This is a genomic window from Kribbella speibonae (assembly GCF_004331375.1).
Lineage (GTDB): Bacteria > Actinomycetota > Actinomycetes > Propionibacteriales > Kribbellaceae > Kribbella > Kribbella sindirgiensis.
This window is the reverse complement of the sequence record NZ_SJKC01000010.1, coordinates 230,687-288,357: the sequence shown is the minus strand read 5'-3', so window position 1 is coordinate 288,357 and position 57,671 is coordinate 230,687. Positions and strand designations below refer to the sequence as shown.

Here is a 57,671-nt window from a genome sequence, read left to right as displayed (position 1 = left end):
ATCTTCGCGAGCGTTTCCTTCGCGACGGCCTGGTAGAGCGTGGCCTGCTCGGTGGTCAGCGGTACGACGACGTCGTGCTCGGACTTCTGCGGCAGCTCCGGCGCGATCCCCGGGTCGCTCTTCCGCCGGCGCAGCAGGAACGGCCGCGTCACCCGACCGAGCCGAGCGGTCGCCTCGTCGTCGTGGAACCGCTCCACCGGTACGGCGACGTCGTGGCGGAACCTGTCGAGCGTGCCGAGCAGCCCCGGAGCCGCCCAGTCGAGGATCGACCACAGCTCGGAGAGCCGGTTCTCCACCGGTGTGCCGGTCAGGGCGATCCTGGTTGCCGATGGCAACGTCCGCAGGGCGCGGGCGGTGCGGGACAACGGGTTCTTCGCGTGCTGCGCCTCGTCCGCGACGGCGAGGCCCCACGCGATCTCACCGAGCACCCGGTGGTCCTGGCGCACTACGCCGTACGTCGTGAGCACGACCTCGTCGGGCGCGAGATCGCTGAGCGTCCGTCCCGGACCGTGGTAGCGGCGCGTCGGTACGCCGGGAGCGAACCGCCCGAACTCCCGCTCCCAGGTGCCGAGCAGTGTCGACGGGCAGACGACGACGGTCGGGCCGCGCCCCTGGAGCTGCAGGTGCAGCGCGATGACCTGGATCGTCTTGCCGAGGCCCATGTCGTCGGCCAGGCAACCGCCGAGACCGAGGTTGGCGAGCTGCGCCATCCACGCCACGCCGCGGCGTTGGTAGTCGCGCAGGGTCGCCTGGAGACCGGCAGGCTCGATGAACGGCGCCGGCTCCTCCGCCGTCCGCAGCCGCGCGAGCATCGCGGCCAGCGAACCGTCGGCATCGAACGGCACCAGCTCGCCGTCCACCTCGATGGTCCCCGTGAGCGCGGCGCCGAGGGCTTCGGCGCCGGTGAGCTTGCGGCTGGAACCATTGCGGAGACGCCGGACGAGGTCGTGGTCGACCCGGATCCAGCGGCCGCGCATGCGGATCATCGGGCGCTTGGCCTCGGCGAGCGCGGCGACCTCCGCCTCGGTCAGGTCCTGGCCGTCGAGCGTGGGACGCCAGCGGAACGCGACGAGCTCGGTGAGGCTGAAATCGGGGCCGGTCACGGCGCCGGGAGTCGGTGTCGCGACGGTCGCGCGGACGGCCAGTTCGCCGGCGAACAGCTCGGTCGGCCAGAGCACCTCGATGCCGGCGCCCTCCAGCGCCGTACTGCCCTCGGCGAGCTCTTCCAACGCGTCGTCGTCGATCGGGATGTCTTCCGGTGCGGCGTCACGCAGAGCCGAGCCGAGCGGCGGCCAGACCCGGGCGCCGCGGCGGAGCGCGAGGAGGAGGTCGGTCTCGGCGCGTTCGCCGAGGGCCGTGAGTACGGCGGCCGGGGCGTTCCACATGTCCGCGACGTCGACGAGCAGGCTCGGGTCCACGCCGCTGCGCAACTGCAGAACGGCCCGGAAGTCCGGCGCGTCTTCTGGCGGCTCGATGCGGAGGACGAGGCGGGTGCCGGCTTGCTCGGCCAGGGCGGTTTCGTCGAGCCAGGCCGTCGGGCCAGGGAGCTGTTTGGGATCGACGGCCGCGAACGGCGCCGCGCCGGGGCGTGCCGCGACAGCTGCGGCGGGAGTGCGGACGAGGGTATCCGCGAGCGCGTCCCAGAACGCGCGGACCAGATGCTCCGGCTCGATCAGCCGGACAGGGCGGGTGCCGTCGAGAGGCAGTGCATGACCGTACGCCGGCATTGCGGCGCTGAGGTTCCGCAGCCAGGCGTGGTCGAGCGGGTCGAGCGGCGCCACCCGCCACGCGCCGTACCCTTCCGGGCTCCGATACGGCACGAGCCGCCCGCGCCCGATCAGCACCAACCCAGCAAGACCCGCTGCGCGCCACGCCGCCCAACTAGTCGAGGCGTGCCCGCGGGCGTCGTCCTGCTCGGTCAGGCGGGTGAGTACTTCGTCCATGGACAGCAAGCGAGCGGGGACCGTCGTACGGCGAACTGTGGTGCCGCGGGGGAGGACCAACTCGACGGTCCCGTCGGCGGTTTCGCCCGCGCCGGCCAGGTCGCCGTACAGCGCCAGCCGGCCCGCGCGCGGCGGGTCGGCTGGCACGAAGACGGCGTCGAACATGCCCCGCACAGTACGCCCCGCCACCGACAGATCCGCCGCGCTCTGCAGCTCGACAGTACGTACAGGTCCACTAGCCGTTGATCGAGCCGGCTGGCAGGCGTGCGCGTGCTGCCAGTGGACGTATACGTACTGTCGAGCCGCCGGTTGGACTTGACCTGAACCAACGTTGAGGTTGCAGGCTCGGAGGCTCAGGCCGACAAACCCGGAGAGTGTGAATATGCGTGCAGCAGTAGTGACCGCGTTCGGTGGTCCGGACGTGATCGAGACCCGCGAGATCCCGGCTCCGGAGCCTGCCGCCGGGCAGGTGCTCGTCGAGGTCGGTGTCGCGGACGTGATCTTCGTCGAGACCGCGATCCGCCGGGGTGAGCACGGCGAGTTCTTCGACGTGCAGACGCCGTACGTCACCGGCAGCAACCTCGGCGGACGGGTCCGCGCGGTCGGCGCGGGCGTGCCGGCTGACTGGATCGGCAAGACCGTCGTGGGGCGGGGCGTGGCCTTCGGTGCTCATGCGGAGCTGGCGCTGACCACGACCAATCTGGTCGAGGTACCGCCCGAACTCGACCTGCGGACCGCGGTCGCGGTGTACGGCGACGGCTTCACGGCGCTCATGCTCGAAGAACTCGCGCCGTCGATGGCCGGGCAGGACGTACTGATCACTGCGTCCGCCGGTGGCATGGGCCTGCTGCTGATCCAGCTGGCACACCAGGCGGGAGCTCGCGTCATCGCGGCTGCCCGCGGCGACGAGAAGCTCGAACTCAGCCGTGCCCAGGGCGCCGACGTACTGATCGACTACGGCAGGCCGGGCTGGGAGAAATTGGTGCTGGAGGCAACGAACGGCGCCGGTGTCGATGTCGTGTTCGAGGGTGCCGGTGGCGAGCTGGGCGCGGCTGCGTTCAGTGTGGTGAAGGACGGCGGCTGGATCTCCGCGCATGGAGCGCCGAGTGGCAGTTTCGCGCCGTACGACGCTGCGGAGGTCGAGCGGCGCGGGCTCACGGTGAAGGGCATCATGGATCTGCGGGCGGACTCGACAACCACTGCGGTCACCGGGGCTGATGTGATCGCTCGTGCGGCCGCGGGGGATCTCAAGCCGGTCATCGACCAGGTGTTCGACCTCGACCACGTCGCCGACGCGCACCGGGCGCTCGAGAACCGCACGTTGCGCGGCAAGGCGCTGATCGAGGTCAGTCGCTGACGGTTTGCTCAGCAGCTTCGTCGGGCTGCAGGTCTTCGGAGTGGTTCGGGCGGGCGACCACGATCTGGTTCCGCCCGGACCGCTTGGCCCGCAGCAGCGCGTCGTCAGCGGCCAGGATCAGCTGGTCCATCGTGCTTGCCACGGCCGGGTAGACGGCCGCGCCGAACGAGGCCGGTACGCCGTCGAGCGTCGCCGTACCCCCGTCCGTCGTACTGACCGAGACCGTGAGCGTCACGAGCCGCTCTCTGATCCGCTCTGCGATCTCCAGCACCTCGGCCTCGAACGCACCCGGTAGCAGCACCGCCAGCTCGTCGCCACCGACCCGTGCAACCAGGTCGCCGTTCCGCACCTCCGCGCGGATCGCTTCCCCAGCAGCACGCAGAGCCTCGTCACCAGCAGGGTGACCGTAGGTGTCGTTGATCTCCTTGAACCTGTCCAGGTCCAGCATCAGCAGACCGACCGTACTGCGCAGTGTGTCGGCGCGAGCGAGCTCTGCAGGCACGGCGCTCGCCCAGTACGACGAGGTGGCCAGGCCGGTCTTGTCGTCGATGCCGGCGGCCCGCTGGTACTGCGGGAGCAGCAGGTCCCTGTGCAGCGCCAGGACCGTCACCATGAGCACCGGAACGACCCAGGGGTACGAGGACTGCACCGCAGCGATCGCTACGCCCAGACCGAGGCCGGCGCACACGACGATCTGGTCTGACAGCTCACCGAGTGCCTCACGCGCTGTGGCGTCCGGAGTGGACAGCAGGATCGCTCCGATGACCAGTGCGTAGTTCACCAGCCACCAGGTCGCGGCCGCCGCCATAACCACCAGGAGCGACCAGAAACCGGTAGGTACGCGCGGAGCGTCCAGCAGACCGCCCGCACGCAGTACGGCGGCCGCTGCGGCGCTGGCCAGGACGTATGTGGCGGTGGAGAAGACCTTGCGGTGCGCAACGGTCCGGCCGTACACGCGGAACCAGGAATAGGTGTATGCCAGTACGACCAGGGGGACGACCAACGACAGCGGGAGCAGCAGCAGAGCCGCGAAGATCCACAGGCACTTCAGGTTGGTGTGTGGCGAGGTGTTCGCCGCCAGCTCGCGCCGGCGCTCGATTCCGCGGGCGAACTCCAGGTGCAGGGTCGAGGCGGCGGCGAGGACGCCGAACGCCACCCATTCCGAATGGCGGACACCGGAATGCGGGCCGCTCAGCGTGCTCCGGACCGCGAGTGTGGTAATCGTCACCGCAATCAAATCAATCGCGAGCACATAAGTCAGCGCGGTCCTCGGCAACGACCAGAGCTTCCATTGCCGAGGTAGCACCCAGCTGCTCCGACCGATCAGAATCATCGTCTGCCTCACAAGCGGTCGATCTGAGCGGTTATGCGTTCATAGTAACGACCTGTTCACATCAGGTCACCCGGATGCCCGGGCCATTCCACCAGTTGGTCAGCACCAAGAAGGGTTGAAAATCATGCAGATCCCAGCCTTCCCGGCCTTCCCCGCCCGTACCGGCACCGACGGTCTCGGTGGCAACGACTGGTTCACCGGTGGCAACGACTGGTTCTCCGGCGGCGGAAACGACTGGTGACCGGCGGTACTTCTTTACCTCTTTCTTACACTTAAGAGAAATCGTTCACCGGCTAACGCCGAAGCCGACGAATTTACCGCACAGTAATTACCCACGGACTATGCCAATTACTATCCGTGGCATCCCACCTGCCGACAGTGATCGCAGCGGCGCATCAGTGCCAGTTCGGCAACGAATCGGGGACCCGGTGGCGCAGTATTTGGGTGAACGTTCTACTCTGGAGATCTCCGGTAGCGGGGTCTGGGCGGGGCGGCCCCGACCCTGCTACCGGAGCTCTTCTTTTCTGAGCCCCTCCGGTGGGCGGCGGCGCCGAAAACTGTCGGTGGCGCCCGGTAGCGTTCTCAGTGCCAGGGGCGGCTCCTGGACGTGCTTCCTTCTCCTTCACCAGGCCAAGTAGCGCGTCCGCTCTCCGCCCCTGGCGCCTTCCTGACTCACGTCTACCGGGGGAGACGCCGATGCCGGACCAACCAGCGGATCCGCGGGCTGCCGTCCTGCTGCGCCGCCGCCGGCTCGTCGCCGCCACCGCGCTCACTCCTCCGGTACGGCGCTCCGCCTGGCAGTGGCTGCGCCGGCCGCTCACGATCCAGGCGGGGCTGTCCGCGCTCCAGGCGGACCTGATCCAGCGCGGTCTCCTGCTCTCGGTCGGGCTGTACCGGCACTGCGCCTCGCTGTCAGCGCCCGCGCTGGCCGGTTTCGGCAGTGCGCTGCTCGACCTGCTCGACGCCGAGTCCGGGTTCGACGCCAAGCACACACCGTTGTTCCGGGGCTTCCCGGAGAGCGTGCCGGGCAACACCGAGACCTTCTACGTGAACCGGGTCTTCGCGCGCCTGCTGCAGGAGCCGGAGCAGCCGTGCGTGCTCTGCGGCGACACGACGTCCGTACATGCGGTCTCTCCGTGCGCCCATCTGGTCTGCCGCACGTGCTGGGACGGCAGCGACCTCAGCGCCTGTCCGTTGTGCCTGCGGCGCATCGACCCGAAGGATCCGTTCCTCAAGCCGTCGCAGGCCGAGGAGCCGCCGGCGCATGTCCGTTCGGATCGTCTGCGGCTGCTCTCGCTGGCCACGGCCGACTCGGTCCGCCAAACCGTCGGAGCCCTGCTGGCGCGGCGCGCGCCCTTGTCCGCGGCGGACCGCGCAGACCTGCAGGTGTTGCTCGACGGCGCGAGCTCGGCCTGGATTCCCGACGACATCCCGGTCCGCGAGACCCGTGCGTTGGTCATCGCGCACTTCCTGGCCGACGATCCCGAGCTGATCGATCGCGCCGACACCGCGACCGACGTACTGCGGCTGGTCTACGCCTTGATGGACGCCGATCCCGGGCTGCGGACGCCGCCGGCCCGGCGGAAGTCGTTGCCGCGGGCAACTCGACGGCTCGTGCTGGAGCGTCTGGACCGGCTGCCGGTCGAGACACTCGTGGAGGACATGCTGCGTCACGAGCGCGCCTGGAAGCGGATCGGGGAGAACCTGCATCCGTTCGAGTTCGCGACCCGCTTCCCGGTCGCCGCGCTGGCGTTCGCCGTCCTCCGTCGTACCGATCTGGATCTCGGAACGGCCGCCGGACGTGCGGTGGCGGGCGAGGTCTCGCGGCATCCGCTGGTGCGGGTGGAGAGCGGGCGGCTGGTGATGAGCACGTTCAGCTCCCGCGTCGAAGGTGCGTTCGCGCAGGGGCGTCCGGAGCAGGCTCTCGACCTGCTGCGGCAACGCCCGGGCGAGTTGGTACGCCGCCTTGTGCACCTGGCGCGGGCGCTTCCACCGGGGCAGCACGCGGAGCTCGTCGACGCTGTGACGACCGCGGTGTCGGACGTGTCGCCGGCTGTCATCACGGCCGCGCTGGGGCAGGTCCGGACGCCGCCGGGCGATCTGCGGTTGTTCTTCCCGCGCGGTGGGACCACGCGGATCTGGACGTCGGTCGACGACCGGGAGCCGTTGCCGACCGCGCTCGCGGCCGAGCTGTCCGGCGTGCTGACCGGGGAGATGTTGCGCCGGGCCACGGGACTGCCGCGCCTGCGCAGGGTGTTCCTGGACGAGGAGCTGTCCCGGATCGCCGCGCCGGGCTCGGAGCGGAACGCGTCGTCGAGCCTGCTGCGGATGACGCGGGGGAGCGCGGTGCCGATCCCGCAGGACGAGCTGCTGCGGCTGTTCCTGCACTGGGTCGAGCCGCGCGGGCGGCGGATCGATCTCGACCTGTCGGTGGCGGTGTTCGACGAGGAGTGGGCCTTCGTCGGCCTGTGTGACTACACCCGGCTGCGGTTCGACCAGGACGCGCTGGTGCATTCCGGCGATCTGACGTCGGCGCCGGGCCCCGACGGTTCGACGGAGTTCGTGGACATCGATCTGCGTGCGGTGCGCCGGGTGGGCGGCCGCTATCTGCTGCCGGTGGTGTTCAGCTACAACGACGTACCGTTCGACGAGTTGGAGCGCGGCTTCGTCGGTCTGCTGCGGCAACCGAGCGGGCTGTTCGATCCGGCGGCGGTCGAGGACCGCTTCGACCTGGCCGGCGCGGCGAAGATCCTGCTGCCGTTCGGTGTCGACCTGCGGACCAAGGAGCTGCGCTGGTACGACGTGAACCTCGGCGCGGCCGGACACGGCCACAACGTCGCGAGGTACGGCGGTCATCTCGGGCTGATGGCGGCGACGCTGGAGGAGGTGCACGGGTCGGGCGACCGGGTGAGCCTGTGGGAGATCTGCTGCTGGCACGCGGCGGCCCGGGCCGACGAGATCGCGGTCCGGTGCGCCGACGGGTCGGTCGTCGGCTACGTCCGGGACCCGGCCGAGGAGCTGGCGACGTTCGCCCGGCGGGTCGTCGCGCGGTTGGAGCCGGACCGGAGCTGGGACGAGGACGCGGCGAAACGGGCCGATTTCGTCGCGGTGCTGACCGGTGACCTCACGCCCCGCGCGGGCGCAGAAGTGTACGCGCTGCATCCGCGTCTGCTCGACGGCGCGAACCTGTCGCTGATCGACGCGCCGTACCTGCTGTCCGGTCTGGCCCCCGACTCCCGCGCGCGCGAGAGCCTCGGTGCGACGTCTCCGGCCCCCTGACCTGCGCTCGGGCGAGTCTGGGAGGAGCCTGAGAAGAAATTGACAATTCCGTGACGGACGCGCGGCCGGTGCTTTGGTCGGCTCCCGGGCAGGAGTACAACGGAATTGACGCGAAGGGAGCCACGAATGACGTACGACGTGGTGGTGCTCATCGAGCGGGAGATGAGCGAGGGCGACGCGCGCCGCGTTGCCGCCCTGCATGCAAAGCGCGAGGACACCGTGGACTACCACCTGCTGGTCTCCAGTCATCCGGAGAGCGGGTTCGGCGGTCCGATGGCGTTGCTGGGATCGACGTTCGCGGACGTGGCCGGTCTGACCGGCTCGGCGCCCGTGGTCGGCTCGGCGACGGTGGCGTCGGCGCGCATCAGCCCGCCGGCAACGGTTGACCGAGCACGGAGTCGAACACAGCGTGGAACACAGGGCGGACCACCGACGGCGACCCTCGCGGACCCGGCCGTCGATCTCGCCTCGGTGATCGAGCACAGCTCCCGGCAGCTTCGGGCGGCCAGCGGATACCCGGTGCACGTCTCCATCACCCACGGCGAGGTGCTGCTGGCGCTGATGCAGATGGTGAAGACCACCAAGAGCCAAGAGGTCGTGGTGGTCGCCTGGCCGGAGACCGCAGCATCATTCGTGTGCTCCGACTGGACCACCAAGGCACGCAAGCTCCTGAAGGTGCCCCGAGTCCGCATCCTCGAGCACGACACCTGATCTCAGCCGGGCGGCTGGTGCGGGAGCCGCACCTGGACCTTGGTCTCGCCTGGGCGTGACGTGATACCGATCGCGCCGCCGTGGTGTTCGGCGACGATCCGTTGCGCGATGTCGAGGCCCAGGCCGGTGCCCTTGCCGACGTCCTTGGTCGTGTAGAACGGCTCGAACGCGCGGGCCGCGACCTCCGGCGGCATCCCGGGACCGGTGTCGGCGATCTCGACGACGATCCGGTCGCCGTCGGCCAGGGTCGTGATCCGCAACGTGCCGGCGCCTTCCATCGCGTCGACCGCGTTGTCGATCAGGTTCGTCCACACCTGGTTCAGTTCGCCGGCGTACGCGTCGACCCGGGGTACGCCGGCGCCGTACGCGCGCACCACCTCGACCCCGTCGCGGAGCTTGTGCCCGAGCATCACGAGCGTGCTCTCGATCCCCTCGGTGACGTCGATCGTCTGGATCGAGCCGCGGTCCATCTGCGAGTACGAGCGGACCGCGGCGACCAGTTCGGTGATCCGCCGCGTCGACTCCTTCACCTCGCTGAGCAGCGTCGCGACGGACAACGTGCTGGCCACCCATTCGAGACCGGGTCCCAAGGCCTCGCCGAGTACGTCGGCCGCGCGCTCGCACCAGTCCACGCTCGTGCCGGCCGCGGCGAGCGGGGGCGCGATGAACCACGATCGCTCGACGTCGTGGTCGTCGAGCCAGTCCGCGATGGTGTTCTCGTGATCGGCGAGGTCCACCGGATCCGGTGCCGCCGTCCCTGAGCCGAGTTCGAGCCGCAACTCGTCGAGCGCGCTGAACTGAGCGGCCGTCACGTCGCCTTCCGCGAGACCGCGCAGCGCCGACAGCAGCGTGACGCACGCGGTGTCGAGTGCGCTGACCGAGCGTGCGGCAGCCGCGGCGGGGTTGTTGATCTCGTGGGCGAGCCCGGCCGCCAGCGTGCCGAGCGTGATCAGCGACTCGCGCTGCCGGGCGGTCGACTCGATCGCCCGCGCGGTCCCGTAGACGCCCTTGATCAGGTGCCCGGCGAGCGGGAACCAGTCGTCGATCCGTTCCCGCAGTACGTCGGCCGGCACCCGAAGGACCCGCCCTTCGGCGAGACCACGGCCGCTCGCCAGGTACAGGCCGTGCTCGTCCCACGCGCGGAACCCGCCGGCCCAGCGGCCCGGGACGTCCATCTTGCCCAGCACGGTGTCCTCGCGGCCGATCTTGCGGTGCAGCGAGATCGCGCCGTCGACGAGCACCCACCAGAAGTCGGCGGGTTCGCCCTCGTGGAACAGGTCGACGCCCCGCTCGATCGACACCTCGGTGCTGCCGTCGATCAGCTCGGTCAGCTGCGCATCGGTCAACCCGGCGAAGAGCGGGATCGCGTGCAGGTCTTCGGCGTACATCAGAAGGTCCTAGTCATCAGATCGTCGCAAGGTAGCGGTGAACGAGATAGATCGACATGGCGCCTTCGCCGACCGCGGACGCCACGCGTTTCATCGAGTCGAGCCGTACGTCGCCGGCCGCGAACACCCCCGGCACGCTGGTCTCCAGCGCGTACGGCGTCCTGGGCAGCGACCACCGGTTCTGCGCGATCAGATCCGGTCCCGTCACGACGAATCCCTTGGCATCGCGGACAACGGAGTCGCCGAGCCAGTCCGTCCGCGGGATCGCGCCGACGAAGATGAACAGCCAGCCGGCGAGCACCTCCTCGACCCGCCCGGAGGTGCGATCCGCGAGTGTCAGGGCCTCGAGATGACCGTCGCCGCGGCAGCCGACGACCTCGGTCCGGCACCGTACTTCGATATTCGCGGCCTGGGTGATCTTGTCGACGAGGTACCGCGACATCGAGCTCTCCAGCGTCTCGCCGCGGACCAGGAGGACGACGCGTTTGGCGTAGCGGGCCAGGTTGAGCGCCGCCTGCCCGGCCGAGTTCGCCGCGCCGACGACGTACACCTCATCGTCCTGGACCTGCCTGGCTTCGCTCGCGGTCGCGCCGTAGTACACGCCGCGGCCGGTGAGGTCGCCGAGGCCGTCGACGTCGAGGCTGCGGTACGAGACGCCGGTCGCGACGATCAGCGCGCGGGCCTCGATCTCACCGGATCCCTCGAGCAGTACGGCGTGCACGGGGCCGCGGGACTCGAGGCCGACGACAGAGCGCGCGAGCACCATCTCGGCGCCGAAGCGGGACGCCTGCGCGACGGCCCGCTGGGCGAGGTCGGAGCCGGTGAGGCCGCGCGGGAATCCGAGGTAGTTCTCGATCGCGGCGCTGAGCCCGGCCTGTCCGCCCGGTGCCTCGCGTTCGACGATCACCGTACTGAGGCCTTCGGATGCCGCGTAGACACCGGCCGCGAGTCCGGCCGGTCCGCCGCCGACGATGCAGACGTCGTACAGCGGTTGCTCGGCACGCGTGCGCAGACCGAGAGCAGAGGCGAGGTCGAGCGCGCTGGGGGAGCGGAGCGTGTCGCCTTCCGGGATCAGGACGAGCGGGAGGTCGTGGTCGGCGGCGTCGGCGAGCTCCCGCAGCCGCTGCCCTTCGGTGTCGCGCTCGACGTCGTACCAGCGGTACGGGACGTGGTTGCGGGCCAGGAACGTCTTGATGTCGTGCGCGCGGTCCGACCAGCGGTTGCCGACGACACGGACGTCGGAGGTGTGCTCGGGGTTGGCGTGCTGCCAGTCGCCGAGCAGGTCGTCGACGACCGGAAAGAGCTGGTCCTCGGGCGGGTCCCAGGGCTTGAGGAGGTAGTAGTCGAGGCCGATCTCGTTGATCGCGCGGATCGCCACGTCGGTGTCGGCGTACGCCGTGAGCAGCAGGTACTTCGCGTTCGGGGCCTGCTCGCGGGCGCGTTCGAGCAGCTCGATGCCGGTCATGCCGGGCATCCGCTGGTCGGTCGCGATCAAGGCGATCGGCTGGTTGCGCAGCGCAAGCTTGGTCAGCGCGGCGAGGGCCTGATCGCCCGAGGTCGCGCGGACGACCAGGTAGTCGTCGCCGTACCGCCGGCGCAGGTCACGGGAGATGGCCGCCGAGACCATCGGGTCGTCGTCGACCGTGAGAATCGCAGGTTTGCTCACGCTTGTGCCCCCCACAGCAGTGAACCGATCCCGTCAGAATGCCACGGGAATCACTCAGTCCTCTATGAGCGCTCGCAACGTTTCCTGCTCGGAGTCGGGTACGTACCCGGCGTAGTAGTCGAACATGTTCTGGCGGGCGATCCGGGCCGCGGCGTGGCCGTTGCCGGTGCGGATCGCGTCGACCACCTCGGCGTGGTGGTGCAGCGACTCGAGCATCAGGGCGCGGCTGTTGGCGGCGTGCGCGACCTTGTCGGCGATCAGTCCGAGGACGACGCCGCGGACGACCTCGTTACAGGTCTGGATCAGCGAGTTCCGGCTGATCCGCGCGATCAGTTCGTGGAACGCGAGATCGGCCTCGCTGAACGCGGCGAAGTCGACGTCGATCGCGTCCCGCATCGCGACCAGGGTCGCCTCCAGGTCGTCCAGTTCCTCGGGAGTCCGTAGCCGGGACGCGACCTGGATCGCGGCGCCGTCCATGATCATCCGGAAGCCGATCAGCTCGCTCAGGGTCAGCTCGTCGACCCGGGCCAGCCGCGCCACCTGCTTGCGCAGCGCGGACGAGGAGAACGGCAGGATCTCCGGGCCGTTCGGATCACCGGGCCGGGACCGGACCACGCCGTTGCTCTCCAGCACCCGCAGCGCCTCGCGAACGGTCGACCGGCTGACCTCGAACTGGGCGACCAGTTCACGCTCGCTCGGCAGCCGCTGGCCCGGCGCCAGGTCACCGCGGGCGAGGGCGTCCTCGACCTGCTCGACGATCCGCTGGTAGGCGCGCACGGGTTGTACCGGCTCGAACTTCGGGCTCTTTGTCATTCCGGCACACCCCCATTCGCTTGACAGGCACCTGAGCAGGGGACAAACCTAGTGCCCCATTGAGACCTAGTCCACTGGTCAGACCAGTCGGCGCATCGGAGGAGTAGACGTGAAGCCGTCGTTTTCCACTCGAGCGGTCGCATTCCTCGCGTCCGCCGCGCTGCTGGCCGTGACAGCCTGCTCGGCCGGATCCGGTACGTCGTCCGGCAGCTCCCCGGGCGGTGACCAGAACCTGTCGATCGGTCTGGTCGCGGAGCCCGCCAGCCTGGACTTCACCACGACGGACGGCGCCGCGATCCCGCAGGTACTGCTCGGGAACGTGTACGAGACGCTGGTCAAACAGGACGACTCCGGCAAGATCGTGCCGTCGCTCGCGAAGTCGTGGACGGTGTCGCCGGACCGCAAGACGTACACGTTCGACCTGGTCGACAACGCGAAGTTCACCAACGACAAGCAGTTCACCGCGAACGACGCGGTGTTCAGCATCAACCGGGTGAAGACCGCGTGGACGACCTCGCTGAAGGCGGCGATGGACGTGGTCTCCCAGGCCAAGGCGCTGTCCCCGACCCAGTTGCAGGTCACGCTGACGAAGCCGAGCAACGACTGGCTGTTCCGGATGACGACCCGGATCGGCGCGATGTTCTCGGAGAGCGGTGTCAGCGCGCTCGCGACCGCACCGGTCGGCTCCGGCCCGTTCAAGTTCTCGAAGTGGAACCGCGGCGACTCGATCGTGATGGTCCGCAACGACAGCTACTGGGGCGCCAAGCCGTACTTCCAGCAGGTCACGCTGAAGTACTTCAAGGACGCGACCGCGCTGAACAACGCGCTGCTCACCGGAACGATCAACGTGATCGGCACGGTGCAGGCGCCGGAGGCCCTCAGCCAGTTCACCAGCAACGACAAGTACCAGGTGATCGAGGGCACGACGAACGGCGAGGTCCTGCTGTCCTTCAACAACTCGCTGCCGCTGTTCAAGGACGTCCGGACCCGGCAGGGGATCCGGATGGCGATCGACCACAAGGCGTTGCTCGACACCTGCTGGGCCGGTCGCGGCAAGCTGATCGGCAGCATGGTCCCGCCGACCGACCCGTGGTACGAGGACCTGACCGGAGTCGCGCCGTACGACCTGGCCAAGGCGAAGTCGTTGCTGCAGGCCTCCGGGGCGGCCGGCAAGACGCTCCGGCTCCGGCTCCCGACGTTGCCGTACGCAACGTCCTGCGGCCAGGTGGTGAAGAGCCAGCTGGAGCAGGCCGGGCTGAAGGTGGCGATCGACCAGCTCGAGTTCCCGGCGGCGTGGCTGACGACGGTGTTCAAGAACGCCGACTACGACATGTCGATCATCGCGCACGTCGAGCCGCGCGACCTGGGCGCGGTGTTCAACGCGAAGTACTACACCCGGTACGACGACCCGACGCTGCAGGGCTACCTGGCTGCGGCGGACTCCGGTGACGAGGCCGCGCAGGTCGACAACATGAAGAAGGCGGCGCGCCGGCTGTCCGAGCAGGCCGCGGGCGACTGGCTGTTCCTGCTGCCGAACCTGATGGTCGCCGACAAGAGCGTCAAGGGGCTGCCGACCAACGCGATCACCGAGAACTTCGATCTCTCCAAGCTCGCCCGATGATCCTCCGCCTGATCGAGCGCACCGGCGTGTTCTTGGTCAGTCTTGCGGTGAGCTCGATCCTGGTCTTCGCGTTCATGGCGGTGCTGCCCGGAGATCCCGCCCGGGTCGCGCTCGGGGTGAACGCGTCCGACGAGGCAGTGGCCGAACTGCGTCGGCAGTTCGGCCTCGATCGCCCGCTGCCGACGCAGTACTTCGACTGGCTGGGCGGACTGCTGCACGGTGATCTCGGTACGTCGTACGTGTCGAAGGTGGCGATCGGTCCGCAGGTGTTCGACCGGCTGCAGGTCACTCTGTGGCTGGTCGTCGCAGGCATGATCATCGCCCTGGCGGTCGCCGCTCCGGCCGGGACGGTGATGGCGGCGCGGCACCGCAAGATCTCCGGGCTGGCGCTCTCGGCGTTCTCCCAGGTCGGCGTCGCGGTTCCGGCGTTCCTGGCCGGGATCCTGCTGATCGTGGTGTTCGCGGTACGACTCGGCTGGTTGCCGGCCAACGGCTGGACACCGCCCGCACAGGACCCGGCGATGTTCGTGAAGCAACTGATCCTCCCCGCACTGTCACTCGGCCTGGTCCAAGGCGCCGTCCTCACCCGCTACGTCCGCAGCGCTGTGCTCGATGTCCTGCGCGAGGACTACCTGCGCACCGCCCGTGCCAAAGGCCTGCGTCCGTTCCAGGCCCTCTGGCGACACGGCCTCCGCAACGCCGCCGTACCGGTGGTGACCGTGCTCGGCCTGCAACTCGCCACGCTCCTGATCGGAGCGGTCGTCGTCGAGCGGGTCTTCGTGATCCCGGGCCTCGGCAGCCTCCTGCTCGACGGAGTGTCGAACCGCGACCTGCTGCTCGTCCAGGACGTGGTGATGGTCCTCGTGCTCGCCGTTCTGCTGGTCAACTTCCTCGTCGACCTGCTGTACGTCGCCCTCGACCCACGACTGAGGACGGCGTAGATGAAGCGACTGAACCCGAGCCTGATCGCCGGCGGCGTGATCGTCGCGGTGATCGTGCTGATGGCGCTGGTCTCGTTCGTCTGGACGCCGTACGACGCGACGCTGGTGACACCCGCCTCGCGGTTGCTGGAGCCGTCGTGGTCGCACTGGTTCGGGACCGACAAGTTCGGCCGGGACGTGCTCAGCCAGATCATGGTCGGCTCGCGGACGACACTGTTCGTCGGTGTCGTCGCGGTCGGTGTCGCCGCGGTCATCGGCGTACCGCTGGGAATCCTGGCGGCGATGGTGCGGCGGTGGCCGAGTGAGGTGATCATGCGGGCCAACGACCTGTTGCTCGCGTTCCCGGCGTTGCTGCTGGCGATCATGTTCGGTGCGGTGTTCGGGGCCAGCACGCTGACCGCGATGGTTGCCATCGGCATCGCCTCGGTGCCGAGTTTCGCGCGGGTGATCCGCAGCGGCGCGCTGCAGGTGATGCGGACGGAGTACGTGCTCGCGGCGCGCGCGGCCGGCCGGCAACCGTTCCCGATCGCGCTGCGGCACGTCCTGCCGAACGTGACCAGCCTGATCACGGTGCAGGCCTCCGTGTCGTTCGCGATCGCGGTCCTGGCCGAGGCGGCGCTGTCGTTCCTCGGGTACGGAACGCCGCCGCCGACACCGTCCTGGGGCCGGATGCTGCAGGAGAGCCAGGAGTTCCTGTTCACCGCGCCGCGGCTGGCGATCTTCCCCGGGATCGCGATCGCGATCGCCGTCCTCGGCTTCAACCTGCTCGGCGACGGCCTCCGAGACCGCTTCGACCCGAAACTGGAGGACCGCCGGTGAACGACGTTCTGACTGTGCGCGGGTTGTCGGTGACGGTGCGGGATATGGCGCTGGTGTCCGATGTCGATCTGACGGTCGGGGCGGGGGAGCGGGTCGGGCTGATCGGGGAGTCGGGGTCAGGGAAGTCACTGACCGCGTTGAGCATTCTCGGGTTGTTGCCCGAGGACGTGCGGGCCGGTGGGTCGGTGCGGCTCGATGGTGTCGACCACGAACTGGTCGGCGCGGACGAGCGGCGGATGTCCCGGGTGCGCGGCCGCGACATCGCGATGGTGTTCCAGGAACCGATGACCGCGCTGAACCCGACCATGCGGGTCGGTGACCAGATCGCCGAGGCGATGCTCATCCACAAGACCCTGGCGAAACCTGCGGCCCGGACCGCCGCGGCCGACCTGCTCGACCGCGTGCAACTCCCGGCCGAGACCCTTCGCGCGTATCCGCACCAGCTGTCCGGTGGCCAACGGCAACGAGTCGTCCTGGCGCTCGCATTGGCCAACGATCCGGCCCTGCTGATCTGCGACGAGCCGACGACCGCACTCGATGTGACGGTCCAGGCTCTCGTCCTCGACCTGATCGTGCGCGGTGTCGTGGACCGGTCGTCCGCGCTGCTCTTCATCACCCACGACCTCGCCGTCGTCGCCACCGTCTGCGAACGAGTCCTCGTCATGTACGGCGGACGCGTCGTCGAGGCGGGCCCTGTCGCCGAGGTGTTCACGCGTCCCCGTCACCGCTACACGGAAGGCTTGCTGGCGGCCTCCGACCTCGAAACCACGTCCCGTCGGCTCACCACGATCCCCGGCAACGTACCGCCCGCCGGCCGGTTCCCGTCGGGCTGCGTCTTCCGGACCAGATGCGCGCACGCGACCGCGCTCTGCGAGGAGACACCACCGTGGACAGGCTCCGAGACCGAGGGCTTCGCCTGCCATCACCCGGCGGGGGTGGGTAATGACTGAGCACATCCCGACGACGCATGAGCTGGAGACGCCGACGGCGATCCAGGTGGTCGATCTCGTGCGCGACTACCCCCGCCCGCGGACCTCGTTGTTCCAGCCGGCCCCCGTTGTGCACGCGCTGCGCGGCGTAAGCCTGGAAGTCAAGCAGGGCGAGCGTTTCGGCATCGTCGGCGAATCCGGCTGCGGCAAGTCGACGCTGCTGCGCCTGATCGCCGCACTCGACCGGGCCACCTCCGGGCACGTGATCGTCGAGGACACCGACATCACCCGGCTCCCGGAACGCCGGCTGCGGTCGCTGCGCGAGAACCTGCAGCTCGTGTTCCAGGATCCGATGAGCTCGCTCGACCCGCGGATGCGGGTCCGCGACATCATCGCCGAACCGCTGGTCGTTCAGGGCCATCCGGCGTCGGGAGAGCGCGTTCGCGAGTTGCTCGAAGCCGTCGGTCTCTCCGCGGATGCCGGCGACCGGTACCCGCACCAGTTCTCCGGCGGCCAGCGGCAGCGCATCTCGATCGCCCGCGCCCTCGCCCCGCGCCCGCGGATCCTGATCGCGGACGAGCCGGTGAGCGCGCTCGACGTGTCCGTCCGCGCCCAGGTCCTGAACCTGATCTCGGACCTGGTCGACGAACTCGACCTCACGCTCGTGTTCGTCTCGCACGACCTGTCCGTGGTGAAACACGTCTGCGACCGCGTGGCCGTGATGAACGCCGGCCAGATCGTCGAGACGGGCTACACCGGTGACGTGTACGCCGCCCCGCAGCATCCGTACACGCAGCGCCTGGTCTCGGCCATCCCGACGCTCCAAAGAGCGCTCTCCGGTGCGACCACCGCCGACCTACTCGCGAAGGGGGAATCAGCGTGAAGATCCAGCTCGGCAGCGGCGAGACGATCACGATGCCGTCCGGCCTGCCGATCGGCGAGACGTGGGTCGAGGCACCTTCGACCGCTCAGGTGATCTTCCCGTACGACGGTTCGACCGTGGCGCATGCACCGGTCGGGGACGTCGACCTCGCTCATGCGGCGCTCGAGAACGCGCTCGCCGTACGCGAAACGGTCGGCCGGTTACCGTCGTACCTGCGTCGGAACGTCTTGCAGAGCGTGCATTCCGCCGTACTCGCCAACCGGGACGCGTTCGTGGATCTGCTCGTGCTGGAGACCGGCAAACCGCTGGTCGACTGCCGGGTCGAGATCGATCGGACACTGCTCACGCTCGAGACCTCGGCGGAGGAAGTCGCCCGGCTGCACGGTGAGACGGTGCCGCTCGACCTGCTGCCGAGCGGCGAAGGACTGCAGGGTTTCTGGGTGCGCAAGCCGATCGGCGTGGTCATCGGGATCACCGGATTCAACTACCCGTTGCTGCTCGCCGCGCACAAGATCGCGCCGGCGTTCGCGGCCGGCTGCCCGATCATCGTGAAGCCCGCACCGCAGACGCCGCTCGCCACGCTCTGGCTCGCCCACCTGATGCGGTCCGCGCTCGCCGACGCGGGAGCACCGCAGAGCGCTCTCCAGTTGATCACGGGCGGCGCGGACGTAGGTGCCACGCTCACCACGGACGCTCGGATCGGCGCCGTCTCCTTCACCGGATCCGCGGCCGTCGGGCATCGCATCGCGCGCGACGCGGCGCCGACGAAGGTACTGCTCGAACTCGGGTCCAACTCCGCGCTCGTTGTTGCCGCGGACGCCGACCTGGACGCGGCCGCCGACGCGATCGTGCGCGGCGGGTACTACGCATCCGGCCAGGCCTGCATCTCGGTGCAGCGCGTGATCGCCGTCGAATCGGTGCGGGACGCGTTGCTGGACAAGCTCGGCGCGCGAATGCGCGGCGTGGTCGTCGGCGATCCGCGTGATCCGGTCACCCGGGTATCCGCGCTCATCAACCCGGCGTCGACCGATCGCGTGCGGCAATGGGTCGGCGACGCGGTCCATGCCGGCGGATCGATCGCGTACGAGGCCCCTGGCGACGTACTCGGGCCGATCGTGCTGACCGACGTACCGGACGGGCTGCCGGCGTGGGACGAGGAGATCTTCGGGCCGGTGATCGCGGTGCGGTCGGTGCCGGACGTGGAGAGCGCGCTCCGTGTGGTCAACGAGACCCGGTACGGGCTGCATGCGAGCGTGTTCACGTCCTCGCTCGAGACGGCGTTCGCGGCGATCGATCGGCTCGACGTCGGGGGCGTGGTGATCAACGACGTGCCCGGGTTCCGCTCCGACGTGATGCCGTACGGCGGCGTGAAGGACTCCGGTACGGGACGTGAAGGCCCGCGGTTCGCGATCGAGGAACTCACCACGACCCGGATGGCCATCATCCGCCCGCGCCCATGAATCGCCGATCGCACTTTGGGCACCCATCAACCAGATCGGGCCGCCGGAAACGGTTGGTGGGTGCTCAAGGTGGCGACAGTAGGAGGTGGAGCGAGTGACGGACTACGCCAACCTGTTCCGGCTCGACGGCAAGCATGCGGTGGTGATCGGCGCCGGCAGCGGGATCGGGCGGGAGAGCGCTCTCGCGCTGGCCGCGCACGGCGCCCGCGTCACCTGCGCCGACCGGGATCTCGCCGCTGCCCGCGAGACGGCGGGTGGTGGGGGAATGACGGCGTACGGGCTTGATGTGCTGGACGACTCCGCGATTGAGCGGGCCGCGGCTGAGCTGGATCCTGTGGATGTGTTGGTGTTCACCGCGGCGACGAACGTGCGGAAGCGGATCCTCGACTACACCGGCGAGGAGTTCGACCGGGTCGTGTCGCTCAACCTGCGCGCGTCGTTCCAGCTGATCCGCGGGTTCGGGCGCGGCATGGCGGAGCGGGGGAGCGGGAGCATCGTCGGGTTCAGCTCGATCCGCGGCACCACGGTCGAGCCGGGGCAATCGGTGTACGCGGCAACGAAGGCCGGCCTCGTCCAGCTGTTGCGCACCGCGGCCGCCGAGCTCGGCCCGTCCGGCGTCCGCGCGAACGCGATCGCCCCGGGCGTCGTCGAGACACCGCTCACCGCCCAGATCAAGGCCGACCAGGGCTGGTACGACGCCTACGCGCAGAAGGGCGCACTCGGTCGCTGGGCCCAGCCGAGCGAGCTCGCCGGCGCGGTCGTCTATCTCGCCTCCGACGCCTCGAGCTTCGTGACCGGGAGCGTCCTCGCGGTCGACGGCGGCTGGACCGCGGTCGACGGCCGCTTCGACCCACCGAACTAAGGGACTCTGAATGAATCTCGCTGACTTGACGGCAACCGAACTCCTGGCCCGCTACCGCGACGGATCGGTGTCCCCGGTCGAGGTCATCGAGGACGTGCTGACCCGCGTCGCCGCGCGTGAACCGCAGTTGTGTGCGCTCTACGCGTTGGATCCAGACGGCGCGCGGGCCGCGGCGCACGAGTCCGAGCGTCGCTGGCGGGACGGTACGGCGAGCGCGCTGGACGGCGTACCGGTGACCGTGAAGGAGAACATCGCCACGCGCGGAACGCCCGTACCGCAAGGGACCGCGGCGACTGCGCTCGTCCCGGCGCCGGAGGATGCGCCGGCCGCGGCGCGGTTGCGGGCGGCCGGGGCGGTGATCTTCAGTAAGACGACGATGCCCGAGTACGGGATGTTGTCGTCCGGCGTCTCGACCTTTCACCGGTTGACCCGCAATCCGTGGGATCTGACGAAGACGGCCGGTGGTTCGAGCGCGGGTGCGGCGGCCGCGGCGGCTGCCGGATACGGGCCGATCCACGTCGGGACGGACATCGGCGGCTCGATCCGGTTGCCGGCCGGATGGTGCGGACTGATTGGGCTGAAGCCGACGCACGGGCGGATCGCGGTCGGCAACCCGTACGCCGGGCGCGCGATCGGCCCCCTGACCCGGACGGCGCCGGATGCGGCGCTCGCGCTGCGGATCATGTCCGGGTACGACCCACGCGACCACACCTCGATCCCTCTCGCGAGCGACGCCTTCGAGGCCGACCTCGACGGTTTGCGTGTGGCGTTGCTACTCGACGCGGGCGTCGGTCTGCCGGTCGATCCCGAGGTGTTTGGGGCAGTCTCGTCCGCGGCCGCGGTGTTGGAGAAAGCCGGCGCGATCGTCGAACCGATCACTCCGATCATCACCCGCTCGATGCTCGACGGTCTGGATCGCTTCTGGCGGATCCGCTCCGCCACGGATATCGCCGCGCTGCCCGAGGAACGCCGCGCGAAGGTGCTCCCGCAGATCCGCTCGTGGGTGTCGTCCGCGACGGAGCTCACCGCGTCGGACGTCTTCGACGGGTACAGCCAGATGGGCGCGATGGCCGCCGCGGTCGGCCGGGTGTTCACGACGTACGACGTGATCCTGTCGCCGGTCGCGCCGATCACCGCGTTCCCGGCGGAGCTCGCGTACCCGACGGACGATCCGGGGAAGCCGTTCGAGCACATCGCGTTCACGGTCCCGTACAACATGTCCCAGCACCCCGCGACCACCGTCAACGCCGGCTGGTCGACGTCCGGGATGCCGATCGGGGCCCAACTCGCCGTACCGCATCACCAGGACCTGCGGGCGCTGGCCCTCGCCGACTTCCTCGACACGCATCGCGCTGAGACCCGCCCCTGGCCCTGATCGGGCGTGGACAGTCGGCGTACTGCGGAGCGAGACTGGCCGATGAGGTGACGACTTGGTCCGCTTCGGAGGTACGGCGTACCGCGCTGACGAACTGCAGCGCGGTCTTGTCTCGCACTGCTACCGGATGCTCGGATCGATCACCGACGCCGTCCAGATCGCTGCCGCGAGCACCGGATACGAGGACGCGACGCGCGCGTGTCTGCGGCAGGTCGGGAGCCGTCCGCTGCCGTCGGATCTCGCTGCACCGAGCGATGATCCGGAGGGAGTGCTCTCCGAGCGTTCCGAGATTCTCTGGCTGGAACCCATTCCAGCGGACCTGATGGACGACCACCCGATCGACCTCGGCCTGATCGCCGGCCTGCAACGCCTCCCACCCATCGAGCGCGCGGTGACCGTCCTCCACCTCGAGGGCCGACCGAACATCGCCGATCTGCTGAGCGACCTACCACCCGCACCGATCACCGCGGTCCCACTCGTCGCACCCGACGAACTCCTCCTGGCCCGGTACCGCGCCGGGTTCGAGCAGTACGACGTACCTGCGATCGTCACGCTCTTCACCGACGACGCGATCTGGGAGATGCCGCCCTTCACGTCCTGGTTCCGCGGCGCCCGCGACATCGGCCGCCTGATCAGCACCCACTGCCCCGCCGAACGCCCCGGCGACCAGTACCTCCTCCCCCTGACCGCCAACGGCCACCCCGCCTTCGCCGTCTACATGCGAGACCCCAAAGAAGACATCCACCGAGCCTTCCAAATCCAGGTCCTAACCCTCACCGCCACCGCCGTAGTCCACGCAGTCGCCTTCTTCGACCTGACCCTCTTCCAAACCTTCCACCTCCCAGACCTCCTCACAGCCCTCCCACCCAACCCCTACGACGGCACCCCCAAACCCCACATCGAACGCCTACCGAAGCACTAACCCACCACAGCATCCAGCCGAGCGACCGCAGTCGTCGCGAAGCGTGCGAACGCGGCGTCCGTGGTGAACGTGTCGCTGCCTGCCCTCAGCGCGAGCAGCGTGCCGCCTCTTGCGACGAAGGCGGTGTACGAGTCGGACTTCAGCGTCGGATCGTCGGCATCCCCGAACCTCAGCACGACGCCGTCCCGTAAACCGGGCACCGGGAGTTGGCGGACGAACGTCTTGGACGTCAGGCCCTCCAAGGTCCTCGCAATGACTCCGCAGCGCGGCAGCACCTCGGCGATGTCTCGTACCAGCGGCAACTGGTCCGCCGGAAACGACGCGATCACCTCGGTCACCACCTTGTCGTCGCTCGGATTCTCCGCCCGGAGAAGGTACTGGCCACGAATGATCGTCGCGGGTGTCCCTCCGTCGCGCAGCGGGTCGCGGACCACCCGGCATTCGGCCGGGTCGTAGGTGACCGGCAGGCCAATAGTCGGCGTCCGGTCCGGCGCCACCCCACCCTCCCAGCCCTTCGGCAGGTCGCTCACCAGCAGAGCCGCCTTCGTTGCCTGAGCGACTGTCAGCGGAACGACCGTCGGCACCGGAGGCGCGGTTGCCGCAGGCACCTGCGGTGACTTGGTACAGCCACCCACCGCGATCGAGCACATCACTGCAACCGCAATCCACCGCACAACATCCCCCGGATCATTTCCACCGCTGGCGAGTTCGTCACCGTGCTATCGACCGGGCAACCGCCGGCGTTACAGACGATCGCCCCCGCGGTGCCCGGCGGTGGAATTGGTCTGTGATTCTGTGGGCGGATTGGGCGTGGCTTCCGGCCGATTCGGTTCTAGGTTGGTGGTACGTGATCGGGCAAGAGGACTGGATTGATTCATGGAATACCGGAATCTCGGCAGGACAGGGCTGAAGGTCAGTGAGGTGTGCTTGGGGGCTATGCACTTCGGTGGGCCTACGGATGAGCAGACCAGTGTGCGGATCCTCGACGAGTTCGCCGACGCCGGCGGGACGTTCATCGACACGGCGGACGTGTACAACGCCGGTGAGTCGGAGGCGGTCGTCGGCCGGTGGCTCAAGGGGCGGGACCGCGACGCGTTCGTGGTTGCCACCAAGGTGTACGGCGCGATGGGCGACGGACCGAACGACGACGGTCTGAGCCGTAAGCACATTCTTTCCGCTGTCGAAGCGAGCCTGCGCCGCCTCGGTACCGACTACATCGACTTGTACTACACGCACGTCTGGGACACGGCGACGCCGCTCGAGGAGACCCTCGCGACGCTCGACACGCTGGTCACGTCGGGCAAGGTGCGGTACCTCGGAGCGAGCAACGTCACCGGCTGGCAGCTGCAGAAGGCCGTCGACCTCGCCGGACCGAACAGGTACAGCGCGCTGCAGCCGCTCTACAACCTGCTCGACCGCGAGGCCGAGTGGGAGCTGCTGGAGATCTGCCGCAACGAAGGCCTCGGCGTGATGCCGTGGAGCCCGCTGCGCGCGGGGTGGCTCGCGGGCCGGTTCCACCGCGGCATGGAGGCGCCGCCGGAGGACACCCGGGTCGCCGCCGCGGCCGACCGTGGACTGCTGGAGGCGTGGGACTACTACAACAACGAGCGCACCTGGAACGTCCTCGACGCGTTGCACGACATCGCGGCCGAGAGCGACAAGAGCGTCGCGCAAGTGGCGCTGCGCTGGCTGATCCAGACCGAGCCCGTCACGGCTCCGATCATCGGACCGCGCACCCTCGAGCACTACGTCGACAACATCGGCGCCGTCGGCTGGTCCCTCACCGAGGAGCAGTTCACCCGCCTCACCACGGTCAGCGAGAAGCCGTCCGTGTATCCGTACGATCTCCTGCGTAACTTCAAGCGATGATCTGAGATCGCCATGACTAGGATCTGGGGTCATGGCGAAACAGTCCACGCGCGCGGCTTGGACTGTGGTGCTGACGCTTGACGGCGACGGGAAGCTCCACCGGCAGGTCGAGCGCGCGTTGCGAGGGGCAATCAGATCGGGGCGCGTCTCGACCGGCACCGTGCTGCCGCCGAGCCGCGAACTCGCAGCGCAACTCGACTGCTCGCGCTGGGCAGTCACCCAGGCGTACAGCCAGCTCGTGACGGAGGGGTATCTGGCGACGCGGGTGGGCTCCGGGACCTGGGTCAGCTGGTCGGGCCCGACGCAGCGGACCTCGCGACGTACGGCGGCGGCCAGCGTTGCGACGTACCGGTTCGACCTGGCTCCTGGTGCGCCGGACTTGCGGGCGTTCCCACGTACGCGGTGGGCCGAGGCGGCGCGGGCGGCGGCGCGAACGGTACCGACTGCTGACCTTGGGTACCCGGACGAGCAGGGATACCTCCCGCTCCGCGAGCTGATGGCCGACTACCTTCAGCGAAGCCGAGGAGCGATCGTCTCCGCTGCCGACGTGGTGATCCGCAGCGGCGTCAGCGCGAGCGTCGCCCAACTCTGCGTCGGTCTGCGTGCGATGGGGATCGATCGCATCGCGGTCGAGGATCCCGGCTGGACACGCCTGCGTACCGTCATCGAGTCGACCGGCATGCGGGTCGATCCGGTGCCGGTCGACGAGCACGGCCTGCAGGTCGAGCGCCTTTCGGGGCGTGCCGTGGTGGTGACCGCGGCGCATCAATTTCCCACCGGCGTCGTACTTGCGCCGCATCGACGGCTGGAACTGATCGACTGGGCGCGGCGCACCAACGGCGTGATCCTCGAAGACGACTACGACGCCGAGTTCCGGTACGACCGCAGCCCGGTCGGCACGCTGCAGGGGATGGCCCCGGAACACGTCGTACTGCTCGGCTCGGTCAGCAAGACCTTGAGCCCGGCGATCGGAATCGGCTGGTTCGTTGCGCAGGGCCCCTGGCGCAAGTTGCTGGAACGGCCGTCGGTTCTCGGACCGTCGACCATCAGCCAGGCAACGTTCGCGGAACTGATGGCGGCCGGTGCGTACGACAGGCACCTGCGCGCGATGCAACGCCGCTACAAACGCCGCCGCGACCTAGTCCTCACCGCGCTCCACCACGAACTGCCCACGTGGACGATCGGCGGCGCCGCAGCAGGCCTCCACCTCACCCTGACGCCGCCAACTCCCGTCGACACAAGCCAACTGGCTGCAGCCGCCCGAGCAGCCGGCACCCGAATAGTCCCGCTCGCGGACTACCGAATCCACTCCACCCAGGATGGCCTCGTGCTTGGCTACGGCAACATCCCCGACAACGAGATATCTCCGGCAATCCACACCCTGCGAGGGTGTTTGCCGAGGTAGTCGGCTGGGTTCGTTCCGGTGATGGAGCGGACGATGCGGTGGAACTGCGGGTAGCTGCCGAAGCCGGCCAGGAGCGCGGCATCGACCATGGTCACGCCGTGACCTGCGCCGTAGACGTCCAGGAAGCGGCGGAAGCGTTGTTCGTTGCGGAAACGCGTGATGCTCGTTCCCATCTGTCGCGCGAAGAGCCGGCTGAGATGGTGCGGGCTCAGGCCTACCTGCCGTGCCAGTTCGGGCAGCGTCGACACGGACGGCAGCTCCCGCAGCAGTCTGGCAGCCTCCGCGACGGCTGGGTGTACGACGGTTGTCGGCGTGGATGCCGGCGCCGCGTGGAATGCCTGCCAGGCGGCGAGGATGGCGTGGCGTCGGGCGGCGAGTTCCAGCTCGGGGTGATCGGGAGCTGCTGCCTGCCGGAAGAGCGTGTCCAGCCATCCGGCCTGGTCGACTCCGAGCCGGCGAGCGAACAGTCCCGGTGGATCGGGAAGGTAGAACGGTCGGATCCATTCACTCGGGTCGTCGACACCGAGGACGGCTGGATCGAACACACACAGCCAATCCCGGTACGCCGGGGAGGCGTCGACCAGCAGATGTTCCTGGCCCGGGAACAGCCAGACCAGGGCACCGGGTGAGAGGTGATACCGATGCCGGTCGAGCAGGTACGTCGCGGTGCCGTCGACCACCAGATTGAACTCCACACCTTGATGCCGGTGGGCGACGGTCATCACCTCGACCTGATCGCGACGCGTGAACAGCAGGCCGTCGGCAGGAAGTACGTCGTCGATCATCGGCGGATCCCTTGCGCACGAAATGAGAACCAGGGCGTCGCGGAACGAGAAGCCGCAGCGAGTCGCCCCGCCCTACGGTGAAGGGAAATCACACCACCTGAAAGGGCCCTCCTCCCATGGCGACACCGACCGAGCTGGACGACTACCTGTTCGACCTTCGCGGCTACCTCGTTCTCCGGCAAGCGCTCGAACCCGGCGTCGTCGACGAGCTCAACACCGCACTGGACGAGTTCCCGGAGCTCGAGCCGCAGGCCTGGGCCGGCAACGTGCACCGCGTCGACGACAACCCGGGCAACGCCGGCGTCGAGCTCCAGAACATCGTCGAAGGCGGACCGGCGTTCGAGCAGCTGATCGATCACCCGTCCTGGCTCGGTCATGTCCGGCGGTACTGCGGTGAACAGGACAGCTACGTCGAGGGCCTGTTCATCGACGAGTGCTTCGCGACGATCCGCCAGGACGGCGGCTTCTTCCCGGTGCACTCCGGCGGCTACCGCGGCGCCGTCCGCGGGCAGTACCGCTACAAGGACGGCATCTTCCGCTGCGGCCAGGTCAATATCCTGATGGCCCTGACCGACATCGGCCCCGGCGACGGCGGCACGCTGGTGATCCCGGGCAGCCACAAGTCGAACCTGCGCCACCCCCAGTTCGACGAGTACAAGAGCTGGGACACCACGATGGACGCCATGCCCGGCGTCGTGGAGATGCATCTCGAGAAGGGCGACGCGCTGCTGTTCTGCGACGGCCTGTCCCACGGCGCATCCACCCGCACCAATCCCGGTCAACGCCGCGCCCTCATCTACCGTTACGGCCCGTCGTGGGCAACGACCCGCTGGGGGTACAGCTACTCCGACGAGCTCCTGGCCCGCGTGACCCCACAGCAGAAGGCCATCCTCCAGCCGATCGCGCCACGACGACCAGGCGGCCAGTAAGCGGGACGCCGCCTACGTAACTCGCCCGACGAGACGAGCCGTCACGCGCAAGGTGCACATCGAGGCCTTGTCATGCGCCATATGCATACCTATATTCCTGCCATGCGCAGCACAAGCGAGCATCCGCCGTCAGACCTCGACGCAGCTACGGATCGGGAGAGGCTTCTCGTCGCCCCGGCCGTGGATCGGCGTACCTTCCGGAGCGTGCGGCACGACGCCGACCTGGTGATTGTCGGCGGCGGGCTGGCCGGTACCTGCGCCGCGATCACGGCGGCCCGCGCGGGAGTCCACGTGATCCTCGTCCACGACCGGCCGGTGCTCGGCGGCAACTCGTCGTCGGAGGTACGGCTGTGGGTCCTCGGAGCCACCGCGCACATGAGCAACAACAATCGGTGGGCCCGCGAGGGCGGCGTTGTGGACGAGATCCTGGTCGAGAACACGTACCGCAACCCGGACGGCAACCCGCTGATCTTCGACACCGTCCTGCTGGAGAAGGCGACCGCCGAGCCGAATCTCACCGTGCTGCTCAACACGGCTCTGGTCGACGTGGAGATGGCCGACGCATCCGGCCGCCGGATCGACCGTGTCTCGGCGTTCTGCAGCCAGAACTCGACCAGGTACGACATCGGCGGAAACCTGTTCCTGGATTCCAGTGGTGACGGCGCGCTGGCCTTCCTGGCCGGCGCGGCGTTCCGGATGGGGGCCGAGTCGAGCTCGGAGTTCGGTGAGAAGTTCGCCCCGACCGACGACTACGGCCATCTCCTCGGCCACTCGATCTACTTCTACAGCAAGGATGTCGGTCACCCGGTACGGTTCACCCCGCCGGCCTTCGCGCTGTCCGACCTCGACTCGATCCCGCGGGCGCGCAACTTCAACACCAGTGAGGACGGTTGCCGGCTCTGGTGGATCGAGTGGGGCGGACGGCTCGACACGGTCCACGAGACCGAGACGATCAAGTGGCGGCTGTGGCAGGTGGTGTACGGCGTGTGGAACCACTTGAAGAACTCCGGAGAGTTCCCCGAGGCCGCGAACCTGACGCTGGAGTGGGTCGGGACCATCCCCGGCAAGCGGGAGAGCCGGCGGTTCGAGGGCCTGTACATGCTCCGTCAGGATGACGTGTTCGGCCAGACCCAGCATCCCGACGCCGTTGCCTACGGCGGCTGGTCGATCGACCTGCATCCGGCCGACGGGGTCTTCAGCGAGAAGCCCGGCTGCAACCAGCTGCACAGCCGCGGCACTTATCAGATCCCGTACCGCTGCCTGGTCAGCCGGGACGTGGACAACCTGTTCCTGGCGGGCCGGGTGATGAGTGCCAGCCACGTCGCCTTCGGATCCACTCGGGTGATGGGCACCTCGGCGCACTGTGCTCAGGCCGTCGCGGTGGCCGCGGCACTGTGCCTGCGCGACGGTCGTCGGCCGGCCGACCTCGTCGAGCCGGAGTCGATGGCCGAGCTGCAGCGTGAGCTCCTCCGTCGTGGGCAGCACATTCCGCAGCACACCCTCCGAGACGGCGACGACTTGGTCGGCAGGGCACGGGTGTCGGCGAGCTCGGCGCTCGCGCTCGGATCCTTGCCGGACAACGGATCCGCCGTACCTCTGGCCGAGGACCGCGGTCAGCTGCTCCCGCTGCCTGCCGGCCCGGTACCCCAGCTCGGCCTGCGGCTCGACGTATCCGGGCCGACCGTCCTGACGGTGGAGCTCCGCCAGGGCCGGCGCCCGGACGACTACACGCCGGATCGGGTCCTTGCCGGGAAAGAGGTCCGGTTGGACGCCGGCGACGACCAGTTGGTCAAGCTCGATTTCGACGCCGAGCTCGCCGAGCCGGGCTACGTCACGATCTGTCTGCTCGCCAACGACCGGGTGGCGGTGCGGGTCTCCGACCAGCTCGTCACCGGCCTCGTTCCGCTCCGTCACCGCCGCGACCAACCCGAGGATCCCGGCACCGGTTGCCCGGGCTTCGAGTTCTGGGCTCCGATCAGGCGCCCCGACGGCCGGAACCTCGCGCTGACCCTCGATCCGCCCGTCCGGCTGGGTGATCCGGCTGCTGTCTCGAACGGCGTCGACCGCCCCACGTGCGCGACCAACGCCTGGATCGCCGAGTTCGACGACCCGCACCCTGGCCTGACCCTGCGCTGGGACGACCCGATCGACCTCGGCCGGATCGAGCTCGCGTTCGACACCGACTTCGACCATGCGATGGAATCGGTCCTCTACGGCCAGCCGGAGGACGCGATGCCCCACTGCGTCCGGGACTTCCGGGTTCGGGCGGGCGAACGAGTACTGGCCGAGGTACACGACCATCACCAGAGCCGCTGGACCCTGACGCTCGACGACGTGGTCAGTACCGATGAGCTCACGGTCGAGGTGGATGCGGTGAACGGCGCCGCGCCGGCCGCGGTGTTCTCCGTCCGCTGCTATGCCGACCCGGACGCCCGGATTCTTCGTCACGACGGGGGCGCTCGGCCGTGACCGACATCAGAGGCGACGCGGCACCGGTGCCGATCCAAGCGGGTTCGGAGCGCAATCACCCGGGGAGTGCCGGCAACCAGGCGCTGGCCCGCGGCCTGCACATCCTGCGGATGCTCGTCGACGAGGGCGAGCCGATGACGGCCACGGAGATCGCCCGCCGGATCGGGATCCACCAGAGCTCAGCCTCCCGCATCCTCGCGACCCTCGGCGAGGTGGGCTACGTCCGCAAGCACCAGGGCCGGTTCGTGCCGGACTACGGAGTACTCGCACTCGGGTCGGCGACCACGCGACTGCCGTTGATCAAGCGGCCTCGGGCCGCCTTCGAGCAGCTCACCGCCGAGCACGGCGACATCACCATGACGATGTGCATGCTGTGGCGGGACGAACTGCTCTACCTCCTGCGACAGACCAGCGGCTCGGAGCCGCTCGCTTTCTGGAGCGGCGCGTTCCCGATCAACGTTTCCGCGCCGGGTCTTCGGCTCCTGGTCGACCTGCCCGACGAGGAGGCGCTGCACATTCTGCGGGTGGCGCGGCAACGTAACGGGTGGGGCGGTCGTCCCGAGTTCGTTCCGCCGACCGAGGAAGGCCTGCTCGCGAAGGCCCGCGCCACGGTGGCCGACGACGTACTCATCATGGCGGACTGGGTCGTGGAGGGTCGCACGAGTGGGGCGATTCCGCTGATCACTCCCGAGCCGCATCCGGTGGCGCTGGCGATCGTGGACGACGCGGGCACCCTCGGACCTGACCGGCTGGCGCTGCTGCTGCACAAGGCGCGGCGGCTGGTCGAGCAATCCTTCCTGACCTGACCTCCCGGGCGAACGCCTCGCTCGGCAAGATCCATCTCCCCCTGTAACTCTCACCGAGAGGACGCGAGCATGACCGGATCGCGCACCATCACCCGACGTTCCCTGTTAGGTATCGCGGCCTCCGCGAGCGCCGCCTCGCTGGCCGGATGCAATCTCGGCGCCGGCGGCGGGAAGTCGGCGGGAGGAGGCGGCGCGACCCTGAATGTATGGGGTGGCGTCCCGAACGAGTCCGGGCCGGACGACATGTGCAAGGCGTTCATGGCCGAGAATCCCGGCACTACCGTGACGTACACCCGCTACGTCAACGACGACCAGGGCAACCTCAAGCTGGACACGTCGCTCAGCGGCGGCGTACCGATCGACCTGTACTTCTCGTACGGCCCGGTTCCGATGTTCAAGCGCAGCGCGGCCGGTCTCGCGCTGGACCTGACCGACAGGATCAAGGCCGAGAGCGACTTCGCCGCACTGACCGCCGATGCAGAGCCGCTGTCGAACTACGTCCTGGACGGCAAGCTCTACGGGCTGCCGGCAGCCCGGGCGCCGCACCAGGTCTACATCAACAAGACCATGCTGGACGCCGCCGGGATCACCCTGGGCAAGACCTGGACCGTTGACGAGTTCACCGAGGTGGCCCGCAAGCTGACCAAGCCGGGAGTCTTCGGCACCTTGAGCGCACCGCTGCTGGCCCGGCCGACGCTCGGCCCGAACTACCTGTACGCCGACGGCGGCAAGCGGTCGAACTTCGGGAACAAGCTGTTCGCCGAGGAACTCGAGCTCGCGCTCAAGCTCCAGAAGGCCAAGATCGCGATGGACCGCCAGACGATCATCGCCGAGAAGTTGCAGACGTTCAGCCAGAACCCGTTCATCGCCGGGCGTGTCGCGATGCTGATCCAGTCCGGGCAGATCATCCGGTCGATCAACGACACCAAGGGCTACCCGCACGACTTCGCCACCTACTGCATGCCGGTCCCCGTTCCGGCCGGTACCGAAGGCTGGAACACCGGCCAGATCGGCGACCAGATCTCGATCAGCCCGAAGTCGAAGTCCCCGGACCAGGCCTGGGAGCTGGCCAAGTTCTGGGCTCGCAACGCCGGAAAGTACATGACCAAAGGTGGTCGCCTGCCGCTGCTCAGCGGCGAGTCCACCCCCGACCAGATCCTCGAGCAACTGCTCGGGCCCCAGCGCGACAAGCTGTACGACGTCAAGTCCTGGAAGTCCACGCTGTTCGAGACCGATCTCAAGCTACCTGTCGACACGATCTTCACCGCCGGCACCGAGATCTCGACCATCCACACGAAGCTGACCGACGAGACCCTGCTCGGCGATCGCACCGTCTCGTCGTGGGTCACCGAGGCGACCCGGCAGAGCGACGCCGCGATCGCGAAGGCAGGAAAGTGAGCGCCGCGGTCCTCCCCGCACCCATCGGCCGCCGTCGACGGCGTGGTCCTGGTGGCGCCTCCGTCACGGCAGGATGGTTGTTCATCCTTCCCAATCTGCTCGGCTTCCTGGCCTTCACCCTGATTCCGCTGGTGTCCGGGATCGGCATCTCGTTCACCGACTGGAGCGTGGTCTCGGGGCTGAGCGGGATCCGGTTCGTCGGACTGGACAACTTTGCCGGGCTCGTGAAGGACGCGGAGTTCTGGCAGGCAGTCGGCCGCACCGCGTTGTACGCCGGCGTCGGCGTACCGCTGACGATGATCGGCGGGCTGATCATCGGGCTCTGCCTGAACGGCCCGGTCTTCGGGCGCTCGGCGCTGCGGGTGATCTTCTTCATCCCGCACATCGTCAGCTCGATCGCGATCGGCTTCGTGTGGTTGCTGCTGCTCCACCCCAGCAGCGGACTGGTCAACCTGGCGTTGCAGGCGACCGGCCTCGCCCACCCGCCGACCTGGCTGGTCTCGCAGGACTGGGCACTCGCCTCGTTGATCCTGATCACGTCGTGGGCCGGGATGGGCTTCCACGCCGTGATCTACCTGTCCGCGCTCCAAGCACTGCCGGAAGACCTCTACGAGGCGGCCGAACTGGACGGCGCCGGACCCTGGCATCGCTTCACCACCATCACCTGGCCGTCGCTGATGCCGACCACGACCTTCCTGGCGATCATGTCGATGATCGGGCACTCGCAGGGCTTCGGCCTGATCGCCTTCCTCACCCAAGGCGGCCCGGGCGACTCCTCCACCACCTTGTCGTACCTGATGTACCAGAACGGCTTCCAGTACTACCGGTTCGGCTACGCGGCGGCGATGGGCATCATGAGCTTCCTCGGCGTACTGCTGCTGAGTGCGTTCTTCTGGCGCTTCCAGCGCGGACGAGGGCTGTACTCATGACCGGGGCTTCGATGGACTCCGGCCCGGTGACCGTCGCCGGACCGACGCACGTTGCGTCACCAGTGCCTGCGAGATCGGTCCCGGTCAACCGGTCGCGACGGGCGCCGCATACCCGGCGCCCCGGCTCCCGCGCCGGATACGTGGTCAAGTCCGTTCTGTTGTGGGCCTTCGCGATGTTGTTCCTGCTGCCGTTCCTCTGGATGCTCTCGTCGTCGCTGAAGCGCAACCTCGACGTGTTCGCGATCCCGGTGCGCTGGATTCCCAGTCCGGTGGAGTGGCAGAACTACGTCGAGGTGTGGACGGGCGGCGCGGTGACGATGGCGGTGTTCTTCGCCAACTCGCTGACCGTCTCGCTGATCGGTGTGGTGGGTGACCTCACCACGTCGGCGATGGCCGGCTACGCCTTCGCCCGGCTGACCTTCCGGGGTCGCGACAAGGTCTTCCTCCTGTATGTGGCGACGGCCATCGTGCCGATGCAACTGTTGCTCATTCCCCGGTTCATGTTCTTCCAGCAACTTGGGCTGTACAACACACTGTGGGCGTTGATCCTGCCGGGTATCTTCACGGTCTTCGGCACCTTTCTGGTCCGGCAGGCGTTCCTGGCCGTGCCGGCCGAGCTCGGAGAGGCGGCGCGGATCGACGGCGCAGGGGAGTGGCGGGTCTTCTCCCGGGTGTACCTGCCGCAGATCCGCTCGACCCTGGCCGCACTGGCGATCATCAGCTTCGTCGGTTCCTGGAACGACTACGAAGGTCCGCTGATCATGCTGTCCAACCAGAACCTCTACACCGTCCCGCTCGGGCTGACCCGGTTCGTCGACGCGGACGGAGGCCTGTCCGCCGGGCTGGCGATGGCCGGTTCGGTCTCCTCGGTCATCCCCATCCTGATCGTCTTCCTGGTGTTTCAGCGCCAGTTCGTCGCCGCGCTGGCCAGCAGCGGCTTGAAGTGACGGATGTGCGCCGGCCCGTTGTCAGGTGGTGCGGTGGATGCCGGGGCTGCCGTTGTAGACCTCGAAGGAGGCCGCGGTGAAGACCGGGTCGTCGTGGCGGGACACCTTGTCGACCACGCGGACGTCGGCGTGCAGGCGGTCCGCGTCGAGGTCGCACAGGACGTAGCCGCAATGCAGGTCGGCCCACTTCAACGACGGGTTCACCCGACGCCGGACCTGGCGCGCCTCGTTCGCCACGGGGTTGAAGTCCTGCGCACTGGTGATCGACGTACTGGTGATCTCGGCACCGATGACGCGGGACGTCGGGTCGGTCGTGTCGGCCGCGATATCGGAGACGTAGCTGCAGTGCACGTCGCCGGAGAGTACGACGAAGTTCGACGACGTACCGCGCGCCTGGGACGTCGCCACCGTGTCGAACAGCCGCTGCTGGCCGGCCTGGTAGCCGTCCCACGTGCCGGGGGAGAACGTCGCCGGCGTCTCCAGGTCGGCCGAGGTGTTCAGCCGAGCCATCAGGATCTGCTGCGCCACCAGGTTCCAGCGGGCCGGCTCGGCGCCGAAGCCGGCCGCGAACCAGCGCTCCTGCTCCGCGCCGAGCATCACCCGGGCCGGGTCGCGCCGCGGCCCCTGGTCGGCGGCGGCTCCGCCTGTGACCATGGGATCGCGGTACTGCCGCGTGTCGAGCACGTCGATCTGGGCCAGCCGGCCGTGCCGGAACCGCCGGTACAGGCGTGCGTCGGAGCCGCGCGGCGGCTGCGGCCACCGGATCGGCAGGAACTCCCAGTACGCCCGGTAGGCCGCGGCCCGGCGGTCGAGGTCCGGCGTACTCCACGACTCGTAGTCGTTGGCGACTTCGTGGTCGTCCCAGGACAGGATCCAGGGCATCGCGCTATGGGCGGCGAGCAGGTCGGGATCCGTTCGGTACAACGCATAACGCAGCCGGTACTGGTCGAGGGACATCGTGGTGGGGACGACCTCTGCCGGCAGGTTCGGGTCGATGTGGCGCCCGACGGCCAACTGCTGGACCGGGTACTCGTACAGGTAGTCGCCCACGAACAGCATCAGCTCGGTGTCCTGATCGACGACGTCAGCCATCGTCTGGAAGTACCCGGCCCGCCAGTTCTGGCAGGAGGCGACCGCGAAGCGCAGCGGCCGCATCGATTGCCGCGTCGGCATCGTTCGGGTCCGGCCGATCTCGCTGAGGTGACCGCCGGCGCGGAAGCGGTACCAGTAGACCCGTCCCGGGCGCAGGCCACGGACGTCGACATGAACCGTGTGGGAGGTGTCGGCGCTGGTCGTCGCGGTACCGGACCGGACGACGCGGTGGAAGCGTTCGTCCTCGGCGACCTGCCAGTCGACGCGCACCCTGGCACCCTCGTCCAGGCCACCGTTCGGCAGCAGTGGGGCCGGCGCGATCCGTGTCCAGATCACCACCGCGTCCTCCACCGGATCGCCGGAGGCGACGCCCTGGGTGAACGGGTACGGCAGTACGCCGTCACTGCTCGCGGAGGCAGGCCGCGGCATCGCGAGGCTGAACGCGAGCCCGATGGCACTGCCACCGGCGAGGCTGAGGAAGCGACGGCGATCCGTCGCGGGCAACGTCCGGAACGAGGTCCTGGCAGTCATGGCGCAGGACGCTAACAGCCCAACACCCATCAGGAGAAGGGCTCGTAACGCAATCCGACGTTAAAATCTCAAGATCGGGTGGTGAATCCGGGATGGCGATCAGTACTCGCCGTAGATCTGCACCTTCGTCCCAAGGGGTGTCTCGGTGAAGATGTGGTGGATCTCGGGGCGTACTACGCGGACGCAGCGGTGGCTGTCGGGGTAGGGCTTGACGAGGGAGTTGACTCGGGAGCCGTGCAGGGCGATGCCGGGGCGGTCCTTGAGGAAGTAGAGCGAGTCGTACATGTACGCGTCGTCGTACAGGCTGCTCTCGTGGGCGCCGGCCCACTTGCGCCAGACGGCGCCGGTGCGGTTAGGGGTCTCGTAGCCAGGGCCGCCGGTGGAGATCCAGACGATCCGCTTGTAGGTCTTTCCGACGATTTGGTACAGGATCTGGCAGGTCTTGTTGACGTAGATGCCGGGGGAGCGGGTCGGCGCCGGGCGACTGGTTGCGTTGAGCACCGAGTACGCGTCGTTCAGGTTGAGTCCCTTGCGGGTGACCGGCAGGCCGTGGGTCTCGCGCCACGCGCACAGTGCCTGCTTGGCGCGGGCGGTGATGTCGCCGTCGACGTCGCCGACCGGGTACCCGAGTTTGTCCAGTTGGCGTTCCACGCGCAGCGCGTAGTACTCCGGCTTCTGCTTCACCTTGGGCTTCGGCTTGACCGTCGGCTTCACGGTGGGCTTGGCGGTCGGTGTGGCGCTCGGCGTCGAACTGGTCGGCGTACTGCTCGAAGCCTGGGTAGGAGAAGGCGTCGACTCACTCGCGGCCACGTCGGAACAGCCGGCGAGTACGAACGACACAACGACGGTACCGGCAACGAGACCACGTCGACGAGACACGGATTCCCCTCTCCCTCAGCGTTGCAGAACCACGCCGGGTAAGCGTGCAGCGACCCGCCGAGACTAATCTGCGAGGGGTTCCTCAACGGGTGCCGCGCCGGATCCTGTCACCGAACCGTTGCCGAGTTCCGGTGCCGGATCGTCCCGCAACCGGCTGTACAGGTACCCGTCCCGCAACTTCCCGCCCCGGAACTCGCACCCGCGGATCACCCCTTCGAGCCGGAAACCCGCCTTTTCCAAGGACTTCTGCTCGGCGACGTTCTCCGGATGCGTCGCCGCCTGAATCCGGTGCACCGACGTGTGCTCGAACAGGTACGCCGTCAGCAGCGCCTGCGCCCGCCACCCGATCCCGCGCCCGCGGTACTCCGGCAGCAGCGCGATCCCGATCTCCCAGTACGTCGTACGCCCGTCGAAAGACCCCGACAGCCAACTCACGAACCCTGCCGTCTCGGACCCGGTACGCACCATCAGCCGCCCGTTGTCGGTCCCCAGAAACCCGTCCTCGGCGTACCGCCGGACCGGCGCCTGCGCGTCCCGGAACCCGTTCCAGTCCAGCCCGATCAACCCCGGCTCGACCGCGAACCGCCCGAACATCGGCAGATCGCTCTCTCCGACAGGCCCCAGGAAAACCTCCATGCCTGCAAGACTAAAGGGCATGGAGTTCCACATCCTCGGCCCGCTCGAGATCGTCGTCGACGGATGTGCGGTTCCGGCGCCGGCGCCGCGGTTGTGCTCGCTGCTCGCGATTCTCCTGCTGCGTCCGCATCGTCAGGTGCCGGTGGACGAGCTGATCGACAGGCTCTGGCCGGACGGCGCGCCCCAGCCGGCGAACCCGACCGCGACCGTCCACACCTATGTACGGCGCCTGCGCGACCTCGTCGGCGCCGACGTACTGCAGACCCGCGGGCGCGGGTACCTGCTCTCCGCCCAACCGTCCGACCTCGTCGCGTTCCGGGCCGCGGTGGCCGAGGCCGCGGCGGATCCGGCGCGGCAGGTGGAGCATCTTCGGAATGCCCTTGACCAGTGGCGCGGCGATCCGGTCGAGGTCGAGCCGACGGTCGCGGTCGGCCTGCGCGAGGAGCGGCTGACGACGATCGAGCAGTACTACGACGCGCGCCTCGCCCGCGGCGAGCACGCCGACGTACTCCCGGAGTTGCAGACCCTCAGCGCACAGGAACCGATGCGCGACCGCCTGACCGCGCTGCTGATGAAGGCGTTGTACCGCTGCGGACGGCAGGCCGAGGCGTTGTCGACGTACGACGGGTTCGCGGGGCGGCTCGTCGACGACTTCGGCCTCGACCCGACCGAGGAACTGCGGGCGCTGCGCCAATCGATCCTCACGTCCTCCCTCGACGAAGACGACGACGAGTGGCAGCACCAGAACCAGCTTCCGCTCGACATCCGCAACCTCATCGGCCGCGACGAGCTCGTGACCGAGGTCGCGGGCCTGCTCACCGCGACCGACGGGGTCCGGATCGTGGCGCTCTTCGGCACGCCCGGCGTCGGCAAGACGGCCGTCGCCGTTCGTGTCGCGAGCGAGTTGACCGAACGGTTCCCGGACGGGCAGTGGTTCGTCCGTCTTCGTGGCGCATCCGACCAGCCGCGGCGCGCGGACGACGTACTGGTCGACCTGCTGCGGGCGTCCGGCGTCGATCCGCATGCGATCCCGGACGACAGCGATGCGCGCGCGGCGCTCTTCCGGTCGCGGTTGGCGAAGCGCAGCATCCTGCTCGTCCTCGACGACGCCCAGGACGCGGCGCAGGTTCGGCCGCTGCTCCCTGGTACTCCGGCCAGCGCCGTCCTGGTCACCAGCCGGAACCCGCTGGACGCGCTCGCCGCGCTCGACGGCGGCATCCCGCTCCACGTCCCGGTGCTGAACCCCGAGGCCGGCACTGCCCTCGTCCACTCGATGCTTCAGGCAACCAACGTCTCCGGCGAGATCGAGGAACTGGTCGATCTGTGCGGCGGTCTTCCGTTGGCCCTGCGCATCGCGGGCGCCGTCGCCTCGCGCGGCTCGGTCGCGTCCTTCGCCTCACGCATGCGTCGTACCGGTGCGCTCGCGACGCTCACGATCGACGACGATACCGCGGTCAGCTCCGCGTTCCGAACGTCGTACGACCTGCTCGACCCGGCGGTGCAACGCGGCTTCCGGCTGCTCTCGCTGTTCCCGGGTCAGGAGTTCGCGCCCGACGCGGCCGAGGCACTCATCGGCCCGACGTACGACCAGGTCCTCGACCGCCTCGAAGCCGCCAGCCTGCTGCAATCCGTCGGCCGCGGCCGCTACCTCATGCACGACCTGGTCAAGGAGTACGCCGCCGACCTCGCCGCACCGGACCTCGACGCCTGGAAATCCTTGTGCGGCTGGTACGTCGGTACGGCGAACGCAGCGATGACCCTCCTGGAACCGGGTGCGGTCCGCGTCCCGATCCCGTCGTACGGCGATCGCACCGTGGCGGATCCGGAGAACTGGCTCGCGGGCGAACTGCTCAACATCGAGGCGGTCGCACAACGAGCGCTGGAGCTCGGGACCCCCGACGTCGCTTGGCAGCTCGCGGACATCGTCCGCCTGCATCTCTACGAACACAGTCTGTCCGGGACCTGGCGAGCCCTGATCCGGCTCGGTGAGCTCGGTGCTCGTACCTCCGGTGATCAGGCCGGGCGCGGCGCGATGCTGCACGCGCGCGGCGTACTTGCTCGGCAGGCGGGGGAGAACGAGGAGGCGGTCGCGCTCTTCGAGCAGGCCGCCGAGCTGTACCACGCGTGCGGCTTCACGCTCGGCGAAGGCGCGCTGCGGTGCAACATCGCGGTCAGCTACAACGCTCAGGGACGGCTCCGTGAGTCCGCCGAGGCGTTCCGCCAAGGACTGGCCGTGTTCCGCGCCGGCGGCGAGTTTGCGCGGATGCCCCGCGGGCTGAACGCACAGGCGATGAACCACATCCACCTTGGTGAGTTCCGCGAGGCCGTCGCGTGCATCACGGAGTCACTGGAGTACACGGGGCCGGTCAGCAACGACCGACTCGTTGCCTTGGTCAATCGTGCCGGGGCGTACAAGGAGCTCGGCGAACTGGAGCTCGCGACGGCGGATCTGCGGACCGCCGAGCCGCTGGTGGACAACCGGCTCGACCGGGTCCAGTGGGGACTGGCCAAGGCCGGCGTCGAGAACCGGCTCGGCCATCACGAGCAGGCGCGCGAGATCGCGACCGAAGTACTGCGTGAGAGCCGCGAGATCGGCAACGGGTACGACGCCTGCGTCGCGCTGCAGGCGCTCGCCGAGTCGTACCTGTTCGTCGGCGACGTGGCGCGTGCCCGTACGTACTTCGAGGAAGGTGAGGCGCTCGCGGCCAAGTCGGGGTACGGGACGATCCTTGCCGAACTCCACGCCGACTTGGCCCAGTGCGCGTTTCTCGACGGCGAGGTCGAGCTCGCCTTTGCTCAGGCGACCCAAGCCCTGGCCGAGTCGGACGTCGTCGAGTACGGCATCGGGCAGCAGTGGTCCCACAGCCTGCTGGCCCGCTGCTGCACAGCCCTCAACCGCCCCGACGAAGCAGCCACCCACCAAGCCGCCGCCGACACCTTCTGCCGCGAGACGGGCTACACACCGAGGTAGCCCGCTGGCGTGGCGTGGCCCGGTTTACAGGCCGAGGTCGCGGAGGAACTCGGGTTTGTAGGCCTGCAGCACGACGTACCGCGGGTCCGGGACCTCCATGTCCGCGTTCTTCGCGGCGTCATCGGCGGCGTCGTGCGGGCCGACCGGCACGCTCGGGTCGGTCCAGTCCTGCTCGGCCGGATTCCACCGCGTGACGGTGTACGTCGCGTCGAGGTGCTCGTCGGCCACCAGGTCCTTGGCGGTCCGCTCGGCCTCCTGCGCGTCGTCGAGCGTGTGCGTGTACAGCAGCATCCGGTTCCCGTCCCGGGTGACCGTCACCTGACTCCCGAGCCGCTTCCGCGCGTCGTCGTCCAGATCCAACGCCCGCAACCGATCCCAGAACGTCAACCCGTGCCCCTCATCACTGAGCACAACCTCAACCCGAAACTCCTCATCCGCCATGGGCGACACGATACCCAGTAAGGGTCCCGACCTCCGACACGGGCTCGGCGACAGGGATCGGTCCGCCACAACATCTCTTGTACTTGAGTCCCGAGCCGCACCAGCAGGGCTTGTTGCGCGGAGGCGGCCAGTCGATCAGCCGGCCACCGGGGATCTCATCGAGCTCGAACTTGGCGTCTTCCAGGCAGGTCACGAACCCGTCGAACGTCCAGGTCGCGATGATCGCCCGCCGGTCCGTGGCACGCAGTGCACGCTCAGCCTGGTGGCAGTACGCATCCGGGTCTGTGCCGATGAAGTGATTGCGCCAAGGCACCCCGGCGTCGAACTCGCCGCGGTCCCACACCTGTATGCGTTCGTCGATGACCACGGGATTTCGCAGGAGCCAGCGCAGGTCGCTCTCCCGGTCCTGTGCCTCGTCGTCACCCTGCTCTCCTAGTAGATCCAGATCATCGAGAGGCACTCCCAGCGCCCACTTCACGCGTCGCCGGCCCGTCACCAGATCCTCGAGTCTCCGCGAGCCCCCGATCTCTTCGGGAGTCAGCCGGTCGGTGGCCATCGAATACCAGAACAGAGCTTCCTCCAGCTCGCCCTGCTCCTCGAGCAGCACGGCGGCGTTGCACCAGGCAGAGCTGTGGACCCGCCCACTTGCCATGACAGCCGTCAGTTCCCGCTCTGCCTCCGCGTCCCGCCCCTCGTCGAAGAGATAACCTGCGAAGTCGACACGTGCGGTGTCACCGTCCTTTCCACCTTCATTGATGAGCTGCCGCCAAATCGCGACGGCCCGCTCAGGTCGTCTGTCCCTCACATGCGTTTTAGCGGCGACGAGTAACGCCATGCACCGACCGAAGTAGGCCTCTATCTGGGGATCGCGGACCTCGTCCGCCAAGGGATCTTTCATGCCGGGGAACGTATTCGGAACGGCCCCGCCGCGAGCGTGCCGTTTTCAGCCTGTGGATATCTCGGTCCAGGTCCGCGCGCGGACCTGCAGCACTCACCAACCTCGTCGCCCTGGTGCCACGCGGGCCCTCCTGAGCGTGGCGGCCGGGCGCGGTTCCCGGTCTTGGCGGGCTTGGTGAGTGGTGGACGTCCGCCCTAGCCGCGAGACGCCGACCGCCAGGCCATCACAATCGCGCGCCAGGCGCCGCTCGTCGCCTGGAACGGGCGGATCCGCGCAGTTGTGATGGCCTGGCGGTCCGAGACCTGGGCCGGGGATGCGCGTCAACATGCAGGACAGGTGAATCGGTTTCGCTCGATCGACTACAGTTCTTAGTCATGGAGCTGAGGCATTTGGAGCACTTCGTGGCGGTGGCCGAGCAGAAGCACTTCACGCGGGCCGCCGAGGCGATGTCGATCTCGCAGTCGGGGTTGTCGGCCTCGATCCGCGCGCTCGAACGTGAGCTCCGCGCGAGTCTGTTCGTCCGCAACACCCGCAGCGTGGAACTCACCGAGGCGGGGCGGGCGCTCCTGTGTGAGGGACGCCGTACCCTCGCCGCCGCCGAGGCCGCGAAGGACGCGGTCGCCGCGGTCCAGGGTCTGCTGCGCGGTCACCTGACGGTCGGGCTGGAGCAGTGCCTCGGGGTGGTCGACGTACCGGCGCTGCTCGCGAAGTTCCGGTCCGCGTACCCGGGCGTCGAGATCGAGGTCCGCCAGGCCGGCTCCACGCCGATGCTCGACGAGCTCGCGTCCGGCCGGCTCGACGTCGCGTTCGTCGCGACCGCCGGCGACCCGGTCGACGGGCTCGACCTGCGCCCGCTGTCACGCGAGTCGATGGTCCTCGTCTGCGCACCCGACCACCGGCTCGCGAAAGCCTCCGGAGTGACGCTCGACGACCTCGCGGGGGAGTCGTTCGTCGACTTCGACCCGACCTGGGGCGCCCGCGCGATTTCCGATCGCGCCTTCACCACGGCCGGCGTCGCGCACCCGGTGACGATCGAGGTGAACGACGTACACACCCTGCTCGCCCTCGTCGCCCACGACCTCGGCGTAGCGCTCGTCCCCGAACGCATCGCCGCCAAACGAGGCGACCACGTCACCGTCTCCCTGGCCCCCGGCACCGCATCCGACTGGCAGGTCTCCGTCGCGGTCCCCACCGGCTCCGCCGCTTCCTTGGCCGCCGACGCCCTGATCGGCATGCTCCCCACCACCGCGGTCCACGCTTAGAGGAGAGTTCCGCCAACCGGCTTGAGGCGAGCGAGTACGGCGTCGATGCGCTCGAGCGTGTCCGGGTGCAGCGTCATGTCCGCGGCCGCCAGGTTCTCGACGATGTGCGCCGGCGTGCGGCTGCCTGGAATCGGTACGACGGCCGGATCCTGGTGCAGCAGCCACGCGAGCGCGAGCTGACTCCGCGTGATTCCGAGGTCCGCGGCGAGCGCCTGAAGTGCGTCGTACGACGCATTGTTCGCCTTCAGACTCGCGGCGTCGAACCGCGGTGCGTTGTTCCGGAAGTCGTCCTTGTCCAGCGTCTGCACGGTGCCCGTCAGGAACCCGGCGCCGAGCGGGCTCCACGGTACGACGCCGACGCCGAGTTCACGTGCCACGTCGAGCAGTTCGGGGTCGATCGGCCGCCACATCGACCACTCGGTCTGGACGGCCGCGATCGGATGTACGTCGTACGCGCGCCGCAGCTCCCGCGCCGTCACGTTGCACACCCCGACATGCCGAACCTTGCCGTCAGCAACGAGCTCGGCCATCGCGCCGACGGTGTCCTCGATCGGCACCTGCGGATCCGGGAAGTGCAGGTAGTACAGGTCGATCACGTCGGTGCCGAGGTTGCGCAGGCTCGACTCGGCGTGCTCGCGAACGTACTTCGGCTCCGCGTTGACCAGCAGCTGCTCGAACGCAAACCCCACATCGAGCGGATGCGGCTCCGCGCCGTCACCGAGCCGCAGCCCGAACTTCGTCGCGACCGTCACCTCGTCCCGCCGCGTCCTGATCGCCCGCCCGACCAGTTTCTCGTTGTGCCCGTCGTCGCCGTACGCGTCGCTGGTGTCGATGAACGTCCCGCCGGCGTCGATCGCCGCGGTCAGCGCCGAACGCGCGCGGTCGTCGTCGATTGCGCCGTACATGCCGGGGGAGAGCACCATCGCACCGAATCCGATCGCCGGCACGTCGAGCCCGCCGAGGTTGCGTGTCTTCGTCATGGCCCCAGCATTCACGCGCACCTGGCCGCTGCACCAAGACCTGTTGATATAACCGTTGGTTATGGATGCGCACCTGCGTGAGCTGCGGTACTTCGTCGCGGCCGCAGAGGAATCGACCGTGACGGCCGCGGCCGCCCGCCTGTTCGTCTCGCAGCCCGCGCTGTCCAAGCAGCTCCGCGCCCTCGAACGCCGCCTCGGCTTCGACCTCTTCTCCCGTCAGCCGCGCGGACTGACACTGACCTCGCAGGGCTCGGTCTTGCTTCCTGTGGCGAGGGAGGTGCTCGCCGCCTGGGACCGCGGGTACGCCGAAGCGCGGGCGGCAGCCCACTCGCAGCAGCTGGTCGTCGGCATGCAGACAGCCGTCGGCCGCGACCTGCAACGCCCCGCTGTCGAACGCTTCCGCGCCGCGCTTCCCGGTTGGACGGTCTCGCTGCGCCTGGTCGGCTGGGACGACCCCACCGCCGGTCTGGCCGACGGGACCAGTGACGTCGCGTTCGTCTGGCTTCCGATCTCTTTTGACTTCGCTCGGCGGGTCCTGATCAGCGAACCCCGCTGGGTCGCTCTGCCTTTTGAGCACCCGCTGGCAGATCGCTCCGAGATCCCCTTCGAACTGCTCCTGGATGAGCCCTTCGTGGCCCTCCCCGCGGCGGCCGGCCCGCTCCGCGACTTCTGGCTGGCCGTCGACGCCCGGCCCGGTCCACCTGTCGTCGCGGCCGAGGCCACTGCCGCGGACGAGGTCCTCGAACTGGTCACCGCCGGGGTCGGCATCGCGCTGCTCGCCGAAGGCAACACCGGCCTGTACCAGCGCCCCGGCCTGGTCTGCCGCCCCGTCCCCGACCTCCCACCGGCCGAGCTCGCGGTCGCGTGGCGCCGTACCGACAACCGCGACGCCGTACGCGCGTTCCTCGACTCGGTCCAAACCTGAAAGGCCGCCGTACACATGGCTTGTGTACGGCGGCCTCCTGCGACCTACCAGGCGTAGTCCTCCGGGGCGGTCTTGTAGCCCGGGAAGATCTCGTCGAGGCGCGTCAGCGACTTCTCGTCGAGCTTGATGTCGACCGCGCGTACGGCGGACTCCAGCTGCTCCATCGTCCGCGGGCCGACGATCGGACCGGTCACGCCCGGCTGGTGCAGCAGCCACGCCAGCCCGAGCTCACCCGGCTCGTGCCCGAGCTCATCCGCGAACGCCTCGTACTGCTCGATCTGCGGCCGAAGCTTCTCGAGCGTCTCCTTGGCGCGACCCTCAAGGCGCCGTACGCCCTCGTTCTCCTTCCGGATCACGCCACCCAGCAGTCCACCGTGCAGCGGCGACCACGGAATCACACCCAGCCCGTACGCCTGCGCCGCCGGCAGCACCTCACGCTCGATGTCCCGCTGCGCGAGGTTGTACAGCGACTGCTCGCTCACCAGACCCACATAGTTCCGCCGCTTGGCAGCCTCCTGGGCCTGTGCGATGTGCCATCCGGCGAAGTTGCTCGACCCGGCGTACAGCACCTTCCCCTGCTGTACGGCGACCTCCATCGCCTGCCAGATCTCTTCCCACGGCGTGTTCCGGTCGATGTGGTGGAACTGGTACAGGTCCACGTAGTCCGTCTGCAACCGCTTCAGGCTGGCGTCCAACGCCCGCCGAATATTCAGCGCCGACAACTTCCCTTCGTTCGGCCATCCATCGCCCATGTCGCCGTACACCTTGGTAGCGAGCACAGTCTTGTGCCGATTCGCGGGATCCTTCGCGAACCACTCCCCGATAATCTCCTCGGTCCGCCCCGGGTAGATAGCCCGCCCATACCCATTGGCCGTATCGAAGAAGTTGACCCCCTTCTCATGCGCCGCATCCATGATCGCGTGCGCATCCCCCACCTCAGTCAGAGGCCCAAAGTTCATAGTCCCAAGCACGATCCGACTAACGTTAAGTCCCGTACGCCCAAGCTGAGTGAAGTCCATACCACCCACCCTTGCTCGCCCAAGCTCAGACTTCCAACAGAAGAATCTGCACAGTCCCATCAGCGCAGGTTCTGGATTCCCGAAGGTCGGACTTCTCGATGAGTCCGATGCATCCGTTGTGTCGACCTTCGATCGAGTCACGGATCTGCATCCGTGACGACATCGATGTAACGGCGACGGCGAGATGCCGATACTTCCGACGTAACGCTGAGTGAAGAATTCTCTGCCGGGCCTCGCAGAGGCGGTTGGCAGGCGTGACCGGCCTCGAGGCACAGGAGGCCGCTCGGATCGCCTGAGGTAGTCAGGCAGAGGCACGGCAACAACCGGGGGAGCGCTGAGTGCATCTGGTGGGTGTGGTCAACAGTCGGGGTATCTCCCTGCATTGCATCTGGTGGGCGCTCGTCGGCTGCCAGGTCTTCGCGCGGGGAGGTCGCTCATCGTCGCCTGACCGCCACCAGGTACGCCGTGGCCAATCGAGGCTTGGGCCTGTCAGCTTTGGACCAAGCAGACCTTGTCAGGACACCTCCGCCGTGCGGGCCACATCCCTCATACCGGGAAGCTCGCAATCTCGAATGACAAAGATTGGTGGGGACAGTGGATAAGGACCTGGCAAGAGCAAGATCGGCAGCGAGTCGGCTGGAGGTTGCGTTGTCGGGCGCGCTGGCCTTCGATGAAGGGCTTGCGCACGAGTACAACCGTGCCCGGAAGGCGCTCGCTGCAGCGTTCCAGGCGATGGCACTAGAGGCTGTGCCGCGTGATCAATTTGACCTCGATGAGGTGAAGCGCTCCGTGAGCAGCGAGATGCGGCGTCTGTTTGAAGGACGCGTGGATTCGAGTCTGTTCGTCGTAGGTGGCTACACGGCGCCGCACCCGGATGCGTACGCGGTGCTGGCATCGCGTTTAGGGGAACCCGTTCCTGCCTGGCGCCTGCGTCTGCTCAGCGGTGACAAGATCCATACAGAGCGAAGGACGCGGGAGTTGCGCGACTTGGGCTTCGATGTCGAGGTGACTGGTTCTCAGGACAATCAGATGTACTGCTTGACCTCCCTCGAGCCCAACCTCAGATATGCCGCTGCATTCCAGCTGAGGAAGAAGGCTTCGAAGGCGAAGAAGCTCACTCGGCTTGAGCGCACAGCAGCGATTGACCTTGCGGAACGGACCGCGGAACTTCCGCCACGGAAGGAGTCCAGATGACGGCATCTCAGGTGGGGAGGAACCCGGAGGAGGACGATCTAGCGCCCAACTCTCCACGTCCGCTGAGGCTCGTACCGGACCTACCGGATGTCCGCAAGCGGAAGGCACTCCAGAGGCTGCTCGAACGGCGCGGCTGGTCCGCGGCGAGCGCTGCCGCCGTGGCTCGCGCCGTTGTTGAACCCGATCTCGCGAAGGGCCTCTTGGAAGCGCCGACAAGATATCGGATACCGGGCGCGGAACTACTTGTCATCAGGATTGATGTCTATACAAGCCGCGTGATCGCCGACGCGACGAATCCGCGCACGCTGAACGACATAGTCTTCCCGGCCGCCGTGGCACCTGGAGCAGACCAGACGTCGCGCTATCGCCCTCTCGAGCCGCCCACCTCGAACGCGTACGACTTCACGATCAACGTGTCGAGCTTTGGGCAGCTCATTTGGCAGCTCGACGCTGTGATGGCTGCAACGATTAAGGAGAACACCCCGCGGCCTCCGATCATCGAGCAAGGAGTCATGGAACCACCTCTCGCCGTCCCCGCCTGCATCGCTGAGCCGGGTGACAAGGTCGTCGGCGGGGCTGTACTCATACGCGAAGGCAGTACCCGCGTCAGCCACGCGCAGTCCATCCTCGGGCTGACAGCGGCAGCTCTGCTCAGACAGTACGTTGATGACCGTACGCAGCGGCAACTCATCGACGAGCTCAACACGATCGCGCACTCGTCCGCTAGCTCCATCTCGGAGCATGACGCCGGACGCATACGAGTGGCGACGATGCCTGTGGACCTCGTAGTCGGCGTTGAACCGGATGCCGAAGCCGAGGTAACCCTCGGTGAAGCGGTGGCCGCGAAGGTTGCGCAGGACCATCTGAACCACAAGAAGGAATGGAAAGCAGCCGCCAAGGAGGTGCACCTCGGTGAGCAATGTTTGATCGCGCTCCACGAGGAATCTCTGCTGACCGATGAGCAGAAGTCGTGGCTGGCTGGACGGCTCTCGTCGACTGAGACGGTAGATGGCGAGATGATGACAGAGGACGATCGATGGGCGGAGTTGCTTTGGCTGTTCGCCACCAGGTCTCGCCCGCAAGCCGCAGTCGTGCGCCGACCGATTGCGACAGTTCTCGAACGTGAGGCCGGGCGCCGACGGGTGTCTAACCGTGCCGACCGCATTCCACTGGCTGTGGCTCTCGCGATGCGGGCGCGTCGAGGGGCTGTCACAGACACGGCTGTTGAGCGGGAGAGCAAAATTCTTGAATCTGCGGTGCCGTCGATCGTGTGGGAGGTCGCCTGGAAGCCCACGAAGAAGCCTGTGAAGGATCTGGCTGAAGATGCGATCGAAGCCGCCGCATCGCGGACACGCAATAAGGCTGCTGCGGAACTTGCTGCGAGAGCCGTTTGGTACCTCGCTAGGCATGGCCAACTCTCGATGCCGCGCAATGACCTCGGGGCCGGTGGCGATCGCCGTCTCCCGTCCGAACTGGTTGCGGGCATGCTCGCCTCGCCTCGCGGCGTTCGTCAATTGGCACGGGCTATCCTCGATGGACGGGACGGCGGGCTTGCTGGCCTCGTCCTAGATGACGCCGGGACAGTTGACGTGAGTGGTGTTGGCACGCCGGTTCAGCTGCGCGACGACATGGTGCGTTCCCAGATTGTGCCTCGCTCCGGACCGCCAGCTCCGCCGCCACGTAACCCACGCGAAGAGTTCATGGACGCGATTGCCGCGCTCGGCCAGGCGCTGAACTCGGTACGGGCTGCCGATGAAGACCTGCGTAAGGTGGAGAACGGACACGGCAGCCCAATGTTCCAAGTTGAAGGCGTCGCCGAGCCATACGTCGAGGATTTTAAGCGGATCATCGACGAGGTACAGAATCACCTTGGCGAGTACGTCGTGAACTGGCGAGTGGTTGGTCAGCTGCGTCAGCAAAGCTCGGGCGAGTAAGCGTGCTGAACTACGACGCCCTGTGCCTGTATGCAGGTGAGCATCTTGCCTGGCCGATGCCTGAACCAGTTCGTATCGGCAAGGGTGAGGCCGTCCCTGATATTCGGGTCGCCGTTTACGTTGCGGTTGCCACAGATGGGAAGGTCTTGTACGTCGGTTCGGTTGCACGTCCCCGGAACGCTGCGGGCGTGCGTTCGCGCTTAGATGAACATCTCCGGAGATACGAGCGACTTGAGACTTGGGACCTGCTCTACCTCGTGCCACTAAAGAACGACACGCCTCTAGACGATGTGCGACGGATCGAGGGAAGAATCGGCGCTCATCTGCGTCCGTCGACGTCGCGCGCGTTGCCACGTCTCAGACGACCGATCTGACGACGCGGCAGCTCGCTCGTGCCGTCGCGCCATGGCTCCCGGGTACCCAGCTGGTCGGCGTGCTCTGGCCGCGGGAGCGTTCAAGGCGTGTCTGCTCAAGTTCGGAAAGTAGTTCTTCGGCGGGTCGGCGGGCGTCCCACGCCGGCTTGGTGGAGGGCGCTAAGCTCTGCCTGTTCGGTCCCCGGCAGAGCGGAATCTAGCGTCATGAGATGCGCCGAGTCGACGCGGTGTGAGGCCCGACGTGTGGGCTGCGCTGACACTGCCCGGACCCTCGCCGCAACCCTGCTGACGGATTTGACCGGGTCAGAAGCTGATCTCTACACTCGAACAAACGTTCGAACTACGGGGGAGGTCTCGTGAGTTCACTGCGAGTAGTGGAGATCTGTGCTGGAGCCGGTGGTCAGGCTCTCGGGCTTGAGCTTGCTGGATTTGAGCACGCGCTGGCTGTAGAGCTTGATCCTATGGCCGCGGAGACCTTGAAGCTGAACCGGCCGGAGTGGGATGTGCGCGTCGGCGATGTCGCAGATCCAGCGGTCTGGGATCCGGACGAATTCCGCGGTGTCGACCTGCTGGCTGGTGGCGTGCCTTGCCCTCCGTTCTCCATCGCTGGCAAGCAGCTTGGTGCGAACGACGAGCGTGATCTATTCGCCTGGGCGGTCGAACTCTGCGGGATTATCCGGCCGCGCGCCCTGATGCTTGAGAACGTCCGGGGCTTGTCCGCCCCGCGCTTCTCCGCGTACCGGCAGCATGTTCTCGACCGCTTGAAGGAGCTTGGGTACGTCGCCGACTGGCGTCTGCTGCAGGCATCGGACTATGGCGTGCCGCAGTTGCGTCCTCGCTTCGTGCTCGTCGCGCTCCGCGAGGAGGATGCGTCGTACTTCAGTTGGCCCGAGGCGTCGCCACTGCGTCGGACGGTTGGCGAAGAGCTCGTAGATCTCATGGGTGCGAATGGATGGAAGCACGCCAGGCATTGGGCAGGCCGGGCAAACAAGATCGCCCCGACGATCGTTGGCGGATCGAAGAAGCATGGCGGCGCCGATCTTGGACCGACCCGTGCCAAACGAGCCTGGCGTGAGATGGGGGTCGACGGGCTGGGGGTCGCGGACGCTGCTCCACCAGCCGGCACTCCAAAGGATCACGACCCCAAGCTGACAGTCGAGATGGTTGCGCGGCTCCAAGGCTGGGATGAGAAGAAGTGGCACTTCGCCGGTCGGAAGACCTCTAAGTATCGCCAGATCGGGAACGCGTTCCCACCTCCGGTTGCGAAGGCGATTGGTCGGCAAATCGTGGCCGCCCTCAATCACGAGGGTGAGCCGCGCGTTCAGACCGAGGCTGTCACTCACGATGAGGTTTACCGAGTCCTGCGAACAGCCAGCGTCCCGCTAACGATCGTCGGGATCTTTGAGCGCATCGATGGAGCTCTCACTCTCGAAGAGATCGAGCTTCGTCTTAAGCACCTGATGCGCGACTTCAACATGCATCCTGTCGAGTCGGAATCCGGCGAGCCGACCTACAAGCTCGGAGACTTCCGTGCCTTCATCGGCCAAGACGACCACATCCGTCACGAATACCTAGCTCAGATGCGTTCGAAGGTCAGTTAGGCCGCGACCCATCGAGTGCGGCGACAACCTTGCAGATCGCCGCTTCAAGTTGCTCGTGCTCCCAGATCCGGATGACTCTCCAGCCGTCGTGCCGCAAGGCCGAGTCTGCCAGCCTGTCGCGCTCGACGTTGCGCTGGAGCTTGGGCGACCAGTAGCCGGTGTTCACGGTCGGCTGGCGTCCATGTGCCGGACAGCAATGCCAGAAGCAGCCGTCGACGAATACCGCGACTTTACGTGCAGTAAAGACGATGTCAGGCCGTACTCTTCGGCTTGAAGTTTGAATGCTCAGATCCTTCCGGAAGCGGTATCCGCTGCGATGTAAGGCCGATCGCAACTCAACTTCAGGCTTCGTGTTGGTGCGCCGAATCGCCTGCATGTTCCGTGACCGGCCCGGCGTGGTCGGACTGTCGCCGTACGAACGCGCTTTACGGGTCTCGGAACCTCGCGCAGAGCTCACCGCACGTAGTTGGCGTCGCTCGGAATTCATTCTGCCAGCTCGATCTCAATCGATTCTGAGCGATCTGCCTTCGGTCTGCGAGTGCTCGGTAGTTTCGGAGCCGGCTCTGTGCAGGGTTCGCCGTCCCTGGCCAGTCGCCAAGACCGTCCGTCGAGCTCCGTCGTCCATGGCTCGCCGTGATCAGCCGGGACGATGCGGAGGCTCACGACCTCTCCTGGTTCGGGTACTGCCGCTCCGAGCTGTCGGGCAACGCGTCGATGCGCCTCGTAGTCCCCTCCGGGGATTACGTACCCCTCCTTTCTGAGAACTGTCCGTGCTCCGTGCCCGTTGTCCCTCACGCGAGCCATGTAGTCGTCTTGTTGAGCAAGCGTCGCAATTGTGTTGCGACCAACTCGTCTCTGAGTTGCTCGCCTGAGGAGCTCCGTAACTCGCCCTTGGCCCTTCTTCGGGGCTAGCACGGCCTTCAGCGTCACAGGGTCGAGGCCAAGCAAGATGTTGGGAGGAAGACTGGCTTCGATGTGGAGCCACGCGATCTGACTCCTGCCGCGCGAGCTCAGGCTGGCCTTGGAATCGCGGTTCTTGCCCTGGTTGCGGTTCTCGTCGCTGGCCCGCACGACGCCGATGCTCCAGATCCCACGCTCATCGTCGGCCGTGGCGACAAGCAGCAGTTGGCCGAAGCATTCAGGGGGCAGCATCCAGCCGCCCAGCCGCTGCGAATACTTGCAGTCGACGTCGTGGTTGCGGATCCGGTAGTCAAGCAGATGAGAGTCGTCGGTGTCGTCGATAACGTCATCGAAGGCCCGCCGCAAGTTGATCTCAAGAAGGGTCCCGAAGTGCGTCTTCTCGGTCTTGTACAGCTGCTCCCACCGGAAACGGCCTGTGTGCTGCCCGTCGTACAGTTGGTCGAATGTCGCCCGGAAAACCTTTGCGGTGCGTTTACCGTCAGGGTCGGCGGCCAGATACGCGGCAGCTACCTCATCCCGTGCTGGGTCTGAGTCGGGCTCATTGAACGGCATGTTAGGCAGCAGGGCGTCGCTCATGGCACACGACAATAGTCGGTGCTGCGACAGCGCCTGCGTAGCTGGCCAGACGTCACGACGTCGACCGTGGAACGGCTTCCTGCTCTAGGGCTGGACTCTGATTTGGGGTGTGGCGCTGGGCGCGGGGGTCTGGCTTGTGGTTGGTGGTGCGCAGCTGGCGCGTGGGGCGAGGCCTTCCATGGCTTTGAAGGCTTGGGCGAGGTCAGGTGGTAGGGGCATTCGGGGAGGTGCGACGGGACGGCCGGCCTTCTTGACAGCGCCCGTGCCGGACGGACGGGAGGTAGTCGAGTACATTGAGCGCCGGTAGAGGCGGCTTGGCCGGTGGAGCAGGCTCTGCCTCGACGTCCTTCCAGATGGGCGGAACTCTAAGGAGTCCGGGGTGTCTCCGTGGAAAGTTCGTTCGGAGTGGCCTTCGCGAGGAGATTCTCGCGTTGCGAGAGACCGAGTTTCGGAAGCTGGCGGCGAAGTACGGCGCCGAGGGAGAGTGAGATGCCGGTCGAGTTTGAAGCCAAGGTGTTGGACGTCGAAACCGATGAGGTGGTCGGCAAGATCCTCTCGCTCGGAGGACATCGTGTCGGGGATCGGTTGATGCGGCGGTACGTGTACGACGTTGAGGCTGGGGATCGGTCGCGGTGGATTCGGTTGCGGGACAGCGGTGCGGCGGTGACGTTGACGGTGAAGGAGATTGCGCACGACGGGATCGACGGTACGACGGAGACTGAGGTGGTGGTCGGGGACTTTGAGACCACCAACGAGTTGCTGCGGCGCATTGGGTTCGAGCCGAAGTCGTATCAGGAGAATCGGCGGGTGAGTTTTGAACTCGCCGGCGCCGAGTTGGAGCTCGACTGGTGGCCGTTGATTCCGCCGTACCTCGAGATCGAGGGGCGGTCCCGCGATCACGTCGTTGAGGTTGGCCACATGCTCGGTGTGTCCGAAGACGACCTCACGGGCGAGAACACCACCACGGTGTATGCGCGCTACGGGATCGATCTGAGCGCGATCAGGGAGCTCCGGTTCGCCGAGTGAAGCATTGGCTAGCGCTCTCTGCGGGCGGGATGCCTCGGCGTGCGGTGAATGAAGGTGGCCGGGTCGATGGTTGGGCGGTGACGGCGCCGGTGGCGGGGGCCACGTTCGAGGCTGCGGCTAGGGCTTTGCGGAGGTCGGGTGGGAGGGGGAGGCGGGGTGGGCCGGTGGGTTCGGCGGCGCCGCGCAGGAACGTGGGGCGGTGGTTGGGGAGGTGGGCGAGTTCGGGGACGGGTTGCCCGATCTCCCGACCGAGGCGGGCGCCGGCCACCCCGAAAGGGAGGTCGTCTCCACGGTGCTCGAAGCAGATGGCCTCGCGGTAGGGGAGTCCGCCGTCCTCCGGCTCGTACTCCCGGTAAAGCAAGCGGTGCGACGGTCCGAGGTCGTGGCCGTAACGGAACTCGGGAACGACCGGCAGTTTGATCTCGGCGCAGTCCCGGAGGTCATGGTGTCCAGGAGAGTACCCAAGACGCTTGCCGTCGAAGTCGTCCTCGCGTCCGCCGGCCAGTGCTCGGAGGCCGAGCTTCAGCGCTTCGAGTTCACGAGCGCGGAGGCTGTCGGGCCGCGAGGCCGCGGCCTGCTCGAGCATCGCGATCTTCCGCCGCAGCTCCGAGTCGATGATGATGCGGAACCGCGCGGTCATTTCTTCGGCAGGTCAGAGTCGTCGATCGGCTCGTTGAGGTCCCAACCGAACTCCGCCGCCACATCCTCGAGTGGTACGGACTGCTCCTTGTCGGCCAGGCGTTCCCGAGCGATGTCGTAGATGTGATCGAACTCGAGGGTGTCGGCTGAGAGTACGGCGAGGCGTTGCCAGAGGTCCCAGGAAATGAGGACGCCCTCGGGCTGCCCTGCGTCGCCGACGATGAAGGGGCCGGTCTCGCCTGAGCGGAACCGCTCGAGCATCTGTGGAAGATGGTCGGCGGCGGCGGACGGGCCGATCACCCAGATCCGTTCACCGCTGGCGAGAATGTGCGGTGTTTCGTCGGAGCTCATCGAGGTCCTTCCGGTCGTTGCGGCGTCCGCTACAGAATATGGAAGCGGACGCTGGTGCGGTGGGAGTTATCCACAGCCCTACTTCGGTTGGAGGTCTGAGTCGTTGGTCGGGGCGTCCAGGTTCAGGCCGAGTTCGGTGGCTACTTGTTCGATGGGGATTGAGGGGCGGGGTCGGTAAGGCGGGCGCGGGCGAGGGTGTAGGTGGTGTCGAAGCCGTCCTCGTGGAAGGTGCGGGTGTCGAGGGTGCGCCAGAGTTCGAAGGGGACGACTACGCCTTCGGGGCGGGCTGAGTCGCCGAAGATCAGTGGGTCCGTGTGACCGAAGCGGAAACGCTCGAGCATTTGGGGCAGGAGGTCAGCGGCGGTGGAGGTCTTGATCACCCAGACGCGTTCTCCGTCGGGGAGCAGGTATGAGGCTTCTTCGGAGTCCATCGTGATCCTTTCCGTTGGGCCGGCGATTCTCATCAGAATATGAGTGGCGTGCTGTTCGACGGGTGAGTTATCCACAGGGGCCGCGGCTGTTGTCGGGTGGGTGGGGTGGGCGTAGCTTCGGAGGTGGGGTGAGTGGGGGTGAGCGCCGGTTGGGGGTGTGTTGGCCGGTGGAGGAGGCTCTGCCCGGACGTCCCTCCAGATGGGTGGAGCTCAAAGGAGCCCGGGGTGCTTTGGCGCTCCGGGCTCCCTGTTGCGTGACCTTTGCATCTAGTCCGCGCGAAGGTTGCTTCGCCGGTTCAGTTCGCTCAGGGCAGCTGGCGCGACGACGGAGCGGGCCAAGGACAGCGCCGCGAAGCGGTGTCCTTTGGTGTGGACGGGGTGTCCAGTCGTGGCTACTTACCGTTGCGATGGGGTGGGGTTTGGGAGGATTATGGGGCCCGACTTCGGGAGGGGTGGGTTGTGGGGGTTTGGGTTGAGGTGGTGCTTGTCGATGGGGATCCGGAGGTGGCGGATCGGGGGATTCGGCAGTTGCGGCGGGAGTTGCAGCAGGAGTTTGAGACGCGGGATGTGCTCACAGCGGCGCCTGATGGGAGTAAGGGGGATGCCGCGGCGGTGGGGGCGGTGGCGGTGGCGGTTGCGTTGGGTGGGGCGGGTGGGATGGTGCCGTTGTTGATCGCGGTGCTTCGGGATTGGCTGGGGCGGCGTACCAGAGGGCAGCGGGTGAAGCTGACGGTGGGGGACGAGTCGATCGAGGTGGATGCGGCTTCGCCGGAGGAGCAGCGAGAGCTGGTCGAGGCGTTCCTGCGTCGGCACGAAGTGAGCTGACGGGCCATGCGCCGGGCCCTGCTGGTGGCCACGTACGAGTACCAGGACACCGGGTTGCGGCGGTTGGCCGCGCCGGAGCGGGACGTCGAGGCGTTGGCGGAGGTGCTCGAGGACGAGGCCGTCGCCGGGTTCGACGTACAGGTGCTGATGAACAGGCCCACGCACGAGGTAGGGAAGGCGATCGCGGACTTCTTCGCCGCGGGTGAACGCGACGACCTGATGCTTCTGTACTTCAGTGGGCACGGCTTGAAGGACGACAACGGCCGGCTCTACCTGGCGATGAAGAACACGGTGCGGGACAGCCTGCGGTTCACGGCGTTGTCGTCGGAGTCGGTGCAGGAGACGGTGTCCGAGAGCCGGTCCCGGCAGACGATCCTCATTCTCGATTGCTGCTACAGCGGGGCGTACGCGGCGCAGAAGTTTGCCAAGTCGGATTCTGCGGTCCACACGAAGGAGGCGTTCGGTGGGCGCGGGCGGATCGTGCTGACCGCGTCGGATTCGACGCAGTACGCCTTTGAGGGAACGGAATCGGTGTTCACGCACCACCTCGTCGAAGGGTTGCGTACGGGTGCCGCCGACCTGGACGCCGACGGGGATGTCACGACCGACGAGCTGTACGACTACACGTACCAGGCCGTTACCGCTGAGCAGCCGGGTCAGCGCCCGCGCCAGTTCGCCGAGACCGAGGGGCGGACGGTCGTTGCCTCCAACCCGCGCTGGACGTTGCCCGAGTACCTCGCCAGCGCGATCAACAGTCCGCTCGCCGAGATCCGCCATACGGCGCTATCGCCGCTAGGGCAGTTGCTGCAGGCAAACAACGAGCTGGTACGCCGTACCGCGCGCGAGCAGCTCGAACTACTCCGCGGCGACGACAGCCGGAGCGTTGCGGCCGCAGCGCAGGCGTACCTCGACAACCCGCCACCACCGGTCCGCCCGCAGCCGCGCACCACGCGCACCACGCCGACGCCTAGACGGACGAGCGGACCGACGTTCAGCGGAGCGGCGCGAGCGACGGCCAGGCGGTGGCGCGGCCGATTCCACCTGCCGGATCAGGACTGGCCGATCCTGGGGCTGGCCGTGGTTGCCGCCGCCGCGCAAGTCGTGTGCGCGGTCCTCGCGACAGCGCGCATCTGGGAAATGATTGTCGTAGCAGCGCTGGCGGTTGCCGTCGTCCCGGCGGTGATCAGGCTGCGCGCCAACGCGACCTCCTTCGCCGTCGGACTGGCCGGGCCGGCGCTCCTCTCCACCGCTATGGCGACCGGTTGGATCACGCGCGAACTCCGGTCAGACCTGCATCCATTGCCAGCGACCTTCTACTTGATCGCGTCCGTGGCGTGGCTGGCCGCCGGCGTCCTCGGTCTGCTGCGATTCCGCCGTACGCCGCTCTCAGGAAACCCACTGCTCATAGGGCTCGGCGCGGCGGCGGCGGTCCTGGTGCTCGTGATCCTCCTGTACGCCGACCGCCACGCCAGGGTGTTGTCGCTGGACTCCAACCGCCCCATCACAATGCTTCGGCTCTCCGTGGTTGTCCTCTATCTCCTGACCGCTGTGATGGCGATCGCGGGACCGTTGATCCAGTTCAACCGGGTGTTCTTGGTCGGCTGGGTCGTGAGCGGGTTCGTGGTTCTGTTCGGCTTCCTGCGGTTCCAGAGCAAAACCGATCTGCAGCAGCTCGTCATCATCGCCCTACTGACGGTCTGGCTGGCGCTCGGCGTCGCCGCGGTGCGGGCAAAGAAGCCCGGGAAACCACTCCGGCGCTGGATCACCGCAGCCGTCCTCGTGGCGCCCGCAGTAGTCGGTGTCGGCGGGATCATCGCCGTACCGACTGCTCCGCCGCCCCCGTCGGCGATCGGGCTCGCGATCAGCCCGGACGACCGATTCCTCTATGCGGGCGACGTCGCGAACGGCCGGGTGCTGAGGTTCAGTACGACGACGCAGGAACGCGTCGGCGAACCGCTCGAGGTCGGGGCGTTCCCGAGCAACCTGATCGTCGAGCCCGACGGATCCCGGCTGTACGTCGCCAACGCCAATTCGAACTCGGTCTCGGTGATCGATGCCGCCAACTGGACCGTCGTCGGTGAGCCGATCGCGGTCGCGCCGGGGCCGGCGAAGTTCGCGCTGAGCACTGCGACGCACCGGTTGTTCGTGCTGAGTCAGACGGCGGCGACGATCACCGAGATCGACACGGAGACTCTGTCGACAGTCGGCGGACCACTCGCCGCGGGATCCACTCCGACGGACGTCGCGATCGACGACCGCGGTCGGCTCTATGTCTCGTCCAGGGACAATGACAACGTTGCGGTCATCGACGCCAAGTCGCGGCAGG

Annotated in this window: 48 protein-coding genes (2 of these 48 running past the window's edge); 29 read left to right on the top strand and 19 right to left on the bottom strand. The window is 67.8% G+C overall.

Annotation, left to right across the window (positions count from 1 at the left end; all coding sequences use genetic code 11):
- On the bottom strand, positions 1 to 2,108 hold the 5' portion of the coding sequence (locus tag E0H92_RS43825; protein WP_131500479.1) for a DEAD/DEAH box helicase. 700 nt of this gene lie to the left of the window's left edge; the window shows 2,108 of its 2,808 coding nt (coding positions 1-2,108); its start codon is at positions 2,106 to 2,108; its stop codon lies off the left edge, out of view.
- A gap of 217 nt (positions 2,109 to 2,325) precedes the next feature.
- Between E0H92_RS43825 and E0H92_RS43820 the strand changes: the two genes are divergently transcribed.
- Positions 2,326 to 3,300, top strand: coding sequence for a zinc-binding dehydrogenase (locus E0H92_RS43820; protein ID WP_131500478.1), 975 nt, complete (start codon positions 2,326 to 2,328; stop codon positions 3,298 to 3,300).
- On the opposite strand, the gene E0H92_RS43815 is transcribed toward E0H92_RS43820, so the two are convergent.
- Positions 3,290 to 4,528, bottom strand: a complete 1,239-nt coding sequence (locus E0H92_RS43815) for a GGDEF domain-containing protein (RefSeq protein WP_238173854.1) — start codon at positions 4,526 to 4,528, stop codon at positions 3,290 to 3,292. The two genes, E0H92_RS43820 and E0H92_RS43815, sit on opposite strands and share 11 nt — an antisense overlap.
- A gap of 801 nt (positions 4,529 to 5,329) precedes the next feature.
- Between E0H92_RS43815 and E0H92_RS43810 the strand changes: the two genes are divergently transcribed.
- The gene (locus E0H92_RS43810) at positions 5,330 to 7,912 is read left to right on the top strand and encodes an MXAN_6230/SCO0854 family RING domain-containing protein (RefSeq protein WP_131500476.1); all 2,583 of its coding nucleotides are present in this window, start codon (positions 5,330 to 5,332) and stop codon (positions 7,910 to 7,912) included.
- A 126-nt stretch (positions 7,913 to 8,038) separates the two neighbouring features.
- Positions 8,039 to 8,623 carry a hypothetical protein gene (locus tag E0H92_RS43805; protein WP_131500475.1) on the top strand — a complete coding sequence of 195 codons (585 nt, stop codon included), beginning with the start codon at positions 8,039 to 8,041 and terminating at the stop codon, positions 8,621 to 8,623.
- Positions 8,624 to 8,625: 2 nt separating this feature from the next.
- On the opposite strand, the gene E0H92_RS43800 is transcribed toward E0H92_RS43805, so the two are convergent.
- From E0H92_RS43800 to E0H92_RS43790, 3 genes are read right to left on the bottom strand one after another with little or no spacing between them, the layout of a single operon-like run.
- Positions 8,626 to 10,011, bottom strand: a complete 1,386-nt coding sequence (locus E0H92_RS43800; RefSeq protein ID WP_131500474.1) for a sensor histidine kinase — start codon at positions 10,009 to 10,011, stop codon at positions 8,626 to 8,628.
- Positions 10,012 to 10,027: 16 nt separating this feature from the next.
- Positions 10,028 to 11,677, bottom strand: coding sequence for an NAD(P)/FAD-dependent oxidoreductase (locus E0H92_RS43795; protein ID WP_131462860.1), 1,650 nt, complete (start codon positions 11,675 to 11,677; stop codon positions 10,028 to 10,030).
- Between the two features lie 54 nt (positions 11,678 to 11,731).
- On the bottom strand, positions 11,732 to 12,490 hold the full coding sequence (locus E0H92_RS43790) for a FadR/GntR family transcriptional regulator (RefSeq protein ID WP_131462861.1): 759 nt from the start codon (positions 12,488 to 12,490) through the stop codon (positions 11,732 to 11,734).
- A gap of 109 nt (positions 12,491 to 12,599) precedes the next feature.
- Here E0H92_RS43790 and E0H92_RS43785 point away from each other — a divergent pair, with 109 nt between their 5' ends.
- From E0H92_RS43785 to E0H92_RS43745, 9 genes are all read left to right on the top strand, one after another.
- Positions 12,600 to 14,111, top strand: a complete 1,512-nt coding sequence (locus tag E0H92_RS43785) for an ABC transporter substrate-binding protein (protein WP_131500473.1) — start codon at positions 12,600 to 12,602, stop codon at positions 14,109 to 14,111.
- Entirely contained in the window at positions 14,108 to 15,052 is a 945-nt protein-coding gene (locus E0H92_RS43780; RefSeq protein ID WP_131462863.1) for an ABC transporter permease, read from the top strand. Before E0H92_RS43785 ends, E0H92_RS43780 begins: the two co-directional genes overlap by 4 nt.
- Positions 15,053 to 15,871 (top strand): ABC transporter permease, encoded by an 819-nt coding sequence (locus tag E0H92_RS43775; protein ID WP_131462864.1) that lies wholly within the window; start codon positions 15,053 to 15,055, stop codon positions 15,869 to 15,871. It abuts the gene before it with no gap.
- Positions 15,868 to 16,821, top strand: a complete 954-nt coding sequence (locus E0H92_RS43770; protein ID WP_202874132.1) for an ABC transporter ATP-binding protein — start codon at positions 15,868 to 15,870, stop codon at positions 16,819 to 16,821. Before E0H92_RS43775 ends, E0H92_RS43770 begins: the two co-directional genes overlap by 4 nt.
- Entirely contained in the window at positions 16,814 to 17,683 is an 870-nt protein-coding gene (locus E0H92_RS43765; protein WP_131296375.1) for an ATP-binding cassette domain-containing protein, read from the top strand. Before E0H92_RS43770 ends, E0H92_RS43765 begins: the two co-directional genes overlap by 8 nt.
- On the top strand, positions 17,680 to 19,143 hold the full coding sequence (locus tag E0H92_RS43760) for an aldehyde dehydrogenase family protein (RefSeq protein ID WP_238173853.1): 1,464 nt from the start codon (positions 17,680 to 17,682) through the stop codon (positions 19,141 to 19,143). Before E0H92_RS43765 ends, E0H92_RS43760 begins: the two co-directional genes overlap by 4 nt.
- A 94-nt stretch (positions 19,144 to 19,237) precedes the next feature.
- Positions 19,238 to 20,005: an SDR family NAD(P)-dependent oxidoreductase gene (locus E0H92_RS43755; RefSeq protein ID WP_131500472.1), complete on the top strand. Its 768-nt coding sequence runs from the start codon at positions 19,238 to 19,240 to the stop codon at positions 20,003 to 20,005.
- A gap of 10 nt (positions 20,006 to 20,015) precedes the next feature.
- Positions 20,016 to 21,380 carry an amidase gene (locus E0H92_RS43750; RefSeq protein WP_131500471.1) on the top strand — a complete coding sequence of 455 codons (1,365 nt, stop codon included), beginning with the start codon at positions 20,016 to 20,018 and terminating at the stop codon, positions 21,378 to 21,380.
- Between the two features lie 55 nt (positions 21,381 to 21,435).
- On the top strand, positions 21,436 to 22,302 hold the full coding sequence (locus E0H92_RS43745) for a sigma-70 family RNA polymerase sigma factor family protein (protein WP_202874131.1): 867 nt from the start codon (positions 21,436 to 21,438) through the stop codon (positions 22,300 to 22,302).
- Here the strand turns inward: E0H92_RS43745 and E0H92_RS43740 are convergent.
- Positions 22,299 to 22,886: a hypothetical protein gene (locus E0H92_RS43740; RefSeq protein WP_165550297.1), complete on the bottom strand. Its 588-nt coding sequence runs from the start codon at positions 22,884 to 22,886 to the stop codon at positions 22,299 to 22,301. The genes E0H92_RS43745 and E0H92_RS43740 overlap by 4 nt on opposite strands.
- A 292-nt stretch (positions 22,887 to 23,178) precedes the next feature.
- Between E0H92_RS43740 and E0H92_RS43735 the strand changes: the two genes are divergently transcribed.
- Positions 23,179 to 24,171, top strand: a complete 993-nt coding sequence (locus E0H92_RS43735) for an aldo/keto reductase (protein ID WP_131500469.1) — start codon at positions 23,179 to 23,181, stop codon at positions 24,169 to 24,171.
- 31 nt (positions 24,172 to 24,202) lie between these two features.
- Positions 24,203 to 25,576, top strand: coding sequence for a MocR-like pyridoxine biosynthesis transcription factor PdxR (pdxR, locus tag E0H92_RS43730; protein WP_131500468.1), 1,374 nt, complete (start codon positions 24,203 to 24,205; stop codon positions 25,574 to 25,576).
- Here the strand turns inward: pdxR and E0H92_RS43725 are convergent.
- Positions 25,507 to 26,361 carry an AraC family transcriptional regulator gene (locus E0H92_RS43725; RefSeq protein ID WP_131462871.1) on the bottom strand — a complete coding sequence of 285 codons (855 nt, stop codon included), beginning with the start codon at positions 26,359 to 26,361 and terminating at the stop codon, positions 25,507 to 25,509. The two genes, pdxR and E0H92_RS43725, sit on opposite strands and share 70 nt — an antisense overlap.
- Before the next feature lie 116 nt (positions 26,362 to 26,477).
- Between E0H92_RS43725 and E0H92_RS43720 the strand changes: the two genes are divergently transcribed.
- From E0H92_RS43720 to E0H92_RS43695, 6 genes are all read left to right on the top strand, one after another.
- Complete coding sequence (locus tag E0H92_RS43720; RefSeq protein ID WP_131462872.1) at positions 26,478 to 27,290, top strand: phytanoyl-CoA dioxygenase family protein; 813 nt, start codon at positions 26,478 to 26,480, stop codon at positions 27,288 to 27,290.
- 102 nt (positions 27,291 to 27,392) lie between these two features.
- Entirely contained in the window at positions 27,393 to 29,759 is a 2,367-nt protein-coding gene (locus E0H92_RS43715; RefSeq protein ID WP_131500467.1) for an FAD-dependent oxidoreductase, read from the top strand.
- On the top strand, positions 29,756 to 30,565 hold the full coding sequence (locus tag E0H92_RS43710; protein ID WP_131500466.1) for an IclR family transcriptional regulator: 810 nt from the start codon (positions 29,756 to 29,758) through the stop codon (positions 30,563 to 30,565). The genes E0H92_RS43715 and E0H92_RS43710 overlap by 4 nt, the downstream gene beginning before the upstream one ends.
- 69 nt (positions 30,566 to 30,634) lie before the next feature.
- Complete coding sequence (locus E0H92_RS43705; RefSeq protein ID WP_131500465.1) at positions 30,635 to 31,963, top strand: ABC transporter substrate-binding protein; 1,329 nt, start codon at positions 30,635 to 30,637, stop codon at positions 31,961 to 31,963.
- A gap of 77 nt (positions 31,964 to 32,040) precedes the next feature.
- Positions 32,041 to 32,892, top strand: coding sequence for a carbohydrate ABC transporter permease (locus E0H92_RS43700; RefSeq protein WP_238173852.1), 852 nt, complete (start codon positions 32,041 to 32,043; stop codon positions 32,890 to 32,892).
- A complete protein-coding gene (locus tag E0H92_RS43695) occupies positions 32,889 to 33,839 on the top strand; it encodes a carbohydrate ABC transporter permease (protein WP_131500463.1) in 951 nt (316 codons plus the stop codon). Before E0H92_RS43700 ends, E0H92_RS43695 begins: the two co-directional genes overlap by 4 nt.
- A 21-nt stretch (positions 33,840 to 33,860) precedes the next feature.
- On the opposite strand, the gene E0H92_RS43690 is transcribed toward E0H92_RS43695, so the two are convergent.
- The 3 genes from E0H92_RS43690 to E0H92_RS43680 all read right to left on the bottom strand — a co-directional run bounded on the left by E0H92_RS43690 (position 33,861) and on the right by E0H92_RS43680 (position 36,977).
- A complete protein-coding gene (locus tag E0H92_RS43690; RefSeq protein WP_165550296.1) occupies positions 33,861 to 35,462 on the bottom strand; it encodes an alkaline phosphatase D family protein in 1,602 nt (533 codons plus the stop codon).
- 99 nt (positions 35,463 to 35,561) lie between these two features.
- The gene (locus tag E0H92_RS43685; protein ID WP_238173851.1) at positions 35,562 to 36,341 is read right to left on the bottom strand and encodes a L,D-transpeptidase family protein; all 780 of its coding nucleotides are present in this window, start codon (positions 36,339 to 36,341) and stop codon (positions 35,562 to 35,564) included.
- A gap of 63 nt (positions 36,342 to 36,404) precedes the next feature.
- Positions 36,405 to 36,977, bottom strand: a complete 573-nt coding sequence (locus E0H92_RS43680; protein ID WP_131500461.1) for a GNAT family N-acetyltransferase — start codon at positions 36,975 to 36,977, stop codon at positions 36,405 to 36,407.
- A gap of 19 nt (positions 36,978 to 36,996) precedes the next feature.
- Here E0H92_RS43680 and E0H92_RS43675 point away from each other — a divergent pair, with 19 nt between their 5' ends.
- Positions 36,997 to 39,948, top strand: coding sequence for an AfsR/SARP family transcriptional regulator (locus E0H92_RS43675; protein WP_165550295.1), 2,952 nt, complete (start codon positions 36,997 to 36,999; stop codon positions 39,946 to 39,948).
- A 24-nt stretch (positions 39,949 to 39,972) separates the two neighbouring features.
- Here the strand turns inward: E0H92_RS43675 and E0H92_RS43670 are convergent, their stop codons facing one another.
- The gene (locus E0H92_RS43670; RefSeq protein WP_131500459.1) at positions 39,973 to 40,389 is read right to left on the bottom strand and encodes a hypothetical protein; all 417 of its coding nucleotides are present in this window, start codon (positions 40,387 to 40,389) and stop codon (positions 39,973 to 39,975) included.
- The gene (locus E0H92_RS43665; RefSeq protein WP_131500458.1) at positions 40,379 to 41,287 is read right to left on the bottom strand and encodes an SEC-C domain-containing protein; all 909 of its coding nucleotides are present in this window, start codon (positions 41,285 to 41,287) and stop codon (positions 40,379 to 40,381) included. Before E0H92_RS43665 ends, E0H92_RS43670 begins: the two co-directional genes overlap by 11 nt.
- A 374-nt stretch (positions 41,288 to 41,661) precedes the next feature.
- Between E0H92_RS43665 and E0H92_RS43660 the strand changes: the two genes are divergently transcribed.
- The gene (locus E0H92_RS43660) at positions 41,662 to 42,549 is read left to right on the top strand and encodes a LysR family transcriptional regulator (RefSeq protein ID WP_131462883.1); all 888 of its coding nucleotides are present in this window, start codon (positions 41,662 to 41,664) and stop codon (positions 42,547 to 42,549) included.
- On the opposite strand, the gene E0H92_RS43655 is transcribed toward E0H92_RS43660, so the two are convergent.
- Positions 42,546 to 43,529 (bottom strand): aldo/keto reductase, encoded by a 984-nt coding sequence (locus tag E0H92_RS43655; protein WP_131500457.1) that lies wholly within the window; start codon positions 43,527 to 43,529, stop codon positions 42,546 to 42,548. The two genes, E0H92_RS43660 and E0H92_RS43655, sit on opposite strands and share 4 nt — an antisense overlap.
- A 61-nt stretch (positions 43,530 to 43,590) precedes the next feature.
- Between E0H92_RS43655 and E0H92_RS43650 the strand changes: the two genes are divergently transcribed.
- Positions 43,591 to 44,454, top strand: a complete 864-nt coding sequence (locus tag E0H92_RS43650) for a LysR family transcriptional regulator (RefSeq protein ID WP_131500456.1) — start codon at positions 43,591 to 43,593, stop codon at positions 44,452 to 44,454.
- 44 nt (positions 44,455 to 44,498) lie between these two features.
- On the opposite strand, the gene E0H92_RS43645 is transcribed toward E0H92_RS43650, so the two are convergent.
- Positions 44,499 to 45,473 (bottom strand): aldo/keto reductase, encoded by a 975-nt coding sequence (locus E0H92_RS43645; protein WP_131500455.1) that lies wholly within the window; start codon positions 45,471 to 45,473, stop codon positions 44,499 to 44,501.
- A 594-nt stretch (positions 45,474 to 46,067) separates the two neighbouring features.
- Between E0H92_RS43645 and E0H92_RS43640 the strand changes: the two genes are divergently transcribed.
- The 3 genes from E0H92_RS43640 to E0H92_RS43630 all read left to right on the top strand — a co-directional run bounded on the left by E0H92_RS43640 (position 46,068) and on the right by E0H92_RS43630 (position 50,576).
- Positions 46,068 to 46,667, top strand: coding sequence for a hypothetical protein (locus tag E0H92_RS43640; RefSeq protein ID WP_131500454.1), 600 nt, complete (start codon positions 46,068 to 46,070; stop codon positions 46,665 to 46,667).
- 158 nt (positions 46,668 to 46,825) lie between these two features.
- Positions 46,826 to 48,601, top strand: a complete 1,776-nt coding sequence (locus E0H92_RS43635) for a hypothetical protein (RefSeq protein WP_131500453.1) — start codon at positions 46,826 to 46,828, stop codon at positions 48,599 to 48,601.
- A gap of 730 nt (positions 48,602 to 49,331) precedes the next feature.
- The gene (locus tag E0H92_RS43630; protein WP_131500452.1) at positions 49,332 to 50,576 is read left to right on the top strand and encodes a DNA cytosine methyltransferase; all 1,245 of its coding nucleotides are present in this window, start codon (positions 49,332 to 49,334) and stop codon (positions 50,574 to 50,576) included.
- Here E0H92_RS43630 and E0H92_RS43625 read toward each other — a convergent pair.
- Together E0H92_RS43625 and E0H92_RS43620 are read right to left on the bottom strand one after the other, a co-directional pair.
- The gene (locus E0H92_RS43625; RefSeq protein WP_131500451.1) at positions 50,569 to 51,063 is read right to left on the bottom strand and encodes a very short patch repair endonuclease; all 495 of its coding nucleotides are present in this window, start codon (positions 51,061 to 51,063) and stop codon (positions 50,569 to 50,571) included. The two genes, E0H92_RS43630 and E0H92_RS43625, sit on opposite strands and share 8 nt — an antisense overlap.
- Complete coding sequence (locus E0H92_RS43620; protein WP_131500450.1) at positions 51,060 to 52,073, bottom strand: NaeI family type II restriction endonuclease; 1,014 nt, start codon at positions 52,071 to 52,073, stop codon at positions 51,060 to 51,062. The genes E0H92_RS43625 and E0H92_RS43620 overlap by 4 nt, the downstream gene beginning before the upstream one ends.
- A 489-nt stretch (positions 52,074 to 52,562) precedes the next feature.
- Here E0H92_RS43620 and E0H92_RS43615 point away from each other — a divergent pair, with 489 nt between their 5' ends.
- Complete coding sequence (locus E0H92_RS43615) at positions 52,563 to 53,099, top strand: class IV adenylate cyclase (RefSeq protein WP_131500449.1); 537 nt, start codon at positions 52,563 to 52,565, stop codon at positions 53,097 to 53,099.
- Here E0H92_RS43615 and E0H92_RS43610 read toward each other — a convergent pair.
- From E0H92_RS43610 to E0H92_RS43600, 3 genes are all read right to left on the bottom strand, one after another.
- On the bottom strand, positions 53,074 to 53,739 hold the full coding sequence (locus E0H92_RS43610) for a hypothetical protein (protein WP_131500448.1): 666 nt from the start codon (positions 53,737 to 53,739) through the stop codon (positions 53,074 to 53,076). The two genes, E0H92_RS43615 and E0H92_RS43610, sit on opposite strands and share 26 nt — an antisense overlap.
- Complete coding sequence (locus E0H92_RS43605) at positions 53,736 to 54,089, bottom strand: hypothetical protein (protein WP_131500447.1); 354 nt, start codon at positions 54,087 to 54,089, stop codon at positions 53,736 to 53,738. The genes E0H92_RS43610 and E0H92_RS43605 overlap by 4 nt, the downstream gene beginning before the upstream one ends.
- A 140-nt stretch (positions 54,090 to 54,229) precedes the next feature.
- A complete protein-coding gene (locus E0H92_RS43600; protein ID WP_131500446.1) occupies positions 54,230 to 54,520 on the bottom strand; it encodes a hypothetical protein in 291 nt (96 codons plus the stop codon).
- 357 nt (positions 54,521 to 54,877) lie between these two features.
- Here E0H92_RS43600 and E0H92_RS43595 point away from each other — a divergent pair, with 357 nt between their 5' ends.
- Positions 54,878 to 55,345, top strand: a complete 468-nt coding sequence (locus tag E0H92_RS43595) for an effector-associated constant component EACC1 (RefSeq protein ID WP_338068900.1) — start codon at positions 54,878 to 54,880, stop codon at positions 55,343 to 55,345.
- A gap of 6 nt (positions 55,346 to 55,351) precedes the next feature.
- Positions 55,352 to 57,671, top strand: partial view of a caspase, EACC1-associated type gene (locus E0H92_RS43590; RefSeq protein WP_131500444.1) — the 5' portion only. 413 nt of this gene lie beyond the right edge of the window; 2,320 of the gene's 2,733 nt are visible here — the first part of the coding sequence; it begins with the start codon at positions 55,352 to 55,354; its stop codon lies beyond the right edge, outside the window.

Coding starts and splice junctions, on each gene's coding strand:
- E0H92_RS43820 (WP_131500478.1), top strand. CDS start 2,326: ATGCGTGCAGCAGTAGTGACCGCGTTCGGTGGTCCGGACGTGATCGAG.
- E0H92_RS43810 (WP_131500476.1), top strand. CDS start 5,330: ATGCCGGACCAACCAGCGGATCCGCGGGCTGCCGTCCTGCTGCGCCGC.
- E0H92_RS43805 (WP_131500475.1), top strand. CDS start 8,039: ATGACGTACGACGTGGTGGTGCTCATCGAGCGGGAGATGAGCGAGGGC.
- E0H92_RS43800 (WP_131500474.1), bottom strand. CDS start 10,011: ATGTACGCCGAAGACCTGCACGCGATCCCGCTCTTCGCCGGGTTGACC.
- E0H92_RS43790 (WP_131462861.1), bottom strand. CDS start 12,490: ATGACAAAGAGCCCGAAGTTCGAGCCGGTACAACCCGTGCGCGCCTAC.
- E0H92_RS43780 (WP_131462863.1), top strand. CDS start 14,108: ATGATCCTCCGCCTGATCGAGCGCACCGGCGTGTTCTTGGTCAGTCTT.
- E0H92_RS43775 (WP_131462864.1), top strand. CDS start 15,053: ATGAAGCGACTGAACCCGAGCCTGATCGCCGGCGGCGTGATCGTCGCG.
- E0H92_RS43765 (WP_131296375.1), top strand. CDS start 16,814: ATGACTGAGCACATCCCGACGACGCATGAGCTGGAGACGCCGACGGCG.
- E0H92_RS43750 (WP_131500471.1), top strand. CDS start 20,016: ATGAATCTCGCTGACTTGACGGCAACCGAACTCCTGGCCCGCTACCGC.
- E0H92_RS43735 (WP_131500469.1), top strand. CDS start 23,179: ATGGAATACCGGAATCTCGGCAGGACAGGGCTGAAGGTCAGTGAGGTG.
- pdxR (WP_131500468.1), top strand. CDS start 24,203: ATGGCGAAACAGTCCACGCGCGCGGCTTGGACTGTGGTGCTGACGCTT.
- E0H92_RS43725 (WP_131462871.1), bottom strand. CDS start 26,361: ATGATCGACGACGTACTTCCTGCCGACGGCCTGCTGTTCACGCGTCGC.
- E0H92_RS43720 (WP_131462872.1), top strand. CDS start 26,478: ATGGCGACACCGACCGAGCTGGACGACTACCTGTTCGACCTTCGCGGC.
- E0H92_RS43715 (WP_131500467.1), top strand. CDS start 27,393: ATGCGCAGCACAAGCGAGCATCCGCCGTCAGACCTCGACGCAGCTACG.
- E0H92_RS43705 (WP_131500465.1), top strand. CDS start 30,635: ATGACCGGATCGCGCACCATCACCCGACGTTCCCTGTTAGGTATCGCG.
- E0H92_RS43695 (WP_131500463.1), top strand. CDS start 32,889: ATGACCGGGGCTTCGATGGACTCCGGCCCGGTGACCGTCGCCGGACCG.
- E0H92_RS43690 (WP_165550296.1), bottom strand. CDS start 35,462: ATGACTGCCAGGACCTCGTTCCGGACGTTGCCCGCGACGGATCGCCGT.
- E0H92_RS43680 (WP_131500461.1), bottom strand. CDS start 36,977: ATGGAGGTTTTCCTGGGGCCTGTCGGAGAGAGCGATCTGCCGATGTTC.
- E0H92_RS43675 (WP_165550295.1), top strand. CDS start 36,997: ATGGAGTTCCACATCCTCGGCCCGCTCGAGATCGTCGTCGACGGATGT.
- E0H92_RS43670 (WP_131500459.1), bottom strand. CDS start 40,389: ATGGCGGATGAGGAGTTTCGGGTTGAGGTTGTGCTCAGTGATGAGGGG.
- E0H92_RS43665 (WP_131500458.1), bottom strand. CDS start 41,287: ATGAAAGATCCCTTGGCGGACGAGGTCCGCGATCCCCAGATAGAGGCC.
- E0H92_RS43660 (WP_131462883.1), top strand. CDS start 41,662: ATGGAGCTGAGGCATTTGGAGCACTTCGTGGCGGTGGCCGAGCAGAAG.
- E0H92_RS43655 (WP_131500457.1), bottom strand. CDS start 43,529: ATGACGAAGACACGCAACCTCGGCGGGCTCGACGTGCCGGCGATCGGA.
- E0H92_RS43650 (WP_131500456.1), top strand. CDS start 43,591: ATGGATGCGCACCTGCGTGAGCTGCGGTACTTCGTCGCGGCCGCAGAG.
- E0H92_RS43645 (WP_131500455.1), bottom strand. CDS start 45,473: ATGGACTTCACTCAGCTTGGGCGTACGGGACTTAACGTTAGTCGGATC.
- E0H92_RS43625 (WP_131500451.1), bottom strand. CDS start 51,063: ATGAATTCCGAGCGACGCCAACTACGTGCGGTGAGCTCTGCGCGAGGT.
- E0H92_RS43620 (WP_131500450.1), bottom strand. CDS start 52,073: ATGAGCGACGCCCTGCTGCCTAACATGCCGTTCAATGAGCCCGACTCA.
- E0H92_RS43615 (WP_131500449.1), top strand. CDS start 52,563: ATGCCGGTCGAGTTTGAAGCCAAGGTGTTGGACGTCGAAACCGATGAG.
- E0H92_RS43610 (WP_131500448.1), bottom strand. CDS start 53,739: ATGACCGCGCGGTTCCGCATCATCATCGACTCGGAGCTGCGGCGGAAG.
- E0H92_RS43605 (WP_131500447.1), bottom strand. CDS start 54,089: ATGAGCTCCGACGAAACACCGCACATTCTCGCCAGCGGTGAACGGATC.
- E0H92_RS43600 (WP_131500446.1), bottom strand. CDS start 54,520: ATGGACTCCGAAGAAGCCTCATACCTGCTCCCCGACGGAGAACGCGTC.